We start from the raw sequence: 57,671 nt of genomic DNA on the forward strand, positions 1-57,671 counted from the left end.
AGGTGGTGGGTGGTGATGTCCTGGTAGGTGACGTGGACGGTGGTTTCGGTGATGCCGTACATGTTGACCAGGCGGGTGGTGGGGGTGTCGTAGTGTTCGAACCAGGTCCGTACGTGCTTGGGTTCGAGGGCTTCACCACCGAAGATCACCCAGCGCAGCGAGGGAAGCCGCTCTTCGCCCGCCTCCGCCGCGTGCTCCACCAACTCGCGGAACATCGACGGGGTCTGGTCGAGCACCGTGACCCTCTCCTGCCGCATGAGTTTCCACATGGCGTCGGGGTTGCGTGCCGTGTCGTGGGGGACGATGACGGCTCGGCCGCCGTTCATGAGGGCGCCCCACAGTTCCCAGACGGAGAAGTCGAAGGCGTAGGAGTGGAAGACCGTCCACACGTCGTCCGGCCTGAACCCGTAGAGATCCTGGGAGTTGGCCATCAGGTGCAGGACGTTGTGGTGCTCGACGGCCACGCCCTTGGGTCGGCCGGTCGATCCGGAGGTGTAGATGACGTACGCCAGGTCCGAAGCCGATACGTCTGACCTGGGAGGTGTGCTCGGCAGCCCGGACAGAATGCCGTGCTCGGCGTCGATGTCGACGATGTGGATGTCGTCGGTGGGCAGGTTGCCGTTGAGTCCGCGGTGGGTGACCAGGATCGTGGCCTGGGAGTCTTCGAGCATGTAGGCGAGTCGGTCGGCCGGGTAGGCGGGGTCCAGGGGGACGTAGGCCGCACCGGATTTGAGGATGCCGAGCAGGCCGACTGCCATCTGGGTGCCGCGTTCGACGGACAGGGCGATCAGGTGTCCTGGTCCGGCGCCGAGCGAGGCGAGATGGTGGGCGAGGCGGTTGGCTGCCTGATCCAGTTCGCGGTAGGTCATGTGCTCGCCGGCGCAGGAGACGGCGACGGCGTTCGGTGTGGCCTGCGCGCGTGCGGTGACCTGGTCGTGGATGGTGCCGTCCCAGGGCGCGACGCCGGGGGTCACCGCCCAGTCGTGCAGCAGCCGCTCCCGCTCACCCGGGGCGAGCATCGGCAACGCGGAAACCGCCCGGCCGGGGTGGTCCACCATGCCGGTGAGCAGGGCGTTCAGATGCGCGGCCATCCGCTCGACCGTGTCGGCGTCGAACAGATCGGGATCATAGGCGAGGGCGTACGCCAGCTCGTCTCCCGCGTAGGCGATCAGGTTCAACGGGAAGTTGGTGACATCGGCACCCTCCAGGCCGTGCAGCCGCACGCCGTCGGACGGGCCGGTGTCGCCGTCCACGGGGAAGTTCTCGAACGCCACCAGGCTCTCGAAGAGGTTCGTGCCGCGTTCGACACGGCTCCATCCCTGGATGCGGGGCAACGGCACGTACTCGTACTGGCGCGCCTCGACCTGCGCCTGCTGCACACGGGCCAGCCATTCGGCGACCGGTGCGTCACCGTCGACGGCCACGCGCACCGGCAGGGTGTTGATGAGCATGCCCACCATGGAGTCCACACCCGGCAGATCGGCCGGACGACCCGACACGGTGGCGCCGAACACCACGTCCCGCTCCCCGGCGTACCGGGACAGCAGCAGCGCCCAGGCGCCCTGCACCACCGCGTTCACGGTGAGCCGATGACTCCGGGCGAACGCGTACAGGCGTCGCGAGACGTCCGATCGGAGCCGCGTCACCATCCGCTCCGTGGACTGCGCACGGTGGCTCGCGGCGGGACGCCGGTCGTACGGCAGTGCCGTGGGATCGGTGAACCCGTCCAGCAGCGTCCGCCAGTAGGCCTCCGCATCGGACAGGTCCTGCCCCTCCAGCCACTCCACGTAAGCGCTGAACGGGCGCCGTACCGGCAGCAGCGGTTCCTCACCGGCGGCCAGCGCCCGGTACGCGGTGGTCAGATCGTCGAGCATCTGGAACGTGCTCCAGCCGTCCAGCAGCACGTGGTGAGAGGTGCGCACCACCCGTACGGACGTGTCCGAGGTACGCGCGACGGCGATCCTCGCCAGCGGGGCCACCGACAGGTCGATGCCGCGTTCCCGGTCGTCCGCCAGATATCGCTCCAGCTCCTCGCCCTGCTCGGCGGAGCTCAGTCCGCGCCAGTCGACATGGACGACCGGTGTGTCCACGTGCCGGCGCACCACCATGAGCGGGCGGTCCACGCCCTCCCACGCGACGGCACCCCGCAGGACCTCCAGGTGGTCCGTGACGTGCCGCCAGGCCCGCTCCAGCAGGGCGGGGTCGGTGACACCGTCGAGGACGAAGCTCATCTGCTCGAAGTACGCGCCGGTCCCGGGCTCGGAGAGCGTGTGGAAGAGCATGCCGCTCTGCATGGGGGTGAGCGGGAAGATGTCCTCGACGTCCCGGCCGTCACCGGCGATCCGGTCCACGGCCGCCTGGTCGAGACCGGCGAGCGGGAAGTCGGACGGGGTCGCCCCGCCACTCGCCGGGTCCTGGCAGTGCTCCACCAGGGCACGCAGCGCGGCCACATACTCACCGGCCACCCGCTCCACCGTCGACCGGTCGAAGACCTCACCGGAGAAGATCCACGTGAAGCCGAGGCTGCCGTCCTCGACCATGCCGACGACATCGAGGAGGTACGGGCGGGGCTCGTCCGCCGCGTGGTCCTGGCCGAGGACGGGCAGGCGGTCGCGGACCAGCCCGTCACGCGCCGTCGTGCCGTCCCACTGACCGAGATAGTTGAAACTGATGGGCGGGAGCCGGTCCGCGCGCAGCTCGTGGCCCGGCGTGCCCGGCGGGGACAGGAAGCGGAGCGCGTCGTAGCCGAGACCGCGGCCCGGCACAGCCCGCAGTTGCTCCTTGACGGACTTGAGGGACTCGCCCCAGTCGCGCCCGTCGGGAAGCGTCAGGGCGACGGGGAAGTGGGTGGTGAACCAGCCGACCGTGCGCGACAGGTCCACGTCGTCGAACAGTTCCTCGCGGCCATGCCCCTCCAGTCCCAGGACCAGCCGGCCGGTGCCTGTCCAGTCGGCCAGGACGCGGCCCAGCGCGGTGACGAGCACGTCGTTGATCTGTGTGCGGTACACCGAGGGGAGGCGGTGCAGCAGCGCCCCGGTCTCCTCGCGGCCGAGGCGCACCTCGACGCTCTGCTCGGCGGCCGTCACATTGCGGCCGCCGGGGTGGTCCACGGGCAGCGCGGGCGCTCCTCCGGGATCGACTGAGCGCCAGTGGTCGAGCTCGTGGTCGAGGGCGCCGGAGCGGACGTGTGCGGTCAGGCGGTCCGCCCACTGCTGGTAGCTGCTGGTCTTGTGGCCCAGGTCGGCCGGGCGTCCGCCGGCGAGCTGCGTGTAGGCGGTGGACAGGTCCTCCAGGACGATCCGCCACGACACCCCGTCCATGACGATGTGGTGGACGGCGAGGAACAGCCGCGGCGCGGCGCCGTCGCCGAAACGGAACAGCACACCCTTCACCAGGGCGCCGCTCTCCAGGTCGAGGGCGCGCTGCGCTTGCAGGGCCGCGCTGTTCAGCACCTCTTCCGTGTTCTCGACGTCGGCGATGTCGCGGACCGTGAGGAGGCCGGACGAATGGTCGCCGTACTCCTGGATCCAGGTGCCGCCGTCCCGGGCGTAGCGCATGCGCAGCGCGTCGTGGTGGGCGACGACCGCGCCGAGCGCCCCCTCCAGCAGTGTGGCGTCCGTACCGGGAGCCAGCTCCAGGTGGGCGGACATGGCGTAGTGGTCCGGGTCGACGGTGTGCTCGTCGAGGAACCAGCTCTGGATGGGGGTGAGTTCGACCCGTCCTGACACTTCGGTGGGTGTGTCCGTGGAGGCTTTCTCGGTGGTGGTGACGTGGGTGGCGAGGGAGGCGATGGTCTGGTGGAGGAAGAGGAGGCGGGAGGTGAGGTGGAGGCCGTGCCGGCGGGCGCGGGAGACGGTTTGGATGGCGAGGATGCTGTCGCCGCCGAGGTCGAAGAAGTTGTCGTGGATGCCGATGTGTTCGTTGCCGAGGACGTCGGTCCAGATGGTGGTGAGGGTTTCCTCGGTGGGGTTGCGGGGCGGGGTGTGGTCGGTGTGGGTGTGTGTGGTGGTGGTGGTGGTGGGGTCGGGGGCGGGCAGGGCGCGGCGGTCGACCTTGCCGCTGGGGGTCAGGGGCAGTTGCTGGAGGGGCACGTAGAGGGCGGGCACCATGTAGTCGGGCAGCGAACCCGACAGATGGGAGCGCAGCTCGGACACCCGGGCACCGGCGTCGGCACCCTCGGTCACCACGTACGCCACGAGTCGCCGCCGGCCGCTGTCGTCCTGCCAGGCCAGCACCACCGCGTCACACACGTCCGGGTGGGTCAGCAGCGCGCTCTCCACCTCGCCCAGCTCGATACGGAAACCCCGGATCTTGACCTGGTCGTCGGCCCGGCCCAGGAACTCCAGATCCTCCGAGGCCAGCCAGCGCGCCCGGTCACCGGTGCGGTACAGCCGGTCGCCCGGCACGAAGGGGCTCTCCACGAACCGCTGGGCGGTGAGCTCCGCCCGCCCGTGGTAACCGCGCGCCACACCGGCGCCGCCGATCCAGATCTCGCCCGGCACACCCGGCGGGACGAGACTGCCGTGCGCGTCGAGCACATAGACCCGGGTGTTGGGCAGCGGGCGGCCGATCGGCACGTACACGCGGCCGCGCAGGCTCTCCTCGTCCGGGGTGAAGACCGTCGAGTCGACGGTCGCCTCGGTGCCGCCGTAGGCGTTGACGACGACGCAGTCGTGACGGATGCGGCGGAGCAGGGCGCGGCAGTCCTCGACCCGCCACCCCTCCGAACCGACCGAGATCAGCCGCAGCGGCGGGAACACCCCACCGCGCCGCTCGACCTCCTCCAGCACGGCGTTGAGGAGCGAGGGGACGATCTCCAGGCCGGTGGCGTCCGTCTCGGCGATCAGGTCGAGCAGCGCCGACGGTTCGGTGGTGACGTCCTTCGACGCGATGATCAGGGCCCCGCCGAAGGGGACGGAACGGATGAGGTCGGCGAAGAACAGGTCGACGGAGAGGCTGGACACCGACAGGAAGCGCGGCCGCATCTCCTCCAGGTCGTACCGCTCGGCCCAGGCGCTGAGGATGTGCCGGACATTGCGGTGCTCGACGGCGACGCCCTTGGGCTCGCCGGTCGATCCGGAGGTGTAGATGACATAGGCCAGGTCCCCGGCGGTGACGGCGGTGCGCGGCGCGGTGCCGGGCAGCCGGTCGATGGTGTCCCGCTCCGCCTCCACGTCGACGATCCGCAGGCCGTCGCCGGCGGGCAGGCGGTCGCGCACCGCTGACTGGCTGACGACGATCCGGGCCCCCGAGTCCGCCAGCATGTACGCGAGGCGATCGGCCGGGAAGCCCGGGTCGAGCGGCACGTACGCGGCGCCCGCCCGCAGGATGCCGAGCAGCCCGACCGCCATGGCGGAACCGCGCTCCAGACTGAGACCCACCAGGGAGCCGGGCCCGGCGCCGAGGGACACGAGGTGGTGGGCGAGCCGGTTGGCCCGTTCGTCCAGCTCCCGGTGGGTCAGCGTGGCGTCCTCGGCGACCACGGCGACCGCGTCCGGGGTGCGGGCGGCCTGCGCCGCCATCCGCTCGTGGATCAAGGGGCCATCGCCCACCGGCAGTTCCGTGGCGTTCCACTCCACGGTGACCTGACGGCGTTCCGCGTCGGTGAGCAGGGGCATCGCCGCCACGGGCCGGTCCGGGTCGGCCACCGCACCGGCCAGGAGCACGCCGAGCTGCCCGGCCAGCCGGGCGATCGTACGCTCGTCGAAGAGTTCCGTGCTGTACTCGACCAGGCCGCGCAGTCGCCCGTCCCGTTCCTCGAACTCGAAGGTGAGGTCGAACAGGGAGGCGTCGCGCTCCAGCGGGTACGCAGAGACCGTCGCGCCGGACAGGGCCAGGGAATCGGCCGGGGCGTTCTGCAGGACGACCATGGCCTGCACGAGCGCGGTGCGGCTCGGATCGCGCTCGGGTTGGAGCGTCTCGACGAGCTTGTCGAACGGGACGTCCTCATGGGCGAACGCGTCGAGGACGGTGTCCCGGACGCGGCCCAGCAGCTCCGCGAACGTCGAGTCCTGCTCGACGCGGGTACGCAGGACGACGGTGTTCACGAGGAAGCCGACCAGCTGCTCGAGCTCCCGGTGCCCACGCGCGGCGGACGACGTGCCGAGCGCGATGTCCTCCTGGCCGGACCAGCGGGCGAAGACCGCCTTCACCGCGGCCGTCAGCACCATGAACAACGTCGCGTTCCGCTCGCGGGCCAGGTCCTTCAGCCCCGCCACCGTTTCGGCGGGCAGGTCGAAGCCGTGCACCGCGCCGGTGGAGGAGCGTACGGGGGGTCGTGGCCGGTCGGTGGGGAGGTCGAGGGGGGTGATGCCGTGGAGTTGTTCGCGCCACCAGTGGAGGTGTTCGTCGAGCAGGCCGTCGTCTTCGAGGCGGGTGCGTTGCCATGCGGCGAAGTCGGGGTATTGGACGGTGACTTCGGGGAGGCTGGGTCGGCGGTTGTGGGTGTGGGCGGTGTACAGCTCGGTCAGTTCGCGGGTGACGATGCCCATGGACCAGCCGTCCGTGACGATGTGGTGCATGCCGAGGACGCAGATGTGTTCGTCGGCGGCGAGGCGTACCAGGAGCACGCGGACGAGCGGGCCGTTGCGCAGGTCGTACGGGCGGGTCATCTCCGCCCGCACGGCGTCCCGCGCCTCCTCCTCGTCGGCGGCGTCGGCGGTCACCCAGTCGGGGTCGAGGTGATCGTGGACGATCTGCACGCCCCGGCCGTCCCGGGCGTCGAACGTCGTCCGCAGCGCCTCGTGACGGGCGACCAGGTCCCGGACGGCGCTGCGCAGCGCCTCCGTGTCGAGGGGCCCGCTGATCCGCACGGGCAGTGCCGAGTGGTAGTCGGCGCCACCGGGCGCGAAGTCCTCCAGGAACCACAGGCGTTGCTGGCCGAAGGAGAGCCGCAGATCGCTCTCGCGGGACACCGCCGGGACCAGAGGCGCGGCGGTGCCGGTGGCGGCCCCGCCCTGGCCGGCCAGCCGCCGGGCGAGGGCCTCGCGCAGTCGTTCGGGGAGAGCGGCTGTCCGGTCAGCGCGAGAGGACGGCGTGTTCATGTGGCGGAATCCCCCAGGGAGTTGCTGGTCGGCGGGTCGAGAAGGAGGCAGGCCCGTCCCGCCCCCGCGCCGTCAGTGGCTGCGGTGGGCGGGTACGGGGTGGCCGGGGCTCAGGCGGTGGTGGAACGCAGCCGGCGCGGCCGCATGTCGGTCCAGTTCGCCTCGACGTAGGCGAGGCACTCCTCGCGGGGCCGGTCGGCGAGGACCGTCTCCCAGCCGGCCGGGACGGCCGTGCCGGTGGGCCACAGCGAGTGCTGGCCCTCCTCGTTGACGAGGACGTCGTACGAACGGTCGGACTTCTCGAAGGGGTTGGACACGAGGGAACCTCTCGGGGTGGAGATCGGAGGGTGGAGGGTGGAGGTGCGGTGAGGGGAGAAACGGGGGCGGCGCGGTCAGGAACTGTCGGCGGCCGCTTCCAGCTCGGCCAGGATCAGCTCCTCGACGCCGGCCGCGGTCTCGGCGACCGTCGGCCCGTCGAACAGCGCGCGCGGTGACATCGCGGTGCCGAACAGGGCGTTGATCCGCGACACCGTGCGCAGGGCGAGCAGGGAATCGCCGCCGAGGTCGAAGAAGTCGTCCCTGGACCCGACCCGTTCGGCCCCCAGCAGCTCCTGCCACACCTCGGCGATGAGCTCCTCGGTGGGAGTGGCCGGTGCCTGGTACTCCGTGCCGGTGGCGAGACCGTGTTCCGGGGCCGGGAGTGCCCTGCGGTCGACCTTGCCGTTGGCGGTCAGTGGCAGGGCGTCCAGCGTGGTGAACAGTGCCGGGATCATGTGCTCGGGCAGCGACGACGCCAGATGGGCGCGCAGCTCGGCGGCCGTGGGCACCGGTGCCCCCGCGACGGGGACGACATGGCCCACGAGGACGGTACGGCCCGGCCCCGGGTCCGGGTGCGCGACGACGGCCGCGTCCCCGACCGCCGGATGCGTCACGAGCACGGCCTCGACCTCGCCGGTCTCGACCCGGAACCCGCGGATCTTGACCTGGCCGTCGGCGCGGCCGAGGAACTCCAGCGTGCCGTCGGCCCGCCACGCCACCAGGTCCCCGGAGCGGTACATCCGGGTACCGGGGGCGCCGAAGGGGGCGGCGACGAACCGCTCCGCCGTCGGCCCCGGCCGCCCGAGGTAGCCGTGGGCCAGACCGTCGCCGGCGATGTACAGCTCGCCCGGCACGCCGACCGGCACCGGGGTGAGCCCCTCGCTCAGCACGTACACACGGGTGTTGGGCAGGGGACGGCCCAGCGGCACGGAGCCGTCGCCCGGGGAGCGGTGCACATCGTGGGTGGTGGTGAACGTGGTGGCCTCGGTGGGGCCGTAGCCGTTGGTGAGCCGCAGCGCGGGGTGGGCGTGCAGGACGCGCACGCAGTGCTCGGGCGAGAGCCGGTCACCACCCGCGACGAGCTGCCGCAGCCCCGAGAACACGCCGATGTCGTCGTCGGTGACCTGGTGGAACAGGCCCGCGGTGAGCCACAGATGCGTGACACCGTGCTCCTTGAGGAACCGGCCCAGCTCCGCCGTCGCCGGAAGCCCCTGCGGATGCACGGCCAGTCGCGCCCCGCGCAACAGGGCCGCCCAGATCTCGAACGTCGACGCGTCGAAGGACAGGGAGGCGAACTGGGCGACCGTGTCACCCGGTCCGACGTCCGTGTACGGAGCCTCGTGCACCAGCCGGACCACGGCCCGGTGCGGGGTGAGCACGCCCTTCGGGGTGCCGGTCGAGCCGGAGGTGTACATCACGTACGCGACGTCGTCGCAGGCCGGGGACGCGGACGGCGCCGTCGCGGGCCACGCGGCCACCGCCGAGGCGTCCCGGTCCAGGTCCACGGCCCGGGCCGCACCGGCCGGGAGCCGGTCGCGCGTCCCCTCCTCGGTGACCAGGAGCTCCGCCCCGGCGTCACCGATCATGTGGGTGAGCCGACGGGCCGGGTAGCCGGGGTCCAGTGGCAGGTACGCGGCACCGGCCTTCAGGACGGCGAGCAGCGCGGTGACCGCGTTCGCGCCGCGCTCCAGGAGCAGGCCGACGAACGTGCCCGGGCCCGCGCCCAGGGACACGAGGTGGTGGGCGAGCCGGTTGGCCCGCTCGTCCAGCTCCCGGTAGGTCACCTCCTCGTCCCCGTACGTCAGGGCGACGGCGTCGGGGCGCTCAGCGGCCCGGACGGCGAACAGCTCGGGAAGCGACGTCTCGGGCAGGGCGCGGGAGGTGTCGTTCCAGGTGTGTACGGTCAGTTCGGCCTCGGCCGCCCCGAGCATCGGCAGCGCGGCCACCGGCAAGTCCTGGCCGGCGACGGGAAGCGCGGTCAGCAGCGCCTCCAGGTGGCCGCAGAGCCGGGCCGCCGTGTCCGTGTCGTACAACTCGGCGTCGTAGGCGAGGGTGTAGGCCAGCTCGTCACCGCCGTAGGCGATGAGGTTCAGCGGGTAGTTGGTCGCCTCGGTGCCGGTCAGGCCGCGGACACGCAGCCCGTGCGCGGCGGCGGCCTCGTCGTCCATCGGGTAGTTCTCGAAGACCACCAAAGTGCGGAACAGGTCCGCGCCGCGCTCCACTTCACCGCACGCCTGGACGAGCGGCAGCGGCACGTACTCGTACTGGCGGGCCTCCACCTGCGCCCGCTGCACCTCGGCCAGCCAGTCGGCCACCGGCGCGGCCTCGTCGACGCGGACCCGCACCGGCAGGGTGTTGATCAGCATGCCGATCATCGACTCCGCGCCGGGCAGGTCGGCCGGGCGGCCCGAGACGGTGGCGCCGAACACGACGTCGTCCACCCCGGCGTGCCGGGCGAGCAACAGCGTCCAGGCGCCCTGGAGCACGGTGTTCACGGTGAGCCGGTGACTCCGGGCGAAGGCGAACAGCTCGCGGGAGGCCTCCGGCGACAGACGGCGCGCGATCCGGGCGGTGGACCTCGTGCGGTGGCCGGGCGCGCTGTGCCGTACGGCGGGCAGCGGGGTCGGCGCGCCGAAACCGGCGAGGGTGTCCCGCCAGTACCTCTCGGCCTTCGCCAGGTCCTGCCGCTCCAGCCACTCCACGTACGCGCCGAACGGCCGACGGGCGGGCAGCGCGGGCTCCCGGCCGGCAACCAGGTCCGCGTACACCCGGTAGGTCTGCGTGAGCAGGTCGAACGTGGACCAGCCGTCGAGCAGGACGTGGTGGAAGGCGCACACCAGCCGCACCGACGTGTCCGTCAGCCGGACCAGGGTGAGCCGCATCAGCGGAGCGCCGGTCAGATCGACCGGCCGGGCGCGGTCCTCGGCGAGGAGACGGCGCACGGCCTCGTCCCGCTCGGCGGCGGGCAGGGCGCGCCAGTCGAGGTGGGTGACGGGCAGCTCGGCCCTGCGGCGGACGACCATCAGCGGTCGCGGCACGTCCCGCCACTCCAGCGCCGTGCGCAGCATGCCGGTGTGGTCGGCGACGGTCTGCCAGGCGCGGGCGAGCAGTGCGGGGTCGGTGACGCCGTCGAGCTCGAAGGACATCTGCTCGGCGTAGGCGCCGGGGTCGGAGAGGGTGTGGAAGAGCATGCCGCTCTGCATGGGGGTGAGCGGGAAGATGTCCTCGACGTCCCGGCCGTCACCGGCGATCCGGTCCACGGCCGCCTGGTCGAGGCCGGCGAGCGGGAAGTCGGACGGGGTCGCCCCGCCGTTGCCCGGTCGCAGGCAGTGCTCCACCACTTCGCGCAGCGCGGTGAGGAACGCGTCCGCGAGGCGCCGCACGGTGGTGGTGCGGTGCACGTCGGGCGCGTGGATCCAGTCGACGCGCAGTTCGCCGTCTCCGGTGGCGGCCACGACGTCGATGAGGTGCGGCCGGGGCTGCTCGGGCGCCTGGTCGGCGCCGAGCGCGGCCAGGCGGGCCCGCACCAGGCCGTCGTCGCTGGTGGCGCCGTCCCACTGACCGAGGTAGTTGAAGCTGATCTCGGGCTGCGGGGCGGTCGCGAGGGCGGCCCGCGCGGGGCTGCCCGGCTCGGAGAGGTGACGCAGCGCCCCGTACCCGATGCCGCGTCCCGGGACGGCCCGCAGCCGTTCCTTCGTCGACTTCAGGGCCTGCTCCCAGTCGCCGTCCGGCACGTCCAGCGTGACCGGGTGGATGGTGGTGAACCAGCCGACGGTGCGGGACAGATCGACGTCGTCGAAGAGCTCCTCGCGGCCGTGTCCTTCGAGGGCGATGGTCACCGGCTCGCCCGCCCAGTCGCGCAGGACCCGGCCGAGCGCGGTGAGCAGCACGTCGTTGATCTGCGTGCGGTACGCGGCGGGGACCCGGTGCAGCAGCGCCCGCGTCTCGGCACGGTCGAGCCGGACGGACGTCACCGCCGCCCGGCCGAAGGTGTCGGCCCCGTCGCCCCCCTGCCCGTCACGCGGCAGCGGGCGAACGGCGGCGGCCGTCTCCTTCCAGTGGTCGAGCTCGTGGTCGAGGGCGCCGGAGCGGACGTGTGCGGTCAGGCGGTCCGCCCACCGCTGGTAGCTGCTGGTCTTGTGGCCCAGGTCGGCCGGGCGTCCGCCGGCGAGCTGCGTGTAGGCGGTGGACAGGTCCTCCAGGACGATCCGCCACGACACCCCGTCCATCACCAGGTGGTGCACCGCCAGGAACAGACGCGGCAGCCGCGACGGGCCCAGGCGGAAGAACACGCCCTTGACCAGGGTGCCGCTCTCCAGGTCGAGGGAGCGCTGCGCGGCGAGGGCCGCCTCGTGCAGTTCCGCGTCCCGCTCCTCGGCGGCCACCGCGGACAGGTCCCGTACGGTCAGCCGCAGCGCTGTGGCGTCGGTGTCGCCGTACTCCTGGATCCAGGTGCCGCCGTCCCGGGCGTAGCGCATGCGCAGCGCGTCGTGGTGGGCGACGACCGCGCCGAGTGCCCGCTCCAGCAGCCCCGTGTCGGTGTCCGGGGCCAGCTCCACCTGCAGGGACATGCCGTAGTGGCCGGGGTCGACGGTGTGTTCGGCGAAGAACCAGTCCTGGATGGGGGTGAGTTCGACCCGTCCCGATACTTGGGTGGGTGTGTCCGCGGAGGCCTTCTCGGTGGTGGTGACGTGGGTGGCGAGGGAGGCGATGGTCTGGTGGAGGAAGAGGAGGCGGGAGGTGAGGTGGAGGCCGTGCCGGCGGGCGCGGGAGACGGTTTGGATGGCGAGGATGGAGTCGCCGCCGAGGTCGAAGAAGTTGTCGTGGATGCCGATGTGTTCGTTGCCGAGGATGTCGGTCCAGATGGTGGTGAGGGTTTCCTCGGTGGGGTTGCGGGGTGGGGTGTGGTCGGTGTGGGTGTGTGTGGTGGTGGGGTCGGGGGCGGGCAGGGCGCGGCGGTCGACCTTGCCGCTGGGGGTCAGGGGGAGTTGCTGGAGGGGCACGTAGAGGGCGGGCACCATGTAGTCGGGCAGCGAACCCGACAGGTGAGAGCGCAGCTCGCCGGGGGACAGGTCGCGGTCGGCCACCAGGTAGGCGACCAGGCGCCCGCGACCTGCCTCGTCGCGATGGACGACGACCACCGCGTCGCGCACCTCCGGGTGACGGCCCAGCGCTGTCTCGATCTCGCCCAGCTCGATGCGGAAGCCGCGCAGCTTCACCTGGTCGTCGGCGCGGCCCAGGTACTCCAGGCTGCCGTCCGCCCGCCACCGGGCCACGTCGCCCGAGCGGTACATCCGGTCGCCCGGCTCACCGTGGGGGTCGGCCGTGAACCGTTCCGCGGTCAGGCCCGGCCGCCCGTGGTAACCGCGCGCCAGGTGAGGGCCGGCGATGTACAGCTCGCCCGGCACACCGACGGGCACCGGCCGGAGAGCCGCGTCGAGCAGCCGTACCCGCGTGTTGGGCAGCGGCGTCCCGATCGGGGGCACGGCCCCGCCGGTGAGCGGCGCGCTCATGGTCGCGACGACGGTCGACTCGGTCGGGCCGTACGCGTTGACCATCCGCCGGCCGGGTGCCCAGCGGGACACCAGGTCGCCGGTGCTGGCCTCGCCGCCGACGACCAAGGTGCGCAGCCCGTCGAGGCCTTCGGGCGTCAGGGTGGCCACGGCGGAGGGCGCCAGCAGCGTATGGGTGATGCGGCGCTCCCGCAGGAAGGTCTGCAGCGCCTCGCCGACGAGCGGACCGTGCGGCGGCATGACGAGCGTGGCGCCCGCGGGGAGGGCCATCAGGACCTCCATGACGGCGCCGTCGAAGGACGACGAGGCGAACTGCAGGACCCGGCTGTCCTCGTCGACCCCCAGCCGCTCGATCTCGGCCGAGGCCAGATTGCCGATGCCGCTGTGCGGGACGAGGACACCCTTGGGGGTACCGGTGGAGCCCGACGTGTAGATGACGTAGGCGAGGTCGTCGGGGCGCGGGCCGGGCTCGGGCGCCGTGGCGGGCAGTGCGGCGAGCGCGTCGCCCTCCCGGGCGAGATCCACGATCCGGGCGCCGGTGTCCGGCAGCCGCCGCACCAGCTCGGTGCGGGTGACGACGAGGCCGGCACCGGAGTCCCGGAGCATGAAGGCGAGCCGGTCGGCCGGGTAGCCGGGGTCGAGCGGCAGGTAGGCGGCGCCGGCCTTCATGATGCCGAGGAGGCCGACGACCGTCTCCACGCCCCGCTCGAGACACAGCCCGACGAACGTGCCGGGACCGGCGCCGAGGGACACGAGGTGGTGGGCGAGCCGGTTGGCCCGCTCGTCCAGCTCCCGGTACGTGAGGTGGGTGTGGGTGTCCTCCACGGCGGGCGCGTCCGGCCGGCGCCGCGCGGATGCCGCGACCAGCTCGGGGAACGAGCCGGTCAACGCGGGGCGCACCGGGCCGTTCCAGCCGGTGACGACCTGCTCGTACTCGGCCTCCGTCAGCATCGGCAGGGTGGCGAGGGGCCGGTCGGGCTCGGCGGTGGCGGCGCTCAGCAGCGTCGTCAGGTGCCCGGCGAAACGGGCGATGGTCGCCTCGTCGAACAGGGCCGTGCCGTAACCCACCCGGGCGGTCAGGCCGTCGCCGGTCTCGAAGAACTCGACGGTCAGGTCGAACGGCGCGGCCTCCCGGGGCACCGGGTGCCCGGCGGTGCGCAGACCGGGCATGCGCACGGGCTCGGACGGCGCGTTCTGCAGGACCACCATGGCCTGGACGAGCGGGGTGCGGCTGGTGTCACGGGTGGCGCCGGAGACGTCCACCAGACGCTCGAAGGGCACGTCCTGATGGGCGAACGCCTCCAGGACGGTCTCCTTGAGGCCCGCCAGGAGCCGCGCGTACGACATCTCGGGGTCGACGCGGGAGCGCAGGACCACCGTGTTGACCAGGAAGCCGACGAGGTGCTCCGTGCCCCGGTGGTCGCGGCCGGCGGAGGCGGTGCCGACGGCGATGTCCTCCTGGCCCGACCAGCGGGCGAAGACGGTCTTCACCGCGGCGGTCAGGGCCATGAACAGGGTCGCGCCGTGCCGCTGGGCGAGCTCCCGCAGGGCGGTGGTGGTGCCGTCGGGAACGCGGAAGGTGTACTCGGCGCCCGCCGAGGAGCGCACGGGCGGCCGCGGCCGGTCGGTGGGCAGTTCGAGCGGGGTGATGCCGTCGAGACGGCCGCGCCACCAGTCGAGCTGCCGGTCGAGGAGTCCGCCGTCCTCGATACGGCCGCGCTGCCACGCGGCGAAGTCCGGGTACTGGACGGTGACTTCGGGCAGGCGGGGCTCGCGGCCCTCGACACGGGCGGTGTACAGCTCGCCCAGTTCGCGGGTGACCACGCCCATGGACCAGCCGTCCGTGACGATGTGGTGCATCCCCAGGACACACACGTGCTCGTCCTCGGCGAGACGCGCGAGCAGCACACGGACCAGGGGCCCGGCCGTCAGGTCGTACGGGCGGTTCGTCTCCGTGCGGACGAGGTCCCGGAGCCGCTCCTCGCGCGGCCGCTCCGCGAGGCCGGTCAGGTCCTCGGCGCGCCACTCGGGGGCGAGCCGCGGGTGGACCACCTGGACGCCGCGTCCGCCGACGACACCGAACGTGGTGCGCAGCGACTCGTGCCGGTCCGTCAGGTCCTGTACGGCGGCCCGCAGCGCGGCGGTGTCGAGGCTGCCGGTGAGGCGCAGCCCCGTCGCCGTGTGGTACTCGGTGCTGCCGGGGTCGAAGTCCGCCAGGAACCAGAGGCGTTGCTGCCCGTACGACATGGGCAGGGCGCCCTCGCGCGGGGTGACGGGGATGGCCGGGTCCTCGGCGGCCTCGTCGGGGGTGAGGGAGGCGACGAGACCGGCGATGGTCGGGGTGTCGAAGAGGATGCGCGGCGGCAGGGTGGTGCCGAGCGCGGCGCGCATCCGGGAGACGGCCCGGACGGCGAGGATGGAGTTGCCGCCCAGGGCGAAGAAGTCGTCGTGGACGCCGATGCCCTCGACGCCGAGCACCTCGCGCCAGACGCCGGCGAGTGTCTCCTCGACGGCGTCGCGCGGAGCGGTCCGGTCCGCGCCGGCGCTCTCCTGGACGGAAGCCGGTGCGGGCAGGGCCTTGCGGTCGACCTTGCCGTTCGGAGTCAGCGGCAGGGTGTCGAGCACCACGACGGCCGACGGCACCATGTGGTCGGGCAGGCCTTCGGCGAGGTGGGCGCGCAGCTCCCCGGCGGACGGGCGGCGCGCTCCGGACGGCGAGACGTAGGCCAGCAGGTTGGTGTTGTGGGTGACGACCACGGCCTGGGCGACGTCGGGGTGGAGCGCGAGGGTGCTCTCGATCTCGCCCAGTTCGATGCGGAAGCCGCGCACCTTGACCTGGTCGTCGGCGCGGCCCAGGTACTCCAGGGTGCCGTCGGTGTTCCAGCGCGCCACGTCGCCGGAGCGGTACATGCGCTCCCCGGGCTCGCCGTACGGGTTGGCGACGAAGCGCTCAGCGGTGAGGCCGGGCCGCCCGTGGTAGCCGCGGGCCAGTCCGACGCCCGCGATGTACAGCTCGCCGCGCACACCCGCGGGGACCGGGCGCAGGGCGTCGTCGAGGACGTACACACGGAAGTTGGCGATGGGCCTGCCGATGGGCGGGACGGTCGCGCCGCCGAGCGGAGCGCTCATGGTGGCGCAGACGGTCGTCTCGGTCGGTCCGTAGGCGTTGACCATGCGCCGGCCGCGGGACCAGCGGCCGACCAGGTCGGCGGTGCTGGCCTCGCCGGCGACGACGAGGGTGGCGTCGGCGGGCAGCCCGCGGCCCTCGGGGAGCACGGCGACGGTGGCCGGGGTCAGGGTGGCATGGGTGACACCGTGCTCGGCGGCGTAGGACGCGAGCGGCTCGCCGGGGGCGAGGGTCTCCTTGGAACCCATGACCAGCGCGGCACCGGTCAGCAGGCCCATGCAGACCTCCCAGAAGGCCGCGTCGAAGCTGGCTGAGGCGAACTGCAGGACCCGGCTGCCGGGGGCCACGTCGAAGGCGTGGGCCTGCACGGCCGCCAGGTTGCCGATGCCGCGGTGGGAGACGAGGACGCCCTTGGGCCGGCCGGTGGAGCCCGAGGTGTAGATGGCGTACGCGAGGTCGTCGGGGGCGACCGCGGTCTCGGGGGCGCCGACCGGGTGAGTGTCGAGGACGGCCCGGTCGTCGGTGAGGTCGACGAGGGTGGCGTCCGTGTCGGGCAGCCGGTCACGCAGCTCACGCTGGGTCACCACGAGACGGGCACCGGAATCCCGGAGCATGTAGGCGAGCCGGTCGGCCGGGTACGACGGGTCGAGCGGCAGATAGGCGGCGCCGGCCTTCATGATGCCGAGCAGGCCGGCGGCCATGGCGGCGGTCCGCTCGACGCACAGGCCGACCAGGTGGTCGCGCCCGGCGCCCAGTGCCGTCAGATGGTGGGCGATGCGGTTGGCCCGCTCGTCCAGTTCGCGGTAGGTGACGGAGCCGTTCTCGTCGATGACGGCGACGGCGTCGGGGCGGGCGGCGACCTGGGCGGCGTACAACTCGGGGAAGGTGCCGGCCGGCACCTCGCGGGCGGTGTCGTTCCACACGCGGACGACCTGCTCGAACTCCCCGTCGGTGAGCAGGGGCAACGTGGTCAGGGGCAGGTCGGGTCGTTCGGCGGCGCCGGTCAGCAGGACCGCCAGATGGCCCGCGAGGCGGGCCGCCGTGGCCTCGTCGAACAGGGCGGTGCTGTGCCGGACCCGCAGGAGCCGCTCGTCGGCGGAGATCTCGAAGGACAGGTCCAGCGGGTCGAAGTCGTGCTGGGCCGGGGCGAGTTCGTCGAGATCGGCGACCATGGCCTGGACGTACGGGGTGATGCTGGTGTCCCGCGCGGGGGACAGCGCGTCGACGAGGTCGGCGAAGGGGAGGTCGTGGGCGAGGGCGTCGTCCAGTGCGCGGCGGGTGTCGCGCAGCAGGACGCTGAAGGGCGCCGAGGCGTCGACGTCGGTGCGTACGACGACGGTGTTGCCGGTGCGCGGTGAGATGGAGCCGAGGGCGATGTCCTCCTGCCCGGAGTAGCGGGAGAGCAGGGCGGTGACGGCGGCCGCGAGCACGGTCGTGCGGCCGGTGGCGTGGCGCTCGGCCAGCTCCGTCACGGCCCGGGCGGCGGAGCCGGGCAGTTCGCGGGTGTGCGGGGCGGTGGTGGTCGCGCGGACGACCGCTCGGGGCCGGTCGGCCGGGAGCTCCAGGGGCGGGACGCCGTCCAGTCGGGCCCGCCAGAACTCGATCCGGTCGGGGACTGCCGGGTTCACCGGCACGTCGGCGCGAGCCACGTGTGTACCTCCAGAGAAGGGCGGCTTCCGGGCATGGGTGGGCCAGGGCAGGGGCGAGGAAGCCGGACGATCGAAAGAAGACGGGGGAGAGGGGCCGTCGCGGCGCTGACCGCAGCGTGGTGACGTGCGGCCGGGGCGGTTCCGCGGCGGGCGAGGCGGGGTTACGCGGCCGGCGTCCGCCGGGCGGAGCGTCCGCCGAGTTGCATGAGGATCACATCGCCGGTGGCGGGTGCGGTGACGAACCGGCCCGTGTAGGGGGCGGTGTCGGTGTCCGTGCGCCGGGCGGTGAAGGTCAGGTCGCCGTGGAGGGCGAGGTCGGCGGTGAGTCCGGTGGCGTCGGTCAGGCGCAGGGCGGAGCCGTCGCCGCGGGTGCGGACGGCGAATCGCGTGTCGCCGTTGCGATAGTCACCGGTGAATCGGTCGGGCCCCGTCGTCACGGGGGGCGCGGTGGAAACCGCGGGACGGTGGTCGCCCACGGGTATGCCGTGCTCCCGCAGCGTGTCGACGAGGTCGGCCCACAGCAGGGTGCCGGTGGTCGCGTTGGTGGTCAACGCGACGGCGGTGCCGGTGGCCGGGTGGAAGCGCAGGTGGGCGGTGCCGCCGTCGGCGGTGCCGTCATGTCCGAGCCAGGTGCCGTCGGGGGAGGTGTAGTGGGCGAGGCCGAGACCCCAGCCGTCGGCCATGCCGAAGGCGTCGGCGAGGGGGTCCCGGGCCGCCATCTCGGCACGGTCCGTGGCCGGGAGAAGGGTGTCGGCGCCGGGGTGGGTGCCCAGGTGCAGGGCGGCGAGTGCGACCAGGTCGTCGGCGCTCGCGGCGAGGCCGCTCGCCGGTGCCCAGCCGGCCGGTACGTACGGGTCGACGGGGTGCGCGGTGCGTTCACGGCCGGACCGTACGGCGTGGCCGTCGGCGAGGGTGCGCAGGCCCGCGGCGAAGCCGCCGCTCAGGAACACCGGGTCGATGCCGAGCGGTCGTAAGAGGAAGTTCTCCACGACCGCCTGCCATTTCATGTCACCGGCGGTCTCGATGACCCGTCCGACGACGTTGTAGCCGGTGTTCGAATACGAGAAGCAGTGACCGGGTTCGTGCAGGGGTGACGTGGTCGCGACGCTTGCCGTGTAGCGCGCCAGGGACGATTCTCGTGCGTCGTCGAGTTCATGGTCGGCGACCAGTCCGGCGGTGTGACTGAGAAGGTGTCTCAGGGTGACGGCGGAAAACCGGTCGTCCTCCGCCCCGTCGAACTCCGCCAGATATTCGGCGACCGGTTCGTCCCATTCGAGATCTCCCTGGGCGACGAGCTGCGCGGCGACGGTCGCCGTGAATGCCTTGGTCACCGAACCCAGGGCGAAAGCGGTGTCCGCAGTCACCGGCCGGGTGGTTCCGGCGCGCGTCACACCCGTGGCCACGGACAGGCTTTCCCCGGCCCGGTGGATGGTCAGCTGCGCGCCGGGAACCGAGTGGCCGTGCGTGAGTCTGCGCAGTCGGTCTGCCGCAAGAGGCGCTTCCACATCTCCCCCTTGATGAACGTCATGGGTACGGCTACCCGCACCGTGGGGGGTGCGGCTAGCCGTACCCCCTCATCCTCGATGACCCGCTCGAAGAAAGGCAAGGAGTTTCGATTTAGGGAAAGAGTGCAGGTCAGATGGGTCGCGTTGACCAGGGGAGAGTGGCGGTCACCGTCGTCGGCCCGCCGGGGGGACTCGTGACGTCCAACCGCCCGTCGAGGGCTGCGGCCCGGTCCTCCAGACCGCGAAGCCCCGTCCCGTCGGTCGGCGAGGCGCCGCCCGTGCCGTCGTCCGTCACCGAGACGACCAGCTGGTTGTCGCGCTCCTTCAGATCGACCTGAATACGTGTGGCGGACGCGTGCTTGACCGTGTTCGCCAGGCATTCCGCGACGATGTAGTACGCGGTCGACTCCACGTTCACATCGGGGCGCCGATCGAGAGTGCTGGACACGGCGACGGGCACGTGAAACCGCTCCGTCAGCGCGGTGACGGCCGCGTCGAGACCGCGGTCGCTCAAAATGGGCGGCTGAATTCCGTGCACCAGGTCCCGGATCTCATCGAGCGCCCTGCCGATTTCCTGGTGTGTTTCCTCGACGAGCGCATTCAGGTACGCCACGTCGTTGTGCTGCCGTCGTTTCGCCTGCGACAGGCGCATGAGCAGAACCGCCAGACGCGCCTGTGCTCCGTCGTGCAAATCCCTTTCCAGACGACGGTAATCGGCGTCATTGACCCTCAGGGCCGCGATGCGCTGGCGCTCGGCCGCCTGCTCCCGGAGCCGCGCTTCCGCCGCGTCGATACGGCTGAGGACGCGCCGCACCATCCGGGCCCGCAACTTGCCCATCCACAGCAGCACGCCCAGCAGCACCGAGAAGAGCACCAAGGAGGCGACAGCGACCGACACGCGCGTGACCGCCCCGGTCACCGGCAGCGTCACGCCGGGCCCGAACGCGAGCTGCTCGGGCGGCCCCAGGGGCAGGGCGATGACGAACGCGATCACCGGGAACACCAGGGTCGCCAGCGGCAGCAGCCAGACCGTGCCGAGCAACAGCAGTCCGAGGTAGCCGAGGTCGTCCCAGCCGGCCTCGGCGGACCGGCGCTCGCGCTGCACCTCCCGGTCGGCCTCCGTGAACCGGTGCGACGGGTCCCCGGGGTCGCCGGCGACCGAGTGGGCGAGCAAACGCTCCAGGTCGGCGACGGCCCGCAGCAGCGGCAGACTGAACGACATGCCGTCGCGCAGGGCCGCCATCCGGGCCGGCACCTGCCGCAGCACCTCACCCAGGGCGTGTTCGGTCCCCCTCGTCCGCCGCCGCGCCGCCGGCACGGCCCGTCGAACCAGCGCCCCCGCGCCGCGCACGGCCACGACGACCGCCCTCGGAAGGCCGACGAGCAGGAGCCACGAGACGGCGCGCAGGACCAGCGAGGCCGCCAGGAGAGGCGCCAGCAGCAGGCCGACCAGACTGCCCACCGAGAGGTAGATCAGGCCGGCGGCCACACGGTGGGGAGTCGGGAATGTCATGGGGCTACGGACCATCGTGCGTCAGCCGGCTCAGTCCTTCAGCCTTTCCAGGCCCCGCAGATAGTCCAGTACGGCCAGCACCCGGCGATGGTTCTCACCCGTGTTGGGAATCCGCAACTTGCCGAGGATCGAGGTGACATGCTTTTCCACCGCACGCTCGGATATGCCGAGGCGGTTCACGATTCCACTGTTGGTAAGCCCCGTCGCCATGAGTTCGAGCACTTGGCGTTCGCGCGGCGTCAGCAACTCGGTGGCGCGCTTCTCGCGTGGACTTCCGACGAACTGCTTGAAGATGTCGGAGTCGAGGACGGTTTCCCCGCGCCGCACCCGGTGCAGGGCGGAAAGGAATTCCTCGAAGTCCCCGACGCGTTGCTTCAGCAGGTACCCCGTCCCCGTCGGCGCGTTCCGCACCAGCTCCTCGGCGTAGGTGGGCTCCACGTACTGGGAAAGGAGCAACACCGCTGTGTCCGTGCCGAGTTTCTGTATCTCCAGGGCGGCGCGTATGCCCTCGTCCGTGAATGTGGGGGGCATACGGACATCCATGATGACGACGTGCGGCCGGGTGGCCCGGACGACTTCCAGCACCCCCGTGGCGTCGCTCAGCGAAGCGACCACGTCGATTCCTTCGTCCGCCAGCAGTCTCGCCATCCCGGCTCGCAGGAGCGCGGAATCCTCGGCGATCGCGACGCGCATGGAGACTCCTGCTCGTTAGATCGTGCCGACCGACCACCGGGTATGACGCCGCCCGATGGTGAAAGGGAATTGGAGCCGTGGGGGGCCATCAGCATAGGGGCGGCACGGTGGGTGACGCTACGCCGAGCAAGATCCGAGCCCCCTAGCCACGGGAGGCGACCATCGCCACACCGGCTTGCCGAAGCAAACGACCGGTCGCGGCCAGACTCACCACCACGCCCGCGAGCACACACGCCGCCGTGAGTGCCGTGAGCATGCCCCACTCGACGCTCAGCGGCGCCTCGTCGCCGAGCACCGTCAGCGCTCCTCGGTAGGCCCGGGCCCCCACCGCGACCACTCCCGCCGCGATCAGCACGCCCAGCGCGGACGTGGAAAGCGTCTCCCACAGAGCCATGCGGCGCACCTGCCCCGCGCTGATCCCGAGCATCCGCATGCCCGCGATCTCCCGTCCGCGCCGGCTGTACGACATCACCAGCGTGCCCGCCACGGCGATCAGCGCGTACAGCGACGCGGGCACCGTCAGCACTCCCAGCACCAGCCGGTTGAGCCGGTCCTGGTCGGTCGCGGCCTCGCCGAACCACTGGGCCGACGGCACCACCGCGACCCGCTCGGCGCCCACCCGCGCGGTCAGTTCCGCGGCCACCGCCCGCGCCGAGCCCGCGGCCTCCTCGTCGAGCAGCACAAAGGCACGCGCCGGGGCCGCGGCCGCATCCCGCGCACCGCCCGGCAACAGGAGAGGGGGTACCGCCGACCCGCCGTCCAGCACCGCCACCACGCGGGCGCTGACCCGCCGCCCGCCGAACAGCCCGTAGGTCACCGTCGAACCCGCGCGATGCCCGTACCACTCGGCGAACTCCCGAGACACGGCGACCGTGCCGGGCCGCAGCGCCTCCAGCGATCCGTCGACCACGGAGATCCGGTGCGTGCGGGCCAGAGCGGCCGGGTCCTCGACCGCCGCCTGCTCCTTCCACACCGAGTCCGGGCCCGCCACCGCCACCTCCAGCGAGGAAGGCGCCGAGACGGCCGCCACCCGCGGGTCGGCACGCAGCGCCTTCACGTCGTCCGCGCTCAGCGAGTCGCCCCGGGCGGGCTCCACGACGAGTTGGGCGACGGTACGCGCGCGGTCGTCCGCCTCCGTCGCCGCGCCCGTGGTCGACAGCACGGTCGTGAAGGCGCCGACGACCGCGACAATCGCCAGCACCGGTCCCACCAGCGACGCCGTACGCCGCCGCGACGTGCGCACCGACTCCGCGGCCAGACGTCCGGCCACCGGATCGGCCCAGCGCAGGGGCAGCGCCATCAGCCTGAGTAGCGGCGGCAGATACACCGGTCCCAGCAACGTGGCCGCGACCGCCAGCGCCATCGTGCCGAACAGGGCCAGCGGAGTCGCCGCCTCCGCCCCGGCGCCGGGGGCCAGCGCCAGCATCACCGCGCCGGTCACCAGCATCAGCCCGCCCGTCACCGCGCGGCCCGCCGTCATGGTCCGGGCATCCAGGACCGCCTCGCGCAGCGCCTCCGTCGGGCGGACCCGGGCCGCACGCCCCGAGGCGGCCAGCGTTCCCAGCACAGCCATCAACAGGCCGCCGGCGGCAGCGAACACGAGCGGCCAGAGCAACGGTCCCTGCCGCAAATCGACCGGCGAGAGGCCCGTTCCGTTGAGCGCTTCCACGGCGAGCGGCGCGGCCACGACGGCGGCCGCGCACCCCGCGAGCGCGGCGGGCACCGCCACCGCCAGCGACTCGCCCAGCACCATCCGGCGCACCTGCGGCCCGCCCGCGCCCGCCATGCGCAGCAACCCCATGTCACGGCGGCGCAGGGCGATACCGAACGCACAGGTGCCGGTGATGACGAAGACCGTCACGAACGCGGACACCACCCCCGCCATCGCCAGCACACTCTGCACCCCACCCAGATCCAGGTCACCGCTGGACAGGGTGTGAGCCGTGCCGGTGCCGTCCTTGAGCGTCACCGACGGGTTCCCGGCCCGCGGCGACGTCGGCACGGCCCAGGTCGCGGCCAGGGCCGACGCGGACGTGCCGATCAGTGCCACGCCGAGGGCGAGAGCGACGAACGTACCGGCGAACAGGGCCCAGTAGTGCCGCACCGAGTACAGCGAGATCCGCCACATCACCGCTCCCACATGCTCAGCCGGGAGGCGACCGCGTCGGCCGTGGGGTGATCGAGCCGGCCCACGACCTGGCCGTCGGAGAGGAACACCACCCGGTCCGCGCACGCCGCCACCGCGGGGTCGTGCGTCACCATCACCACCGTGCGCCCCGCCCGGTCGACCACGGCGCGCAGCAGCTCCATGATCTGCCGGCCGCTGTGCCGGTCCAGGGAACCGGTCGGCTCGTCGGCGAAGACGATCTCCGGCTCGGCCACCAGCGTCCGCGCGATCGCGACCCGCTGCTGCTGGCCCCCGGACAACTGCGCGGGCCGGCGGTCGGCCTTGTCCGCCAGACCCACCTCGCGCAGCGCCTCCATGACCCGGTCCCGTTTCACCGACCGGCGCCGCAGTCGCAGCGGCAGGGCCACGTTCTCGTACGCGGTCAGCATCGGCAGCAGGTTGAACTGCTGGAAGACGAAGCCGATCCGGCCGCGGCGCACCGCAGTGAGCCGCCGCTCGTCGCAGACGGCGAGGTCCGTGTCTCCGAGGAGGACCTTGCCGCTGTCGGGCCTGTCCAGGCCGGCCGCGCAGTTCAGCAGCGTCGTCTTCCCGGAGCCGGACGGCCCCATCACAGCGGTCAGCGCCCGCTGCGAGAAGCCGAGACTGACCTCGCGCAGCACCGGCACGCTGCCCGCGGCGCCCGGGTAGCTCTTGGAGACGGCGGCCAGCTGGACGGCCGGCAGTTGGATGTCGGTGAGCAGAGACATGACTCCAGTTCAGCAGCGCCAGCCGCCCCGGGTCAGTGGATCTGCAAGGAGTCCTGGGGGGCGGGTTTTCCCTACCATCCACCGAGGCCGGCGGCCGGTTAGAGTGACCGGCTGACCCGCCCGCGCACGGCCCCGGAGGATACGCACCATGACCGTCGCCGTCTGGGAGGCCCTGCGAGAACGGCCCCTGCGTTTCGCCCTCTCCACCTGGCCGCTGCGATGCTGGGCGTTCCTGCTGAGCGGCACGCTCGTGGGCTTCTTCGTCCTGCTCCTGCTGACGGCCCTCCTCTTCGTCGGGGTCGGACTGTCCGTCGTGGGCGTCGGGTTGCTCGTTCTCATGGGAGTCGCCGTGCTGGGCATCCCCGTCGCCACGCTGGAACGGCACCGGTTACGGCTCGTCGAACCGGAACCGCTCCTCGACCCCCACGGTTCGCTCCCCGGCACCGGCGCCTGGCCCTGGCTGCGCACCCGGCTGCGCGAGCGGGCCACCTGGCGGGAACTGGGGTACACCCTCGCCCTGGGTGTGGTCTTCACCGCCACGGGGATCGGCTTCGCCGCCCTGCTGGGCCTGTCGGTGCTGCTGACGGCGACTCCGGTCATCGTGTGGGCGATCGCCCCCGACACCGTGATGCTGGTGCCCGGCCGGCCCGTCTCCGACCCCGTCGCCGCCCTGCCCGGCAGCGCCGCGGGCCTGCTCGGACTGCTCGTCTGCGCATACGTGGGCGGGCTCCTCGCCGGTGCGCAGGTGTGGGTCGCCCAGTCCCTGCTGTCGGCGCGGGACGAGGACTTGAGTACGCGGGTCATCGAACTGACCCGTTCCCGGGCCCGGTTGGTCGACGCCTTTGAAGCCGAGCGGCGACGTATCGAACGCGATCTGCACGACGGCGCCCAGCAGCAACTCGTGGCGCTCAGCATGACGTTGGGCCTGGCCGAACTGGAGCTGCGCGGCCAGGACTCGCCGGCCGGCCCCCTCATCGCCCGCGCCCGGGGCGAGGCCCGCCAGGCACTGGACCAGCTGCGTTCCCTGGTACGCGGCATCCACCCCCAGGTCCTCACCGACCACGGACTGCCGGCCGCCGTGTCCGAACTGGCCCTGCGCAACCCGATCCCGGTGACCGTGGACATGCGCCTGCCGGACCGGCTGCCGTCGGCGGTCGAGACGACGGCCTACTTCACCGTCACCGAGGCTCTGACGAACGCCTCCAAGCACAGCGGCGCCGACCAGGTCAGCGTCGTCGGCCAGTTGCGCGACGACAAACTGGTCCTGCTCATCACCGACAACGGCCACGGCGGCGCGGACCCGGCGGCCGGAGCCGGTCTGCAAGGATTGGCGGACCGTGTGGCCATCCTCAAAGGGAGACTCGTCGTGACCAGTCCCGTCGGCGGACCGACCCAACTACGGGTGGAGGTGCCGTGCTCCGCGTAGTGCTCGCCGAGGACGCCGTCCTGCTGCGTGCCGGTCTGGTGGAGTTGCTGTCCCGAGTCGGACACGTGGTGACCGCCGCCGTCGGGGACGCCGGAGAACTGGCGCGCGCCGTGGACGCCGACCGGCCGGACGTGGTCATCACCGATGTACGGATGCCGCCCGGCTTCCGCGACGAAGGGCTGAAGGCGGCACTGGAACTGCGTGGCCGCCACCCGGGCCTGCCGGTCGTGGTGCTGTCGCAGTACGTCGCCACGGCCTACGCGACACAGTTGTTCAGCGGGGCCTCGTCCGCCGAGGGAGGACTCGGCTACCTGCTGAAGGACCGGGTCGGGGAGGTCACCGACTTCCTCGACGCGCTGGACCGCGTGGCCGGCGGGCAGACCGTGATCGACCCGGAGGTGGTCCGGGTGCTGCTCCAGCAGCGGACCGCCGACGAACCACTCCAGCGCCTCACGCCCCGCGAGCGGGAGGTGCTGGCTCTCATGGCGGAGGGGCTCAACAACCAGGCGATCGCGCAGCGGCTGACCATCACCGAGGCGTCGGTGGTCAAGCACTCCAGCAACATCTTCATGAAGCTGGATCTCGACCCGGCCGAGGGCAACCGGCGCGTCCTGGCGGTCCTCGCCCATCTCCGCCGGGACGCCCCGCAGGTCTGACCGGGGCACCGGCGGCGGCCCGGGGCACCGGCGGCTGCCCGGGGGAGGGCCGGAGCGTGTCAGCCCTCCCCGTCGCCCCGGCCGGGAACCGCGGCCTGGAGGTCGGCGCCCGGGGACAGCAGCCGTGTCAGCCGCTGCGCCGACGTGTCCCAGGACCACTGCGAAGTCACCCATGCCCGGCCGGAGTCGCTCATCGCCGCGGCCTTCTCGGGGGTGCGCAGGATCCCGGACACGGCGCGGGCCACGGCCCCCGTGTCAGCGCCGTCCACGACGGTGCCCGTCACCCCGTCCACGACGGCGTCCGGCGCACCCCCCGAGTCCCCGGCCACCACCGGCAGTCCGCTGGCCGCCGCCTCCAGGAACACGATGCCGAGCCCCTCGGCCTCAAGCCCGGCCTTCCGGGTCCGGCACGGCATGGCGAACACGTCCGCCGCCGCGTAGTACGGGGCCGTCGCCTCGTGGTCCAGCCCGCCGACGAACACCACGTGCCCGTCGGCGTGCCGGCGCGCGAGCTTGCGCAGCCGCTCCTCGTCCGGGCCGCTGCCCACGATCACCAGCACCGCCTCCGGCACGTCCTGCCGTATGGCGGGCAGCGCCCGTATCAGCATGTCCTGGCCCTTGCGCCGGACCAGCCGCGAGACGCACAGAACGACCTTGCGCCCCACGATGCCGTGCCGCTCCCGGATCTCCCGGGCCCGGCCGGAGACGGGCACGAACTCCGCCGCGTCCACGCCCGGAACCAGGCGCACCAAGGCGGCTCGCGGCCCCAGCGCCGGGGCGATACGGCGCCGGGTGTACTCGCCGAGGTACGTCACGGCGTCCACGTGCTCCCCGATGCGCCGCATCACCCGCCTGGCGCCCGGTGTACGCGCCCACCAGATCTCGTGCCCGTGCGTCGTGGCGACCATCCGCCGTATCCCACCGCGCCGCAGTGCGGGCGCCATCGCCGCGAGCGGGGCGGCGGCCCCGAACCAGACCCGGTCGCAGCCGTGCCGCCGGGCGATCTCCAGCGTGCGGCGGGTCACCCTGGGGGTGGGCAGCAGCATCCGGCTGGGGTCCCGGACCACCGGGAAGGGCAGAGTGGCGTCGTACGCGGCGGCACCCGGTTCGCTGGACGTGAAGACGACCACGTCGTTGCCCGGGACGCGGGTCGCCATGGCGTGGACGAAGGTCTCGATGCCGCCTTGGCGGGGCGGGAAGTCGTTGGTGACGATCAGGGTGGTGCCCATGGTGGTCGCTGCCTCCGGAAAGGGGGGTGGTCAGGCGGTGAAGAGGTGGTCGCGGCAGTCGCCGGTGACGTGACCGGCGGAGACCCAGCGGCCGTGCCGCAGGCGATGAGGCTGGTGACCGAGGCCGCGCGGGTGCCGCAGCACCTCGTCCCCGACGAAGGGGAGCCGGTGGGCGCTCCACCGCGGGGCGGCCCCCGCCGCCGCGGTGCGCCGGGCCCTCACCGGGCGCCCCGCGCGGCGGGGACCGGGGCCGGGTGCGCAGGACGGGAGGTCCGTACGACGAGGTCGTGCGCGGGTTCCTTGCGGCGGGCGCCGCCCACCAGCCGGGCGAGTACCGCCAGGGTGACCGGCAGGGCGAGATACCCGAAGCGCCCGGCCGGCGCGAGCAGGAACGCGACGCACAGGCCGACGGCGAGCCGGTCGGCGGCCGACACGAGGTCGTGCGGAGGCCGGACCAGGAGGGAGGCGAAGACGGCCAGCCCACCGCCCAGCAGCAGTGCGACCGCCGCGTACCAGCCGGCCGGCCCGAGGTCCGCGAGCAGCCGGCCCGGCAGCGGACTGGCCGCCGGGGTCTCGAACGGCCCGCGCCCGGTCGGGAAGGCGAACACCTGCTGCACCAGAGCCCCCGGCGACAGCAGCGCGCTCGGCAGTACGAGCAGGACCGTGCCCCCCACCGCCACGACCGCCCCGCGCACGGCCGCCCGGATGCCTCCTTGGTGGGCGAGCAGCGTCACGGCGACCGCGACGGCGGGCCAGGCCGTCCACTTGAGGGAGCAGGCGGCGGCGAGCGCCAGCCCGGCGGCGACGGGCCGGCGCCGCGCCGCGAACGCCAGGGCGAGGAACAGCAGTCCGGTCAGCGGCAGGTCCACGCCGCTGACGCAGAGCGGAAGCGCCACGGCCGGCGAGGCGACGAACGCGCCGACCGCGTAGCCCCGCGACGCGCCACCGCCGACCGCCGAGGGGCCGCCGGCCGGGCGCCGCAGCGCGCTCCGGGCGGCCCACAGACAGCCGAGGAACGCCACGGCGCACCAGAGCCGGGCGTCACCCAGCAGTCCGGGCACAGGGCCCCTCTCGCCCAGCACCGCGCGCGGCAGCCCGAACACGGCCATGCCCGGCAGATACGGGGTGACCTCGCCCACCGTCTGCGGGTCGGGCAGGTACGGCGTGGCCTGGCGCAAGGTCAGTGAACCGGAGCGCTCGACCACGCCGACCTCGCTCTGCGCCGCGCCGGTCAGCACCAGGAGCACGAACGGCACGACGACGGCCCCGAAGAGCGCCAGGCAGACCGGGACGGCGCGGCCGCGCGGGCGCGCCGACAGTGCGGCGACCGCCGCGCACAGGTATCCCAGGCAGGCGCTCATGCCCCAGACCCGGTGCGGCTCGGGTGCCGTGATGAACGGAAAGACAGCGGCCCATGCGGCTGCCACGAGCCAGCCGCCGCACCACAATGTCCGCTTGTCCGGACGAAGTTGAGCCCCATGAATCAGCACTCGTCCATTGCATCCGCGGCGTCGGGCCCGGTCATGACGGCCAGGTCGAGACCTGACGGTCGGGTTTTCCCCACCATCGCCGCGTCCCGTCGCGCAGGCCGAGGAGTCAGGGCCGGCTCTGGCCCGGCCGCCGTCGCGCGAGTTCGGCGGCCACCTCGTCGGCCGTCGGATGGTCGATCTTGCCGACCACACGACCGCCGACGAGGAAGACGGTCCGGTCCGCGCAGGCCGCGGCCGCCGGATCGCGTGTGCCCATGACGACGGTGCGTCCGGCCTGCTCCACCAGGGCGCGCAGCGTGTCCATGATCCGGCGCCCACCGGCGAGGTCGAGCGCGTCCGTCGGTTCGTCGATGAACAGGATCCTGGGCCCCGCCGGCAGGGTTCTGGCGATGGCGACGCGCTTGAGCTGCTCGGCGGAGAGCTCGTCCGGGTACCGCCCGGCCGCTTCATCGAGGCCCACCTGGCGCAGCGCCTCCATGGCGGCCGCCCGTCGGGCTCTGCGGCCGGTGGCGTACGACGCCTCGGCCACGATCTGACACGAGGTGAGCGCCGGGTCCACCTCGGGCTGCCGCGGTACCAGGAGACCCCGGAACTCCGTGAGCTCCTGATCGTCCAGGGCCTCCAGCTCCCGTGAGCCCTTGAACACCTTGCCCTGGTCCGGCCGTTCCAGACCCGAGGCGCATCGCAGAAGGGCGGTCTTGCCCGCACCGGACGGACCCACGACCGCGGTGAGGGTTCGCTCCGGGAAACCCACACTGGCTTCGTGGAGCACCCCTCCACGGCCGGCGGAGCCGCGGTGGCCCACGGAGACCCTGACCAACTGGACAACGGGGAGACGGACATCGGTGATCTGCGACATGTCGGGCAGTCCTCGTCGAAGTCGGGGATCCGGGGATCGGGGGATCGGGGGATCGGGGAATCCCAGTGCAACAGGGCGGCCGGGGGGAGGCAGTAGACCTGGCAGGAGAGTTCGGGGGTGGGTTTCCCCCACCACCTGCCATGTCTCAAAGTGATCAGCAGGGGATCGGTGGGTCCTAGGCTCGGATACGTCGTGTGATCTCGAAGGAGCCGGAACAGCTGTGACTGACGGACGAGTTGTTGTCGTGACCGGTGGAGGCTCGGGCATCGGGGAGGCCACCGCGCGGCTGTTGCGCGAAGGAGGCCACCAGGTGGTCGTCTCGGGCCGGCGGAGCGAGCCGTTGCGCCGTCTCGAACAGGAGATCGGGGTGCTTGCGCATCCCTCCGACGCGAGGGACCCGGAGGCCGCGGACGGTCTCGTCCAGGCGACTCTGGCCGCGTACGGACGACTCGACGGGCTCGTGCTCAACGCCGGTATCGGGCGCGGCGGATCCGTGGGCGACCTGTCGCTGGAGGACTGGGACGAGGTGATGCGCACCAACGTCACCGGTCCGCTGCTGCTGCTGAGGGCCGCGATCCCGCACCTGCTTCGGGTGAGGGGGGCGGTGGTCGCCGTCGCTTCGGTGTCCGCCCTGCGCAACGGTACGAGCAACGCCCCGTACGCCACGTCCAAGGCGGCCCTGCTCCAGCTCTGCCGTTCCGTCGCCGTCGACTACGGGCGTCAGGGGGTGCGGGCCAACATCGTGTGTCCGAGCTGGGTGCGAAGCGAGATGGCCGACCGCCGCATGGCGCGCTTCGCAGCCGAGGCGGACCTGCGGGGTGAGGGCGTGGACGGCGCCTATGAGGAGGTGACCGGGCTTCTTCCGCTGGGTCGTCCGGGTGAGCCGCGTGAGATCGCGGAGACCATCAGCTGGCTGCTGTCCCCGGCGGCGTCCTATGTGAACGGCGCCGTGCTCACCGTCGACGGCGGGGCGACGGCCCTGGATCCCGGGACGCTGGCGTTCGACTTCCGTGTCGCGCCCCGCCACGACGAGACGCCCGGCACTCCTCGATAACGGCCCGGGCCCGCGGCTGCCGTGCCGCCCGCCCGTCACTCACGCCGCGTCGGTGCCACCGCTTCGACGGGCTCGTCCTGCCAGGGCAGCGCGTCCGTCATCGACGGCCACATCCGGGCGATCCCCAGCAATGTCGCGGGGCTGCCGCGCTCCACACCGGGCAGCGGACGGGGGAGGGACCCGGGCGCACCGACGAGCTTGGCCCGTCGTGCCTGGCCCAGCGTTCCGGCCAGTGCGGCGGCAGCGAGCCGATGGTCCGGCACCCCTGCCCGCCGGGCATGCCGCTCCGCCTCCTCATAGGCGCCGGGACGGACGAACCGCTGCAGATCCAGGAGCGCGTCATAGGTCTCGATCGTCTGTCTGTGAGCCTGCAGCGCCAGCGGGGAACGCGGACGCAGGACCTCCAGGAGCCTGGTCCGCTGCGGGCTGGAGAGCGCTACGTGGGGCACCGCCAGCACAAGATCGCGCCACAGTGGCCACAGACGCCAGGTGACACGCAGGGCGCTCCATGACCGGACGAGGGCGGTCGCGGTGGGGACCAGCAGCGATGCCGCCCTGATGCAGCCGTGGACGCCGATGATCAGGGACAGGTAGGGGAGCATGGCGGAGGTGCCGCCGTAGAGGTGCCAGAGGTAGCCGCACCAGAAGACGAGCGCGAGGACGCTTCCGGCGGCGAACAGCCGCAGCGACCAGACGAGATCGCGATCCTCGGTGCGCAGGCTGTACGACCAGCACACCACGAGCGCGACGGCGTCACCGGCCAGGTGGGCCACGATGAGGAGCAACCAGTAGGAGAACGCCGGGTCGGCCGGTCCCTGGACGGATGTCACGCTCTCGCGCGGGTGGCCGGCCTGCAGCAGGTCCAGGGCGACCAACGCAGCCATCACCGTGGTCGGCCCCGCCGCCACGACGAGGCGCAGACGGCGGACCCGGGTGGAGTCGACCATGAAGACAAGGACCAGCCCCGCGCTGAGGACGCCGATCAGATTCCGGGTCAGGGCGACCGTGTGGAGTTCCATGCCGGCGTGCGTGAGCCGGCGGACGACCTCGGGCTGGAAGAGCGTGATGGCGACGGCCGCGGCCAGGACCGTGAGCCACAGTCCCCGCTGGTGCGGCTGGCGCAGCGCGGGCCGGGCGCGCAGGACGAGGGCGAACCACATGGTGACGATGCTGAGGAGCCCCACCTGGGTCGCCAGTTCAGACACCGGCATCGTCCGTCACCCCCAGGAACGCGCCGAGACGGCCGAGAGAGCCGGCCACCGGGCCGGTCTTCCCGGCGCTCTGTATCAGGCTGGCGATCATCTCGGCTTCTTGTTCCTCGGCGGTCGTGTAACTGGTCCGAGCCATCAGTCGCTTCACGAGATGCGGCTGCAGACCGCTGAGGAGCCGGTCCGTCAGCTCGTCGCCCGGTTCCGTGATGCCCCGATGGTGGTCGCACAGGACGTGGCCGATCTCGTGCAGGATGATGTGCTCGCGGTGCAGGGGCGCGGTCCGGGCCTCGTAGAAGACGTAGTCGGCGTCGTCGGTGCCCAGCCAGAGGCCACAGGCTCCGGCGATCGCCGCCTGCTCGGGCAGTTCCCTCAGGACGAGCGGGCGGCCTCTGAGTTCCTCCACCCGCTCACGGATCGCGTCGAGGGAAAGAGATCGCTGCACCCCGAGATCACGCAGGATCGCCGCACACTTCCGCTGCAACCTGGCATACTCCCCCGTTCGTCTCACCTGCTGTCACCCCCTTCCCGGATGACAGAAACGCGAAAGACGTCTGAACGCTTGCATGGGCGGGCTTCGTCCCTCTTGCTCTCACTGGTCGTGGCTGCCCCGACTCTCCGCATGGTTTCACCGGCCGGGACGCTGGTGTCCTCCTGCGGAGTCGGACTCGCCGGACATCGCGTTCACGAGTGCGAGAAGGGCGTCGAGCCCTGCCTCCGACAGCCCGTCGGCACGAAAGGCCAGCGTCCGTACCTTGCTGTTGCCCAGGGCGACGGCGAACTCCATCTGGCGCCTCACTCTCTCGGAGACCTCCTCGTCGGTGAAGTAGTCCGGCGTGACGCCGAAATGCTCCGCCAGCACACGGAGGTGGTCGCGTGTCACGTTACGCTTCCGCCCCGTCGCCAGCTCCCAGAGGTAGGTGGCCGAGAACGTCCGCCCCGTGCTCTGGCGGATCTCCTCCGCGATCTTGCTGTAGGGAGGACGGTTGCCCCGGTAGAAGGCGTTGACGATGTCTTCGAGCCGTCGAGCCAGGGATGACGGGTCTGCCGTGCCGTTGTCGCCGTTACTGCTGCTGGCCAAGTCTCCAACTCCCGGGCGCGATAACACGTCTGTGTCCAGCGGACAGGACAGGGCACCCAACTTACGCAGCGACCCGCCGCTTGCCCACTCTCTCCGGGCCCGCGGACGCCTTTGGCGCAAAATCTCCCCGGCGTCCAGCGTGCGGGAGGGCGTGGGACGGATGGCGGTCGGTGCGGCAATGCTGGGCTCCAGCGGATCAGTTGACACCCTTTCATCCGCTGAGTACGGTCCCCGAGTGCTTGCGTCGCACCAGGGGGAATCACGGGGATGAAAGTCACAACGGAGCCGGCGGGATCCGACGCAGATCCGCGAGCCGGCCTCCTCACCTGTTCAGAAGTCCCGAGGGCTCTGCCGTGTCCGACCACCGGCAGCGTCCGACGTCTCCCCGCCCGTTCGGCACAGCGCGTACACGAGGGGCCCAGCGGTCCGGCCGCATGGTCCGCAGCCGGTCCCCGTGGAAAGGCATGACGCACGAACCGCACGAGCCGAGTTGAGGAGACAGCGCAGTGGTCTGCATGCATCTCACGGTGAAAGACCTTTCTCGCATCCGCTTCGTCGGCTCTCTCGGACTGGATCTCGAAGCGAGGTTCGCCGAGCTCAGATACGCGGACCCGCGACCGGACGAATTCGCGGACTGGCGTATGAAGGTGCGGAGAAGACTTCGCCACGCGAGCACGTCCGGCGCACCTGGCGCCGGGCCCCTGCGACGCGCGCCGGCAGCGACGCCCCATGCCGACATCCGGCGCTTCAGCTCGGTGGCCGTGGTGCCCTTCTGGGGGCGCATACGCAACCACCTGGAACAGGAACGTGAAACGCGCGGCCGCGCCGTTCTCTCCGGCGGTGTGGAAAGCCTCCTCAACGAGTTGCACCCCTCCATCAGCTGGCACGCCCCCCTGCTCCAGGTGGGCGACGAACAGGAAGGCCGGCGAGCCGACCCGCTCGGAGAGGGCCTGGTCATCGCGCCGTCGCTGTTCGCGCCCGGGCCGATGGTCCTCGACGCGGAGACGGGCGGCCAGGACGCCCCCGTCCTCGTCTACAACGTCAGCCCCACCCCCGACACCGCCGCCGGACTCTGGCAACAGCAGGAGGAGGACCGGACCGCCGCTCTGAGCGACCTCCTCGGGCACACCCGCGCGAACGTCCTCGAATCCCTGCGGTCGCCCGTGTCCATCAGTGAGATATCCCGCCGTCTCGACCTCTCCCACCCCTCCGTCAGCAGACATCTGGGTGTCCTGCGCAGGTCCGGGATGGTCGCTGCCGAACGCAGGGACAACCTGACCCTGCACCGGCTGACACATCTCGGCGAGGCGGTGCTCGGCCGGAGGGACTGACCGGCCCGGAAGCCGCCTGGACGGCACCGCCGTTCGCGGCGTCACGGTGCCGGTGGGGCCGTCTCCGCCAGGGCCTCCGCCTCGTGGGTGCGCCGCGTGCCGGCGGTGAACTCCCAGGTGTACGTCGCCTCGTCCATCGTGGCGCGCAGGCGGGTCGCGATGCGTTCCACGTCGCCCCGTTCCGCCGGGGGGTGCGGGGCGCCCGCTCGTTCCCGGGTCGCCGCCGCCGTGCCGAGCAGGCGCGCCGCGCGGTACGGGTCTCCTGCCAGCGAGTACGCGCCGGCCAGGCCCTCAAGGGCCAGGGCGACCGAGCGGGGGTCCTTGGTCGTCGCGGCGGCGGCGAGCCCGTCCCGGTGGTGGGCCAGGGCCCGGTCGGCGTCGCCGCGCTGCTCGGCGATGAAGCCCAGTTCCGCCAGGACCAGCGCGAGGCCCGGGCCGTCACCGCGGCGACGGTTCCAGGCGAGCCAGGGCCGCAGCCACTCCTCGGCGGCGTCGAGAGCGCCCTGACGGCGGGCGCTCAGCGCCAGCCCCAGCGCGGCGAACTGCTCGGCCGGCTGGTTGCCCTGCCCGACCGCGATCCGCAGGGCGCGCCGGTGCAGGTCGTCGGCCTCGTCGTAGCGCTGGGTGAGCAGGGCGATCCGGCCCAGGCCCGACAGCTTCGTGGACATCTCGGGCCAGGTCTCCAGCGCCTGGGCGATCCGCAGGCTCTCCCGGTGCAGCTGCGCCGCGAGGTCGTAGTCGCCGTTGATCTCGGCGAGCCTGCCCAGCACGTCCGTCGTCTTCAAGCGGCCCCACAGATCGCCCAGTTCCGCGAAGTGGGCGCGAGCCTCCTCGGCGTTGCCGCGCAGCGACTCCAGGTCCCCGCGGGCCAGGGCGAAGCACGCACGGGTGGTCAGCGCCGCGGCGGTGCCCCACGCGTCGCGCAGCGTACGGAAGCGGACCAGGACCCGCTCGACCCGCTGCTCGCCCTTGGCCAGCGCCCCCACCGTCCACTGCGCGTGCGCCAGGAACCACTGCGCCCTGGTGGACTCCAGCGTGGACTCGGGCGGGTACTCCTCCGGCGCCGCGCACTCCCGGTCGAGCTCGCCGAGCAGCAGCCGGATGCCCGTGTACCAGAACTCCGCCTCCACCCGCTCCTCGGGCGTGGCCTCACCCGCCGTGTCCAGGGCCGTCGCCAGGGCCCTGCGGGCCTCGCCCAGCCGGCCGCGGACGTACCAGTACCAGGTCAGCGAGTTGACCAGGCGCAGCGCCTGCTGCGCGGCCCCGGCCCGGGCGGCCTCGGCCAGCGCGCGCTGCACATTGGCCGCCTCCAGGTCCAGGTACTGAAACCAGCGGGACTGCTCCCGCTCGTGCAGATGCGGCCGGGCCCGCTCGGCGAGGCGCACGCAGTGGCGCAGATGCCGGGCGGCGGTCGCGGCGTGCTCCCCGGACTCGGCGAGCTTGTCACGCGCGTAGACCGCGACCGACTCCAGCAGCCGGTAGCGCGGGCCCTGCGGCCCCTCGGTGCGGACGGCCAGTGAGCGCTCCACGAGCAGGCTCAGCGCGTCCAGGACGTCGGCGGCGGACACCCCGCCGCCGGAGCACACCTCCTCGGCGGCCCGCAGCCCGCACCCCTCGCCGAACACCGACAGCCGCCGCAGCACGGTCCGTTCCCGGTCGTCCAGCAGGCTCCAGCTCCAGTCCAGCGTGGCCTGCAGCGTCCGGTGGCGCGAAGGAGCGTCCCGGTAACCGCTGTTGAGCACCTTGAAACGGTCGTCCAGCCGGTCGTGCAGCTCCCGGATGCCCAGCGACCGCACGCGCGTGGCGGCCAGTTCCAGAGCGAGCGGGATGCCGTCGAGGCGCCGGCACACATCGGCGACCAGGGGAGCGGTGGTGTCGTCGAGCACGAACTCCGGGTCCGTCGCCCTCGTCCGGTCCACGAAGAGGCGTACGGCGCCCGCGCTCGACAGCGCGTCGAGGTCCGGGAGGTCCTCCGGGGGCAGCGACAGCGGCGTCACCGGGTACACCGTCTCGTCCCGGGTGCGCAACGGCTCCTGACTGGTCGTCAGGATGTGCAGATGCGGAGCCCGGCCCAGCAGCAGCCCCGCCAGCCGCGCGACGCCCTCCACCACGTGTTCGCAGTTGTCCAGCACCAGCAGCAGCCGCCGCCCGGCCAGGGCGTTCGCCAGGCGGTCCGCCGGGCCCCGGGCGTCGTCGTCCGAGGTGTTCTCCCGGATGCCCAGCGTCGCCATCACCTGCTCGGCCAGCGCCTCCGCGCCCGCGAACCGCTCCAGGCCCCCGGTGTCCGCGAGCTCCACCAGCCAGGTGCCCTCGCCGAACGCGCCCGCCAGACTATCCGTCGTCGCCTGGGCGAGCCGGGTCTTGCCGACGCCGCCCGGCCCGGTGAGCGTCACCAGACGCCGCTGTAACAGCAGCTCCCGGATCGCCCGCAGGTCCTGCTCGCGGCCCACCAGGGGCGTCGCCGAACCGGCGGTACCCGGACCCGCCTGCGCCCCCGCGGCGGACGGCGCCACGGCGGGCTCCGGCCTCGCCAGGACCGGGTCGTGGCGCAGGATGGCCTGCTGCAGCGCCTCCACGGACGGGCCGGGCGTCAGCCCCAGCTCCTCGTCGAGCCGGCGCCGCAGATCGTGGAAGCAGTCGAGCGCGTCGGAGGAACGCCCCGCCTGGTACAGCGCCCACATCAGCGCGCCGCGCAGCCCCTCGCGCAGCGGATGCTGCCCGACCAGCTCCGTCAGCTCGCCGACCAGCAGGCTGTGCTCACCCAACTCCAGGCGCACCGCGGCGTGTTCCTCCACCGCCGTGAGGCGTTCCTCCTCCAGGCTCGCCGCGGTCGGCCGTACGGACGGCTGGTCGGCGAACTCGGCGAACGCGGGACCGCGCCACAGCGCCAGCGCCTCGGTGTACAGCGCCGCCCGCGTCACCGGGTCCGCTCCGGACCTGGCCCGGGCGACCAGCTCGCGGAACCGGCCGGCGTCCAGCGCCGTGGCCGGGACGTCCAGGACGTATCCGGGCTGCCGGTGCGCGATCAGTTCACGGCCGCCCGCCTCGGCGTCCTCCAACGCCCGGCGCAGCTGGGAGACTTTGGCCTGGAGCGAGGCCGTCGGCCGGGCCGTGAACGTCGAGCCGCCCCACAGGTCCTCGATGAGCCGCGCCGACGGGACGACCTGCCCCTGATGTGCGAGCAGGTCGGCGAGGAGCATGCGCACCTTGACTTCGGGTACCCGCACGACCCGACCCTCGTCCGTGCGCACCTCCAGCGGCCCCAGCACCCCGAATTCCATGATCTCAGCGTAACCGGCCGACGACCGGCGTGACGTGCGACGAAAAGGGCTCGGCCACCGGCCCCGAAGGGCGCCCCGCAGTGTTTCCGAAGGTGTCCGAAGCGAATCCGAAGCGGCATATGCCAGGGTTCCCCGAGGAATGCGGTTCGGCGCTGGTGCGGAAGGCGGGGGCAGGTGGCCGAGAATGAACGACTGCGGCTGGCGATCATCATCGGCAGCATCAGGAAAGGCCGGTTCGGGCACGTCGCGGCGGAATGGCTGGCCGCACGGGCCCGGTTGCGGCCCGACTTCGACGTGGACGTCATAGACCTCGCCACGGCCTGGCTGCCCGACGTGATGTCCGCCGACCCCTCGGCACCCCGGCCCCAGGCCGTCAAGGATCTCGCGCCCTGGCTGCGGGCGGCCGACGCGTTCGTGGTGGTCACCCCCGAGCACAACCAGACCTTCCCGGCGTCCCTGAAGAACGCCATCGACTGGTACGACACGGAATGGCACGCCAAGCCCGTCGGATTCCTCTCCTACGGTGGCCCCTCCAGCGGATTGTGCGCGGTGGCGGCCCTGCGCCAGGTCTTCGGCGACGTCCACGCCGTCCCGGTGCGCGAGACCGTGAGCTTCCACAACTACTGGGAGCGGCTCGGCCCCGACGGCACCCTGGCCGCCTCCGACGACTGGGACGTGTCGGCCCGGCTGATGTTCGACCGCCTCAGCTGGTGGGCCGGTGTGCTGCACCGGGCCCGCGCGGAGCGCGGCTACCCCGTACCCCAGGTGAACAGACAGGAGCGCAACGCGCCATGGACCGCCAGTGGTTCCGACGTTTCGCCGATCCCGAGCCCGACGCTCTCCGGCTGATCTGCTTCCCGCACGCCGGGGGCGCGGCCAGCGCGTACCAGCCGCTGTCCCGGCGGCTGCGCCCGCACGTCGAGGTGCGGGCGGTGCAGTACCCCGGCCGCCAGGACCGCCGGACGGAGACGCCGGTGGCGGACATCAAGGAACTCGCCGCGCTCGTCGCCGGGAAACTCCAGGACGACGAGACGGCGGCGCCCTTCGCGTTCTTCGGGCACAGCATGGGCGCGCTGGTCGCCTACGAGACCGCCCGGATCCTGGAGGAGCGCGGTGCCGCGTCGCCCCGCAGGCTCTTCCTGTCGGCCCGGGGAGCGCCGGGGCCGCGGCGCAGTCCGCACGACGTCCTCCCGGACGACGAGGCGATCCTGACCGCCGTACGCCGGCTCGGGGGGACCGGCGTGACCCTGCTCGACGACCCCGAGCTGGTGGCAATGGTGCTGCCGGCTCTGCGAGCGGACTACGCGGCCCTCGCCGCGTACTCCTGGACACCCCGGGAGCCGCTGAGCACACCGCTCACCGTGCTGTGCGGCGACGCCGACCCGGTCGTCTCCGTCGAGGAGGCGTGCGGCTGGCTGGAGTTCACCAGCGCGGAGACCGAGGTGCGGATCCTTCCCGGCGGTCACTTCTATGTGGACCGGTGTCTCGGCGACGTGGCCGAGGTGGTACTGCGCGGCGTCCGCTCGACGAGCGCCGCGGGTGGGCAACGACGCCTGCCATGACTGATCACGGGTGTTCGACGTACGGGGGTAGGCGTGGAATTCAAGGTTCTCGGACCGCTTGACGTGGTGAGCGGCGGGCGCAGTCTGCCGCTGGGCGGCGTCAAGCAGAGAGCGGTCCTCGGACTGCTCCTCCTCCACGCCAACCAGGTGGTCGCCACCAGCCAGCTCCTCGATGCCCTGTGGCCCGAGGACGCGCGGCCGGTCACGGCCCGCAAGATGGTGCAGAACGCCGTATGGGGGCTGCGCGCCCTGCTGGAGAGCGGTGACGGCGAGGGGCACACGGCGCCCCGGCTGCTCACCCGGGCACCGGGGTACGTCCTGCGCGTCGACCCCGAGCAGCTCGACGCGACCCGTTTCGAGCGGGCCGTGGCCGCCGGCCGGGCCCGCCTGGACGCGGGTGAGGCCGCCGAGGCTGCCGAGCTGCTGGGGGAGGCCCTGGCGGAATGGCGCGGCTCGGCCCTGTCCGACCTGGCCGAACAGGGCGTGGAGTGGGCCGAGTTGACGGCGTTGCGGCAGCTGCGGCTGGACGCCATGGAGGACCGCTTCGAGGCGGAGCTGGCGTGCGGCCGGCATCACGCCGTGCTCGGTGAACTCACCTCGCTCGCCGAGGCCGAACCCCTGCGGGAGCGGCTGTGCGGGCAGTTGATGCTCGCCCTGTACCGCTGCGGACGGCAGGCGGAGGCGCTCAGCGTGTTCAGCAGGGTGCGGCTGGCGCTGGTCGAGGAGTACGGCCTGGAGCCGTCCGCCGCCCTGCAGACCCTCCAGCACCGCATCCTGCGCCACGACCAGGCGCTGGCCGGCCCCACGGACGTCAGCGCGGAGATCCGCGCGGAGGCGGACCCGCCGGAGGCGAGTACGCCCGAGGTGGGTGCCTCCGAGACGGGTCCGCCCGGGACGAGAGCCCTCGAGAGCGGTGTCCCGGGGCGCCACGCGTCCGGCGGGACAGGTGTCGCGCGGGCCCCGGTCCGGATCACCGAGGACACCGTGTTCCCGGGGACGCCGGCCGGGCCGGACGTCATGGCGCCGGAACCCCTGCGGGTGCCCGCCCTGCTGTCCGTCGGTGCCGCGCAGAGCGGGGACCGGCCCGGCGCGGCGACGGCGCACGGCGCCGCAGCGCGCGGTGAACGCCCGGGCCTGGCAACGACGTTCGGTGCCGCCGAGGGGGGTGCCGTCGCCGAGCGGCGGGACGTGTGCGTGCTCGTGGTGTGCACCGAGTCCGCCGGGGACGCCGCGGCCATGGGGAGCGAACAGCTGGACACCTCCCTGCACGACGCGGTCACCGTGCTCACCGAGACCGTCGAGGACCGCTCCGGGACGGTCGTCGGCTCCATGGGCGGGCTGTGCGCCGCGCTGTTCGGGCTGCGGTCCGCACGCCCCGAGGCGTCGCTGAACGCGGTGCGCGCGGCGTTCGCCGCCCGCGAGCGGCTGACCTCACGGGCCGGCATGGTGATGCGGGCCGTGGTGATCTCCGGCAAGGCGATCGTGCGGCACGACCCGCACGACCCGGGCGCCGCCGTCTCGGTGGTCGGCACCCTCCTCGACAAGGCGCACGGGCTGCTCTCCGGCGTACCGGAGGGCGAGTTGTACGTGAGCGAGGACGTGGCCGCCGACACCGGCGCGTGGGTCGGCTACGACGACACGACCCGCGCCGCCGACGGCGCCCCCGGCGTCCGCAGGGCCCGGGCCCTGCACCCCGACGAGCCCGCCGGGCACGGCACCGACACCCCGCGCCGGCCCGAACTCGCCCTGCTGGAGAACCTGCTGGAGTACTCGCGCCACCATCATGTGCCCTCCTTGCTCACGGTGCTCGGCGACCACGGGGCCGGCAAGTCCCGCCTGCTCGCCCAGTTCGAGCACCGTGTCGCGGGCGACGCGGACGGGGTACGGGTCCTGCGGCCGCGCGTCCCGGGGGACGGGCAGGACGCCGCGGGCGTCGCGGCGGCGCTGCTGGATGCCTGGGCGCCGCGGCCCGGAGCCCGGCACGACCCGTCCGAGCAGCGGATCAGGGCGGTGGTGCGCTCCGCCGTCGACTCCGACGTGGACGCCGCGCGGCTGCTGCGTGTGCTGTGCCCCGCACCCCGCCCCGCCCTGCCGGGGCACGGGGCCGAGCTGCTCGCCGCGTGGGGCGAGGTGATCGCGCACGAGGCACGGCACCGCACCGTGGTGCTCTGCCTGGACGACCTGCACCTCGCCGACGACGCGGTGCTGGACTGGGCGGAGCGCCTGGGCGGCGCGGGCACCGGGTCGCTGCTGGTCGTCGCCTGCGGCCACTCGGACCTGCTGCGCCGCAGGCCCATCTGGGGCAGCGCCTGCGAGCACGCCGGCCGGCTGACCCTGCCGCGCCTGCGCGAGCCGGCCGCCGCGCCCCCGCCGCGCCGCACGCCCTTCCTGGACTGCCGTCCCCGCCGCCAGGAGGAACGGCCCCGACCGTCCGGCCGTATCCACGCGGGTTTCCGGCCCAAGACCCCGGAACCGGTCGAGGCCCGGCCGGGCCGCCGGGCGGTGTGAGGCACGGGGGCGTCGAGCGGCGCGAGCCGCGGTCGGTGAGCGCGGTGTGGGCCGGTGAGGTGTGGTTCGAGGTGCGGATGACCGGGGCGAGGAGTCACCAATGGGCGCTGTGTGGGCGGGAGTTGGTGTGCTGTCCCCATGGACATCGCATCCTCGCCGACCCGTCGTCCCGCGCACGCCTCACCTCGCCCCGGGCGGGCATCCGCCGCCGAGATGGACACCCCGCTGGCCGTCTTCGTCGGCGACCGCTTCGCGGCGGCCCTGCACGAAGGACTGAGCCGGGCCGGGCGCCCCCGGCAGCCCGGCCCGGCGCGGCCGGGTGACGCCGAACCCCTCGCCCGCCCGCCCGGGCACACGACGGCAGGGCAGGACACCCCGCTCGCCGAGCACGCGGCCGAGATACTGGCCCGCTTCGGCGCGGGGCTCCGATCCGTGCCGGGCGTCACCGCGGCGGACCGGGCCCGGATGGCCACCTGGGCGCGGCGCTTGCTCGGCGAGGCCGGGTCCGCCGGACCGGCGCGGACGACCAAGGCAGCCCCCTGGGCGGCCCTGGCCGGATCACTGCTGATCGAGTCGGCCGCGGACGTCCTCCCCGACGATTCCGTGGACGGCACGCGGGCCCTGGGCGCCCTCGCCCGTGCCATACGGCTCAGCGGCACGGGCGGGACGCGCTCAGGCGACCTCGGACTCCCGGACCGGCGGAAGCAGGGACTCCAGTAGCCGGTCCAGGGCGTCGCCCGTCTCCGGGCTGAGGCTGAGGGTCACCGTGCGCGGGTGCGCGGTGGCCCAGCCCGGCCGCCGGTCCGGCAGCCGGGAGTCCGCGCCGACGACGGTGAGCAAGGGCACGCCCGCGTGGGTCTGCGTGAGCCGCTCCACCATGTCCAGCAGCGTGTCGTCGGCGTGCTGGAGGTCGTCCCAGATCAGCACCAGCGGCTGCTCGCGCGCCGCCCGCGCCAGGAACGCCGCCCAGGCCCGGAGCATCTCGCCGGGTTGTTCCCGCTCGTGCGCCGAGCGCTGGGGCGACAGCAGCCGGGCCAGGGGCGCGTACAGATCCGCAGCGCCGCCCGCGTCGCCGCCGAGACGGTCGATCGTGGCCCGCAGCCGCGCCGCCGTGTGGGGTTCGGAGCAGGCCGGGTCGATACCGCAGTAGGCGGCGAGGATCTCCGCCGGCACCGACAGGGCGGAGCCGGTGTACGGCGCCGGAACCGTCCCGGCCAGTACCCGCACCGGACCGCCGTGGCTCTCCTCGACCCGCCGCTGAAACTCCATCAGCAGGCGCGTCCGGGCCCGTCCGGACCCTTCGATGAGGGTGATCAGATGCGCCGTCGAGCGCTGCCGGGTGTACGACAGCGTGTGGTGCATCAGCTCCAGCTCGCTGCCGTGGACGACGGCGCCCGCCGGGCCCCACGCCAGGTCCGTGACGTCGTCGTGCAGGGCGTGCAGCTCCCACGGGGCGAGAGCCGACGCACAGGCACGCCGGAACGTCGCCGCCCGCTCGACCTGCCGGTGCGTCTCCTCGCAGACGTGGATCTCCCCGGCCTGCACATGGGCCAGCATCGTCCGGCAGGTGTCGACGAGCCTGCCCCCGCTCCAGGACGACGGCGGGTCGTCCGAGGCCCGGGGCGGCAGCAGGGCCTCCCCGGACGCCACGGCCGCGTGCACGGTGAGGCCGCGTACGGCGGCCTGCGGCGGTGCGAGCGTGCCGGTGGGGACGCTGAGGCTGTCGCGTACGGCGGCCGCGGTGCGGACGGCACGCTCGGCGCGGTCGGCCGCGTCGGCCCCGTCGGCGAACACGGAGAGCACCGTCGAACCGAGCACGGCCGTGACCCGGCCGCCGTGGAGCTCGGTCTTCTCGCGGGCGATCTGGGTCAGCGCGTCGACCACCCGGTCCCGGTCCTCGGCCAGCACCCGGCCCAGCTCCGCCCCGAGCCCGAAACGGAACATGACCACGCTGGCGGTACGGGACGCGTGCCGGGTGGGAGAAGGGGCCCCCGCGGTGGTCGAGCAAGCGGCGGGGATGAGGGTCGGCCCGTCGTGAGCGGGCGGATCCGTGCACGCGGCCCGCATCGCGGTGGCGGCGGCGGTGACTGTGGCGTCCGGGGTGGTGGGTACGCCCGGCTGCCCGGGCGGGTTCGACGTGGCTGGCGTGGCCGCCGGGCCGGGGAGCGTGCCCGGGCCGGACGAGGTGTCCGGGCCCGTGGGTGTGCCCGAGCCCGAGCCCGAGCCCGTGGTCGGGCCCGAGCCGGACGATGTTTCCAGGCCCGTGGATGTGCCCGAGCGCGTGGTCGGGCCCGAGCCGGGGCGCGCGGCCGGGCCCGCGGGAGCCGGGGCGGCGTCCACCGGCTCCCTGTCACCCACCGCGCGAGGCACCTCCAGCGTCGGATCCTGGGTGAGGATCGCCTGCTGGAGCCGGTGCAGTTCGCGCCCCGGCTCCAGACCAAGACCCTCCACGAGCGCGGTGCGCACCCGGCCGAAGACCGCCAGGGCCTCGGCCTGCCGTCCGCACCGGTACAGGGCCACCATGAGCTGCCCGGAGGCGCGTTCCCGCAGGGGCTCGGCGGCCACCAGGCTCTCCAGGTCGGGCAGGACCAGCTGGTGCCGGCCGCAGGCGAGGGCGGCCTCGAAGTGGTCCTCCATGACATCGAGCCGGCGGTTCTGCAGCGCCGTCAGCTCCGGCCAGCAGATGCCCTCCTCCACCAGGTCGGACAGGACCGGCCCGCGCCACAACGCCAGCGCCTCACCCAGCGAGCGCCGGGCCTGTTCCACCTCGCCCGCCGCCAGGGCGGCCCGGCCGGTGACCACCCGCTGCTCGTAGTCGAGCAGATCGACGCGCTGCTGGGGCACCCGCAGCAGATAGCCGGGCGCGCGGGTCAGCAGCTCGGGACCCTGCTCGCCGCGCGGTGGCCGGGACAGGACGCCGCGCAGCTTCCACACGGCGTTCTGAAGGATCTTGCGCGCCGTCATGGGCGCCTCGTCGTCGGCCCACAGGGCCGCCAGCAACTGGCTGGTGGACACCACCTTGTTCGCGTGCAGCAGGAGGTACGCCAGTACGGCGCGCTGCCGGTGCCCGCCCAGGTCCACCAGGCTGCCCGGTGGTCCGGACGCCGGCTCGACCTCGAGTGGCCCCAGTAAGCGGAACTGCATGAACTCCCCCGTTTCGCTTGCTCCGGCGTACTGCGTCACCCGGGACCGGCGCGTCGTACGACGACTCGCCGACGCGGTCCGCTTCCCGTGGTGCCTCCGGTCGGGCGGGCCGGCCCGGTCAAGGCCGGCACCCGGCCGGAATGCCCTGGTGGTCCGCCGGTGGGGGGAGGCGGCGGACCCAGGGGTGGATCAACGGCCTGCGGCGGTGAGCTCGTCGCCGGCCTGCTTGCGCAACAGTGTGCACACGTCGTGCAGGCCGGCGTACAGCTGACCCAGTTCGGCGTCTGTGACATAAATCGAGGGTTCGAACCGCAACGTTCCGACCGCGCTGGCCGTCGGGAACGTCCGCACCCGGTGCCGGCGCAGCAGATGACCCGCCAGGAAGTAGCCGAACAGCCCGCTCTGCGCGATCTGCCGCAGCTCCGGCGAGGACGCCTCGGACTGGTCGTGGAACTCCAGGCCCTGCATCAGCCCGTGCCCGCGTACGTCCGCCACCACGTCGGGGAACTCCGCCCGCAGCGCGTCGAGTTTCGCGCGCAGCGCCAGACCGCGTTCCTCGGCCTGCCGGTAGGCGGCCCCGCCGTCCCGCTCCAGCAGTTCCAGGACCTTCAGGGCGATGTGGCAGGAGAAGCTGTCCTTGGCGAAGGTCGAGCTGTGCACGATCTCGAAGTCCCGGCGGTAGCGCTTCTCGCGCACCAGCATCACGGACGCCTTCGCGATGCCGCCGCCGAGCGTCTTGGCCAGGGTGTAGTAGTCACCGCGCAGGCCGGTCCGGGAGCTGGCCAGCAGGGTGCCGGTACGGCCCATTCCGCTCTGGATCTCGTCCACGACGACGGGGCAGTCGATCCGGGCGCAGAACTCCTGTATCTCCCGGGCGAACGTGCGGGACAGCACACGGATGCCGCCCTCTCCCTGGATCGGCTCGACCAGGAAGGCGCAGAACACGGGGAACTCGTGCTCCGTCACCGTGATTCTGCCGCCCTCGGTGCTCAGTCCGAGCAGGGTCCGGCGTTCACGCGCGTAGAGCGCGTTCAGGTCCTCGGGGCTGTCGTGCGGGACGAACCGCGCCTGTGCGCCGAGGGACTTGAAGGGCAGCCGGTAGCCCTCGTTGTGCGTCAGCTGCACACTGCCGGCGAGCTTGCCGTGGAAGCCGCCCTCCAGAGCGAGGAACAGCGGCGGGGCCGCGGCGACCTCGTCGTTGTGGCGCTTGACCGCCGCCGCCAGCAAGCGGAGGGCATCGTTGTCGTCGGCGGCGAGGGCCACCCCGAGGCGGGCGGCCGCCTCCCCGTGCACCGTGGCGGATCCGTCGGCCACCGCCGCGCGCGCCCGCGCGAGTCCGGCGTCGACCGCGCCGAGCAGTTCGGACACGCGGATGCCCCGGTCCAGTTCGGCGTGTTTCACGGCGGCTTCCACCGCTTCCGCGCCACTGTTGCCGAAGATGGCGTAATAAGGCTCGTCGTCGGAGAGTTCACGCGCGATGATGCGGTTCAGCTCGGCGGCCAGCCGGTTGGCGTACGGGTGGCGCGAGAACTGGGCGTGGACCGGTGTATGTTCGGCGAGCAGTTCACGGGCGTACGCGGTGATCTCGGGGTGGTGATGGCCGAGCAGCACCGAGCCGTAACCGCCGGCGAAGTCCACGACCGGGAACTCGGTGCCGTCGTCGTCCCGTACGTACAGCGTGTTCCGCTCGGCCCGCACGTACTCCACCGCCAGTCCCGCGGTGTCGAGTACCTGGCGCAGATAGGGCTCGGCGAGTTCGCGTTCCGCGGCTGCGGCGGAGGTCTCAGTCATGTCCTCAGGGTCTGATGGCCGGGTAAACATCCGGTCATTGAAAGGTCATCGGTGACGGTCGGTCACCGGAGGCCCCCCGGTTACCCGGGCATGAAGGATCCGCGAGACGCCGCGACTACGTTGATGGCGCCGGCTGCCCCTTCTCGTGCGGACGGCACTGACGTGTCCCGTGACCCATCGGAGAGTGGCATGAATTCCGCGTCCGCCGAACTCGAACACGCTGCCGTGCGTTCCGGGCACGAGCCGGTACGCCCGGACCGGCTACGCGGGGTGATGTCCCGCTTCGCCACCGGCGTCACGGTCCTCACCGTGGGCGGGGAGCATCTGCACGCCATGACGGCGAACGCCTTCAGCTCGGTCTCCCTGGACCCCCCGTCGGTGCTGTGCAGCGTGGGCCACAGCGCGGTCATGCACGACGCGCTCACCGGGGCCGGGCGCTTCGCCGTGAACATACTCGGCGCCCACCAGGAGCCGCTGGCCCGGCACTTCGCCGACAAGCGCCGCACGCTGGGCGCCGCCCAGTTCGAACGCGTCGACTGGCGGGCCGGCGAGCACACGGGGGCGCCGCTGCTCGACGACTCCGTGGCGTGGCTGGAGTGCGAGCTGACCGAGTCGCACGCGTTCGGCGACCACACCATCTTCATCGGCACCGTCCTGGCGGCGGGCGAGGGCGGGACCGGGGACGAACTGCTCTTCGTCAACGGCCGCTTCGGGAAACCGGCCACCGGTTCCTGACGGCCGTTCATGACAGAGGGCAGGGCGGCACCACCCACCGGTGGTGCCGCCCTGCCCTCTGTCACGAACGGCCGTGTGACACGGCCTCCCGCCGTCGCGGGAGGCCGGCCGTCACAGGAAGTACGTGCCCGGATCCATGCCGACCAGGACCCGCCCCTGGACCTCCAGGTTGGCGTCCCGCTGAACCAGGGCGTGCAGCGCGAAGCCCTGGATGTCGCGGTGGAAGCGCTGCAGGGCGACCTCGCGCCGGATGACCGAGCCGCCGCTCGCGTGGTAGAGGATCTCCACCGCCTCCTTGGCCAGCTGCGCCGCGTACGCCGTCCGGCCGCGGATCACGGCCTTCTGCTCGTCGGTGGGCTGCTCGCCCGCGTCGGCGCTGGTCTGCAGGACCTCCAGCCACAGCTCCGCCAGGGCCTCGGCGGCGTCGATCTTGTTGGCGGCCGTGGCGACCTGGATCTGCGTGAGCGGGTGCAGCTTCTGGTCGGTCCAGTCCGTGTACGTGATCCCCCGGCCGGGCAGCCGCTCGAGGAACAGCTCGTACGCCCCGCGCGCGATGCCGGTGAAGGCGGCGGCGACGCCCGACAGGACGTAGCCGAGCAGACCGTAGTTGCGGCCGGTGGCGCCGGTGTTCTCGCGGTCACCGGTCGCGCTGACCATGGCCTCCTCCAGGGAGACCACGCGGTGGGCGGGCACGAACACGTCCTCGGCGGTGGTGGTGCAGCTGCCGGTGGCGGCTCCCGCGCTGACGTGCCAGTCGTCGGTGACCTCCAGCTCGGAGACCGGGACCAGCGCGACGAGTTCCTCGTGGGCCCCGTCGGGGCGCTCCACCATCGCGGCGAGCAGGTCCCAGCCGGCGCCCCGGACACCGGAGTTGTAGCGCCAGGTGCCGTCGAGGCGGTAGCCGCCCTCGACCGGGGTGAGGGTGCCGGTCGGGGCGAAGACGATGGACACCCGGGCGTCGCCGCCCTCGAACACCTCCTTCTGCGCCCGGTCGGGGTAGAGGGAGGCGCACCAGGTGCTGGTGAGCCAGACCATGGTCAGCCAGCCGGTGGAGGGGCAGCCGCGCGCCACCTCGGCGATGACCTTGAACTGGTCGGCCACGCCGAGATCGAGTCCGCCGTGGGTGCGGGGCACCGCGGCGCGGAACACCCCGGCCTTCTCCAGCAGGTGGATGTTCTCCTCGGGGATCCAGCTCCGTTCCTCCGCGTCCGCGCCGTTCGCGCGCAGCGTGGGGACGGCCTCGCGTACGGCGTCCAGTACGGACGCCAGTTCCTTGTCGTCGGTCACGGTCTCTCCGTCTTTCGTCGGGCCATCTGGGGGTCTTCCGGCATGGCGGAGCCCCCCTGGCGCACCAGGGGGGCTCCCTCTCGCGCTAGTCGGCGACGAGGCCGGTCGCGGCGACCGGGCGGTCGATGGCCATCAGCCAGCGGCCGTCATCGGTCTTGCGGAGCACATCGGTGCACACGCCCTCAAGCCGGACCGGCTCACCGTCCGGGCCGGTGGTGTCGATGGAGTACTCGACACCGATCAGCGCCACGTCACCGGCCACGTAGGAGTGGGTGACGCTCGCCTTGAGGGTCGGCTTCGAGGCCAGGAACTCCTTGAAGAAGGCCAGCCGGTCGGCGCCGGTCAGGGGCTCGCCGGAGAAGTTCGAGACGGAGTCCTCCAGGTAGAGGCGGTTGAACAGCTCGCCGTCGCCCGAGTTGAAGACCTGGATGAAGATCTCGTTCTGGATGTCGGTGTCGGCGGTGAGGTCCGGGCGCTCCGGGTCGAAGGGGACGGTGAAGGACGTGGCTGACGTGGCTGACATGGGGATGCGGTTCCCTTCCGGGGGGTGGGTGGGTGATGCCTCGGTGGTCATTCCTCGCCCGCTGCCTGCCGGGCGGCACGCAGACCGGACTCGATGGCGCCGTCGATGTAGCCGCTCCAGCCGTTGGCTATGTCGCCACTGGCGAAGGAGAGCCGCCCGCTGGTGAAGGTGACCTCCGGGTAGAGCGTGGTGAGCTGCTTCGGCTTGCGGAACGCCCAGCCGCCGCGCGCGTAGGGGTCGCGGCCCCAGTCGTGCGCCTTGACGCCGATGACGTCCAGGTTCACGCCGAGCTGCTGCACGGCCTTCTTCACCTGGGCCGTATTGCTCGGATCGAGCTTGGGGTCGGTGCTGAAGGCGACGTAGAGCATGCCTTGGGACGTCTCCTTGAACGGCAGCAGCATGGGGATCTGCGCGCCGCCCTCGGCGCCCTGGCCGTAGACCCGGCCCGCTCCCTTGCGGGCGTGGATCCACAGCTTGACCGCGTTGTGCACGGCGATGCCCTGGCTGGTGGCGGTGGTGAGCGCCGCGGGCAGGGACGGGCTGAACTTGACCGTGCTCAGGGCGTTGACCGGCATCGCGACGACGACCGCGGAGGCGCTGTAGCGGGTGCCGGAGGTGGTGGTGACGAACACCTGGGAGCCGGTGTCGTTCACCGAGGCGACCGGCGAGCTGAGCTTGATCGTCGGCTTGGCCTCGTTGATCATCGCCTGGAGCAGGGCCTTGGTGCCCTTGGCGATGCGCCAGCGCATGGTGTCGTTCCAGCCCGCGTTGGTGTGCCCGGCCAGGGCCCACCAGTGCGCGAACATCGTGAAGGCGCCGGCCGTGCTCGATCCGCCCGCGTAGACCGCCGTCTGCCCGTTGACGAGGAGTTCCTCCTCGGGGGTGAGGGCGAGCTGGGTCAGGCGGTCGCGCAGCGTCAGCTTGTCCAGGCTCTGCAGCAGGTCGGCCCGGTGCAGGGGCTGGAACGGCTTCTCGAAGTACGTCCGGGTGCCGTCGAACATGCGCTCGAAGACGGCGCCCATCCGGCCGAAGCCGTCCTCGGGCGTGAACTGCCGCGGTCCGGCCGGCGTCGGCAGCCAGGTCGTCGAGATCGGCTCGTCCTCCTCCAGCGCCAGCTTGTAGCGCGTGAGTTCGGCGCCCAGGTAGGGCTGGGTCGGCTCGACCCAGGTCCCGCCGCGCTCGATCAGCTGACCGCCGTAGGTGTCCGTCCAGGTGCGGCCGCCGATGCGGTCGCGGGCCTCCAGGACGAGCACCCGCTTGCCACGGGCGCGCAGTTCGCGGGCCGCGGTGATCCCGGCGAACCCCGCGCCGATGACGATGGCGTCCCAGTCCGCCGCGGCGCCGCGGGTGGCGGCCGAGGCGGCCGGGGCGAGCGGGGTCAGGGCGGGTATCGCGACGGCGGCCGCCCCGGCCGCCTTGAGCAGGGTGCGGCGCGTCGGCCGCCGCCCGCCGATGGGTCCGGTGTTGTGCATGGTGCTGTGTGTCCCCCGTGTACTCGGTGCGGGCCCGCCGTGCGGAACCGGCATCTCACTCATGAGCCAAGGTGTTTTCGGTTCTGCCTTCCTGCGGCGCTCGCGCCGGTCAGCTCGCCTGGCCGTACGGGTCGTCGATGGCGTAGCGCCACACCCCGTCCTCGCCCCGGGTCAGCACGTCCACCCCGACACCGGCCAGGTGGTCGGTGGTGCCGTCGGCGCCGGGGAGGTCGATCGTCCAGTCGACGATCATCAGCGCGGTCTCGCCGGTCACGAACACCTGCCGGGGCTTGGCCGCCATACGCGGCCCGGCCTCAAGGAATTCCCGCTGGTACTTACGGCGTTCGTCACCGCTGAGCGGCTTGCCCGGCTCCCAGACGGCGACGGCGTCGGCGGTGTAGAACTTCTCGACCGTCTCGTGGTCGCCGGCGTTGACCGCCTCGACGTAGCGGGCGGTGTGGTTTTCCAGTTCCGCGACGATCTCGGACATGGCGGAAATCGACCTGCCTTCTTGGCTGGAGAAACGTTTGAGGGGAACGTTCAGGGAAAGGAACGTCCACGCGGCTGCTGCACGGGCCGTGCGGGTCCCCGTGCATTTCCGTGGCCGACACTATTCGGGCGGGTTCAACGTTCCAGCCACGCTGCGGTAATGCCGTGGTCTCCCGAGGGCGGCGCGCGACATGACAGTGCCGCCGGGCGACGGTGTACGAGTCGCCCGGCGGCACGTGATCCGGTGCAGCGGGGAGGAGTGGCAGGGGCTCGGGGGCCCGGCGCTCCGGGGCCCGCGGAGCTCTCGGGCCCGCGGAGCTCTCAGGCCTGGCGCACCCGGCCGTCCCAGTGCCAGGCGCCGCGGCGCGGCAGCCCGGGCAGCGAGGCGCGCCCGGTGCACCACAGCAGTGTCTCGGCGGGGGAGTGACCGGTGGGCGCGTCGGGGAAGAGCCGCTCGACCACGGGCGCCGCCAGGACGTCCGACGGGGTGTACTCCACGCCCACCGCCTGCGCGATGTCCCGCCCGTGGACGACGAGTTCGAGCACGCCCATCGCGGCGAAGCCGGCCGCGTCGGAGTGGCCGTAGGGGTGCCAGGCGCGGACCTCCGGCGGGGTGTCGCGGACGGTGCCGGCGAGCAGCGTGCCCGCGATCCGGATGCCCTCCAGGGCGGCGGGGACCGGGGCGTGGCCGTCGATCGAGGAGAACAGGGTGATGTAGCGGTCGGTGGGGCGGGCGATGAGCAGGCCCGCGTACCCCACCACTCCGAGCGCGATGTGCGAAAGGGTCTCCCGACAGCTCCAGTCCAGGTCACCCGCCTTTCCGCGCCAGTCCTGATCGGCTCCCTTTTCCAGTGCCGAGGTCGTGTCCTCGGCCGCGGTCTTCACGAGTTCGGGCCATGAAAGAGTCATGCTGGGATGGTCCCACACAGGCCTTTGCGGGCACCGCCCGATCATTTCCGGGTCAGTGCCCGGTAATTGCTTGGTAATTGTGCGTCAGATCACTACCGGTTTCCGGAGGTACGGCACTGATGACCAGGCGATGAGTGTGCTCTTACTCATTTCTCCGAGCCCTTCGTTAAGGTTTTGAACTGCCGGGGAGCGTATGGGTTCTCACGCCTCTCGACCGGCAGTAGGAATCACAATCGAGGAGCCGGAATGGCCACGAACGACGACCTGGCAGCCGTACTGGAAGCCGTGGACAGCATCGTCCCGACCCTGCGCGAGAACGGCCGCGCCGCCGAGGACCGCGGCTGGCTGCTCGACGAGAGCATCGAACTCCTGGAGAAGGCCGGAGTGTTCCGCATGGCGGTGCCGCGCCGGTTCGGCGGGCTCGACCTGCCGCTCGCCGACCAGGCCCGCGTCATCACCGAGATCGGCCGCGGCTGCCCCGCCGCCGCCTGGGTGACGATGGTCTGGGTGACGAGCACCTGGACGGCGACCCTCTACCCCGACCGGGCCCAGGAGGAGGTCTTCGCCTCCGGCTCCGTCAAGATCTCCAGCGCCTTCGCGCCGACCGGCGTCGCCGTCCCCACCGAGGGCGGCTACCTCCTCAACGGCACCTGGAAGTTCAACACCGGCTGCAAGGGCGCCGACTGGGACTTCACCGCCGCGATGGTGCGCAACCCGGACGGCACCGAGGGCGAGATCATGGCCCTCGTCCCGATGTCCGACCTCAAGGTCGTCGACGACTGGGACGTCTCGGCCGGCGCCGCCACCGGCAGTGCCACCGCGGTCGCCGAGGACGTCTTCGTACCGGCCCACCACGCCGTGTCCTTCGAGGAGGTCATGGTCAGCGCGACCGGCGACCGCTCCAACACCGGCGCCACCGGCCGCAACTACGGACTGCTCAGCTTCGTCATGGCCGAGTGCGCCGCCGTGTTCATCGGCATCGCCCGCGGCGCCTACGAGCTGTTCCTCGACCGCCTGCCCGGCCGCGGCATCACCTACACCGACTGGACCGACCAGAAGCTGCACCCGCTCACGCAGATCCAGGTCGCCACCGCCGCCAACAAGATCGACGCCGCCGAGGCCCTGTCGACCCGCTGGCTCACCCTCCTCCAGGAGCGCGCCGACGCCGGCGAGCAGCCCACCGACCAGGAGAAGGCCATCGTGCGCGGCCAGACCGGCTTCGCCGCCCAACTGGCCAAGGAGGCCGTGGAGATCCTCTACAACGCCAGCGGCGGCTCCGTCATCCGGCGCGATGTCCACCTGCAGCGTTTCCACCGCGACATCCAGGGCTTCTCGCTGCACGCCCTCGCCAACGCCGACGTCAACCTCGAACTCCAGGGCCGCGTCCTGGTCGGCCTGGAGCCCGGCACCGTCTTCCTCTGAGTCGACGCCCGGACACCCCTTTTCCACCGGCGCACCCCCGTGCGCCGTTTGCTCAGCACACCACTTTCGTACTGGAGGAACTGATTCATGGGTGACAACCACACCTCGGTGTCGGTGCTCGGCCTCGGCCTGATGGGGCAGGCCCTGGCCGCCGCCTTCCTGAAGGCGGGCCACGCCACCACCGTGTGGAACCGTTCCACGGACAAGGCCGACGGCCTCGTCAAGGACGGCGCGGTCCTCGCCGCGACCCCCGCCGACGCCGTCGCCGCGAGCGACCTCGTGATCGTCTGCGTGTCGACGTACGACGTGGTGCACGACGTCATCGGCTCGCTCGGCGACGCCCTGCGCGGCAAGACCGTCGTCAACCTGACCACGGGCTCCTCCGAGCAGGCCCGGCAGACCGCCGAGTGGGCGGCGAAGAACGGCGCCGAGTACCTCGACGGCGCCATCATGATCACCCCGCCCGGCATCGGCGCCGAGACCTCCGTCCTGTTCTACGCGGGCGACCAGGCCGTCTTCGACGCCCACGAGCCCGTGCTCAAGCTCCTCGGCGGCGGCACCACCTACCTCGGCACCGACCACGGCAAGCCCGCCCTGTTCGACGTGTCGCTGCTCGGCCTGATGTGGGGCGCCCTCAACAGCTTCCTGCACGGCGTGGCCATCGTGGAGACCGGCGGTGTCAAGGCGCAGGAGTTCCTGCCGTGGGCCCACATGTGGCTCGACGCCATCAAGATGTTCACCGCCGACTACGCCGCGCAGATCGACGCCGGCGACGAGAAGTTCCCGGCGAACGACGCCACGCTGGAGACGCACCTGGGCGCGCTCAAGCACCTCGTGGAGGAGTCCGAGGCGCTCGGCGTCGACACCGAGCTGCCCAAGTACTCCGAGGCGCTGATGGAGGGCATCATCGCCCAGGGCCACGCCAAGAACAGCTACGCCAGTGTCGTGAAGGCGTACCGCCGCCCGAACCAGTGAGCACCGGGCCCGGTATTCGCTTCACCCCCTGACGAAGGGGCCGGTTCCGAATCCCCCGTCGGAACCGGCCCCTTCCCCATGCCCGAAACACCGGCGTCCCGGAATCGGACGCGCACCTCTTCCTTCTGTTTCCCTTCGTTTCCGTCCGTCGATTCCGTGCGCTTTCCGTCCCGCAATTCCCGCTCTTCGCGAAAGGTGTGTTCCATGACCGAGAACGGCGACAGCACGACCCCCCGCGCCCACGGACGCGTCACCAGAAGAACCGTCCTCAAGGCGGCCGGCGCCACCGCGCTGGCGGCCGGTGCCGTCACCGCGACGGCGTCCTCCGCCACCGCGGCGGACGGCAAGCCCTACGACGCCATCGTCGTCGGCGCCGGATACGCGGGCGGCACCGTCGCCCGTGAGCTGGGCGCCCGGGGCATGAGGGTCCTGGTGCTGGAGGCCCGCGGCCGGATCGGCGGCCGCATCGAACCCGGCACCCTGGCCGGCCAGCACATCGAACTGGGCGGCGGCTGGTTCGGCCCCGGCCAGGACCTCGTGGCCCGCGAACTGAAGCGCTACTCGCTGACCACCACCGAGGACGTCCACGCCACCCGCATGGTCATGCCCGGACCGAACGGCTACGCCAGCCACTCCCCGCAGGAGGCCGGCGCCCGCCTCAACAGCCTCTTCGCCGACTTCTACGCCGGCTCCGAGCAGTACTTCGAGCGGCCGTACGAGCCGCTCCACCGCAAGGACCTGCTGGCGTCCGTGGACCGCCTCTCGCTCGCCGACCGCATCGCACAGCTCCAGCTCAGGGGCGTCGACCACGACTGGGTGAGCGGCGCCACCTCGGTGTTCGCCGGCGGCAACCGCACCGGTTCCCTCACCGGCCTCGCGCAGTGGTACCAGCTCGCCGGCGGCACGTACGACAAGTTCCTGTCGGTGATGAGCGAGCTGCCGCAGGGCGGCATGATCTCCATCCTGGAACGGATGCTGCGCGAGTCCGGCGCGACCGTCAGCCTCAACTCGCCGGTCACGGCGATCCGCGAGCGCGGCGGCCTCACCCACGTCGAGGTCCGTGGCGGCCGGGTCTACCAGGCGCCGGTGGTCGTGCTCGCCACGCCCGTCAACCTGTGGCCCACGATCACCTTCGAGCCGGGCCTGCCCAAGGTGTACGCCGACGCCGCCCGCGAGGGCCTCGGCGTCCCGCACGCCACCAAGCTGTGGCTGCGCGTGCGGGGCACCTCCGAGGCGGTGTCCGCGCAGGCCCCGGAGGGCGCGCCCATCCTGCTGCTGATCCCGCAGAAGCAGCTGCCCGACGGACGCGTCTTCGTCGCCTTCACCGGTCCCGCCCTCGACGTGTCCGACCCGCAGGCGGTACGCGCCGCCGTCCGCGGACTGGTGCCGGAGGCCAGGGTCGTGGAGTACCGGGCGAAGGAGTGGCACAAGGACCCGTACGCGCGTGGCGGCTGGGGCCTGCGCCGGCCGGGCCAGCTCCTGCGTCAGCTGCCGGACATCCAGCAGCCGTTCGGCCGCATCGTCTTCGCCGGCGGTGACATAGCGAGCGGCTGGAACGGAGCCTTCGTCGAGGGCGCCCTGGAGTCCGGCTTCCGAGCCGCCGAACAGGCCGCCACCCTCGCGGGCTGACCGACGGCAGCGCCATGACCGGGCGGTGAAGAACGGGGAGTGCGGTCCCCGCCCACCGCCCGGTCATGGCGCCTTCTTCTTTTCCCTCTCCCTTTTCGTCCGGCCCGAATTACCGAAGCGAGGCCGGACACTGAGAGGGGGGAGAGACCCCCTGCCTACGATCGGGCCGAACATTCCCCCACTCAGCAGTCTTGCGGTAATTCGGCCGAAAGGGCAGTCGAGCGCGATGACGAATCAGCACCAGTCCGAATCGATCGGGACGCGCCGTGCACGGAGCGAGGACATCGCGGTCGTCGGCCTTTCCTGCCGTCTGCCCGGAGCGGAGAATCCCGAGGCCTTCTGGGACCTGCTCAGCACCGCCACCTCCGCCATCACCCCGGTCCCGGCGGACCGGCTGAAGGCGGCGACCTCCGGTGAGGCGGTGACCTCCGGTGGGGCGGTGACCTCCGATGGGGCGGTGGCCTCCGGCGCGCCCGCGACCTCCGACGGAGCCGCGTCCGAGGCCAGCGGGCCCGGCCTGCGTCACGGGGGCTTCCTGGACCGCGTCGACACCTTCGACGCCGGCTTCTTCGGCATCGCCCCGCGCGAGGCCCGCGTCATGGACCCGCAGCAGCGCCTCGTGCTCGAACTGGCCTGGGAGGCACTGGAGAACGCCGGGATCGTCCCGGCCACCCTGCGCGGCAGCCGCACCGCCGTGTTCGTCGGCACCCTGCGCGACGACTACGCCGCGCTGCTCTACCAGCACGGCACCCGGGCCGTCACCCAGCACACCATGACCGGCGTCAACCGCGGCGTGATCGCCAACCGGGTCTCGTACCACCTCGGCCTGCGCGGCCCCAGCCTCACCGTCGACTCCGCCCAGTCCTCCTCGCTGGTCGCCGTGCACCTGGCGTGCGAGTCCCTGCGCGCCGGAGAGTCCGACGCCGCCATCGTCGCCGGGGTCAACCTCAACATCCTCGCCGAGGCCGCGGTGGCCGGTGAGCGCTTCGGGGGCCTCTCGCCCGACGGCACCACCTACGCCTTCGACGCCCGCGCCAACGGCTTCGTACGCGGCGAGGGCGGCGGCGCCGTCGTCCTCAAGCCGCTGTCCCGGGCCCTCGCGGACGGCGACGACGTCCTCGGCGTCATCCGCGCCAGCGCCGTCAACAACGACGGCTCCACCCCCGGGCTGACCGTGCCCGGCCAGGAGACCCAGGAGCGGGTCCTGCGCGAGGCGTACGAGCGCGGCGGACTGGCCCCCGACGCCGTCCAGTACGTCGAACTGCACGGCACCGGCACCCCGGTCGGCGATCCCATCGAGGCCGCCGCCCTCGGCGCGGTGCTGGGCACGGCCCGCTCCGGTGACGCCGGTCCGCTGCGCGTCGGGTCGGCGAAG

Annotated in this window: 36 protein-coding genes (1 of these 36 running past the window's edge); 13 read left to right on the forward strand and 23 right to left on the reverse strand. The window is 72.6% G+C overall.

Features of this window, described 5'->3' with window-relative positions; translation table 11 throughout:
• From ACFZDE_RS23675 to ACFZDE_RS23710, 8 genes are all read right to left on the reverse strand, one after another.
• Positions 1-7,043: amino acid adenylation domain-containing protein (locus ACFZDE_RS23675; protein ID WP_391202632.1), on the reverse strand; the 7,043-nt coding region annotated here is incomplete at its 3' end.
• Positions 7,044-7,153: 110 nt separating this feature from the next.
• Complete coding sequence (locus ACFZDE_RS23680; protein WP_391202635.1) at positions 7,154-7,360, reverse strand: MbtH family NRPS accessory protein; 207 nt, start codon at positions 7,358-7,360, stop codon at positions 7,154-7,156.
• A 75-nt stretch (positions 7,361-7,435) separates the two neighbouring features.
• Positions 7,436-17,650, reverse strand: a complete 10,215-nt coding sequence (locus ACFZDE_RS23685) for an amino acid adenylation domain-containing protein (RefSeq protein WP_391202638.1) — start codon at positions 17,648-17,650, stop codon at positions 7,436-7,438.
• A 161-nt stretch (positions 17,651-17,811) separates the two neighbouring features.
• A complete protein-coding gene (locus ACFZDE_RS23690; RefSeq protein WP_391202641.1) occupies positions 17,812-19,155 on the reverse strand; it encodes a serine hydrolase in 1,344 nt (447 codons plus the stop codon).
• Positions 19,156-19,285: 130 nt separating this feature from the next.
• Positions 19,286-20,644 carry an ATP-binding protein gene (locus ACFZDE_RS23695; protein WP_391202644.1) on the reverse strand — a complete coding sequence of 453 codons (1,359 nt, stop codon included), beginning with the start codon at positions 20,642-20,644 and terminating at the stop codon, positions 19,286-19,288.
• A 54-nt stretch (positions 20,645-20,698) separates the two neighbouring features.
• Positions 20,699-21,361 carry a response regulator gene (locus ACFZDE_RS23700; RefSeq protein WP_390994455.1) on the reverse strand — a complete coding sequence of 221 codons (663 nt, stop codon included), beginning with the start codon at positions 21,359-21,361 and terminating at the stop codon, positions 20,699-20,701.
• Between the two features lie 142 nt (positions 21,362-21,503).
• A complete protein-coding gene (locus ACFZDE_RS23705) occupies positions 21,504-23,489 on the reverse strand; it encodes an FtsX-like permease family protein (RefSeq protein ID WP_391202647.1) in 1,986 nt (661 codons plus the stop codon).
• Positions 23,489-24,235 carry an ATP-binding cassette domain-containing protein gene (locus ACFZDE_RS23710; RefSeq protein ID WP_391202650.1) on the reverse strand — a complete coding sequence of 249 codons (747 nt, stop codon included), beginning with the start codon at positions 24,233-24,235 and terminating at the stop codon, positions 23,489-23,491. Before ACFZDE_RS23710 ends, ACFZDE_RS23705 begins: the two co-directional genes overlap by 1 nt.
• Before the next feature lie 148 nt (positions 24,236-24,383).
• On the opposite strand from ACFZDE_RS23710, the gene ACFZDE_RS23715 reads away from it, so the two are divergent.
• Together ACFZDE_RS23715 and ACFZDE_RS23720 are read left to right on the forward strand one after the other, a co-directional pair.
• A complete protein-coding gene (locus ACFZDE_RS23715) occupies positions 24,384-25,661 on the forward strand; it encodes a sensor domain-containing protein (RefSeq protein WP_391202653.1) in 1,278 nt (425 codons plus the stop codon).
• A complete protein-coding gene (locus ACFZDE_RS23720) occupies positions 25,649-26,317 on the forward strand; it encodes a LuxR C-terminal-related transcriptional regulator (RefSeq protein ID WP_390994443.1) in 669 nt (222 codons plus the stop codon). Before ACFZDE_RS23715 ends, ACFZDE_RS23720 begins: the two co-directional genes overlap by 13 nt.
• Before the next feature lie 59 nt (positions 26,318-26,376).
• Here ACFZDE_RS23720 and ACFZDE_RS23725 read toward each other — a convergent pair whose 3' ends face one another.
• The 4 genes from ACFZDE_RS23725 to ACFZDE_RS23740 form a co-directional block, all read right to left on the reverse strand.
• A complete protein-coding gene (locus ACFZDE_RS23725) occupies positions 26,377-27,546 on the reverse strand; it encodes a glycosyltransferase (RefSeq protein ID WP_391202656.1) in 1,170 nt (389 codons plus the stop codon).
• Positions 27,547-27,576: 30 nt separating this feature from the next.
• Entirely contained in the window at positions 27,577-27,768 is a 192-nt protein-coding gene (locus tag ACFZDE_RS23730; protein WP_391202659.1) for a hypothetical protein, read from the reverse strand.
• On the reverse strand, positions 27,765-28,973 hold the full coding sequence (locus ACFZDE_RS23735) for a glycosyltransferase 87 family protein (RefSeq protein ID WP_391202662.1): 1,209 nt from the start codon (positions 28,971-28,973) through the stop codon (positions 27,765-27,767). Before ACFZDE_RS23735 ends, ACFZDE_RS23730 begins: the two co-directional genes overlap by 4 nt.
• Positions 28,974-29,142: 169 nt before the next feature.
• Positions 29,143-29,895 (reverse strand): ATP-binding cassette domain-containing protein, encoded by a 753-nt coding sequence (locus ACFZDE_RS23740; protein WP_391202665.1) that lies wholly within the window; start codon positions 29,893-29,895, stop codon positions 29,143-29,145.
• A 220-nt stretch (positions 29,896-30,115) separates the two neighbouring features.
• Between ACFZDE_RS23740 and ACFZDE_RS23745 the strand changes: the two genes are divergently transcribed.
• On the forward strand, positions 30,116-30,949 hold the full coding sequence (locus ACFZDE_RS23745; RefSeq protein WP_391202669.1) for an SDR family oxidoreductase: 834 nt from the start codon (positions 30,116-30,118) through the stop codon (positions 30,947-30,949).
• Between the two features lie 35 nt (positions 30,950-30,984).
• On the opposite strand, the gene ACFZDE_RS23750 is transcribed toward ACFZDE_RS23745, so the two are convergent.
• The 3 genes from ACFZDE_RS23750 to ACFZDE_RS23760 form a co-directional block, all read right to left on the reverse strand.
• Positions 30,985-32,160 carry an MAB_1171c family putative transporter gene (locus ACFZDE_RS23750; protein WP_391202672.1) on the reverse strand — a complete coding sequence of 392 codons (1,176 nt, stop codon included), beginning with the start codon at positions 32,158-32,160 and terminating at the stop codon, positions 30,985-30,987.
• Positions 32,147-32,602, reverse strand: coding sequence for a regulator component (locus ACFZDE_RS23755; protein ID WP_390994424.1), 456 nt, complete (start codon positions 32,600-32,602; stop codon positions 32,147-32,149). Before ACFZDE_RS23755 ends, ACFZDE_RS23750 begins: the two co-directional genes overlap by 14 nt.
• Before the next feature lie 183 nt (positions 32,603-32,785).
• Positions 32,786-33,238, reverse strand: coding sequence for a hypothetical protein (locus ACFZDE_RS23760; RefSeq protein ID WP_390994421.1), 453 nt, complete (start codon positions 33,236-33,238; stop codon positions 32,786-32,788).
• A gap of 842 nt (positions 33,239-34,080) precedes the next feature.
• Between ACFZDE_RS23760 and ACFZDE_RS23765 the strand changes: the two genes are divergently transcribed.
• Positions 34,081-34,569, forward strand: coding sequence for a helix-turn-helix domain-containing protein (locus ACFZDE_RS23765; RefSeq protein WP_391202675.1), 489 nt, complete (start codon positions 34,081-34,083; stop codon positions 34,567-34,569).
• Between the two features lie 41 nt (positions 34,570-34,610).
• Here ACFZDE_RS23765 and ACFZDE_RS23770 read toward each other — a convergent pair whose 3' ends face one another.
• Positions 34,611-37,850: a BTAD domain-containing putative transcriptional regulator gene (locus tag ACFZDE_RS23770; protein ID WP_391202678.1), complete on the reverse strand. Its 3,240-nt coding sequence runs from the start codon at positions 37,848-37,850 to the stop codon at positions 34,611-34,613.
• 174 nt (positions 37,851-38,024) lie between these two features.
• Between ACFZDE_RS23770 and ACFZDE_RS23775 the strand changes: the two genes are divergently transcribed.
• From ACFZDE_RS23775 to ACFZDE_RS23790, 4 genes are all read left to right on the forward strand, one after another.
• The gene (locus tag ACFZDE_RS23775) at positions 38,025-38,699 is read left to right on the forward strand and encodes an NAD(P)H-dependent oxidoreductase (protein WP_390994413.1); all 675 of its coding nucleotides are present in this window, start codon (positions 38,025-38,027) and stop codon (positions 38,697-38,699) included.
• Positions 38,642-39,412, forward strand: a complete 771-nt coding sequence (locus ACFZDE_RS23780) for an alpha/beta fold hydrolase (RefSeq protein WP_391202681.1) — start codon at positions 38,642-38,644, stop codon at positions 39,410-39,412. The genes ACFZDE_RS23775 and ACFZDE_RS23780 overlap by 58 nt, the downstream gene beginning before the upstream one ends.
• 33 nt (positions 39,413-39,445) lie before the next feature.
• Positions 39,446-41,920, forward strand: a complete 2,475-nt coding sequence (locus ACFZDE_RS23785; RefSeq protein ID WP_391202684.1) for a BTAD domain-containing putative transcriptional regulator — start codon at positions 39,446-39,448, stop codon at positions 41,918-41,920.
• A gap of 138 nt (positions 41,921-42,058) precedes the next feature.
• Positions 42,059-42,640, forward strand: coding sequence for a hypothetical protein (locus tag ACFZDE_RS23790; protein ID WP_391202687.1), 582 nt, complete (start codon positions 42,059-42,061; stop codon positions 42,638-42,640).
• Here ACFZDE_RS23790 and ACFZDE_RS23795 read toward each other — a convergent pair.
• Complete coding sequence (locus ACFZDE_RS23795; protein WP_391202690.1) at positions 42,593-45,064, reverse strand: BTAD domain-containing putative transcriptional regulator; 2,472 nt, start codon at positions 45,062-45,064, stop codon at positions 42,593-42,595. The two genes, ACFZDE_RS23790 and ACFZDE_RS23795, sit on opposite strands and share 48 nt — an antisense overlap.
• A 189-nt stretch (positions 45,065-45,253) precedes the next feature.
• Positions 45,254-46,855 (reverse strand): aminotransferase class III-fold pyridoxal phosphate-dependent enzyme, encoded by a 1,602-nt coding sequence (locus ACFZDE_RS23800; RefSeq protein ID WP_391202693.1) that lies wholly within the window; start codon positions 46,853-46,855, stop codon positions 45,254-45,256.
• Positions 46,856-47,044: 189 nt separating this feature from the next.
• On the opposite strand from ACFZDE_RS23800, the gene ACFZDE_RS23805 reads away from it, so the two are divergent.
• The gene (locus ACFZDE_RS23805) at positions 47,045-47,590 is read left to right on the forward strand and encodes a flavin reductase (RefSeq protein ID WP_390994397.1); all 546 of its coding nucleotides are present in this window, start codon (positions 47,045-47,047) and stop codon (positions 47,588-47,590) included.
• A gap of 111 nt (positions 47,591-47,701) precedes the next feature.
• Here ACFZDE_RS23805 and ACFZDE_RS23810 read toward each other — a convergent pair whose 3' ends face one another.
• The 5 genes from ACFZDE_RS23810 to ACFZDE_RS23830 all read right to left on the reverse strand — a co-directional run bounded on the left by ACFZDE_RS23810 (position 47,702) and on the right by ACFZDE_RS23830 (position 52,270).
• On the reverse strand, positions 47,702-48,877 hold the full coding sequence (locus ACFZDE_RS23810; RefSeq protein ID WP_391202696.1) for an acyl-CoA dehydrogenase family protein: 1,176 nt from the start codon (positions 48,875-48,877) through the stop codon (positions 47,702-47,704).
• Positions 48,878-48,962: 85 nt separating this feature from the next.
• Entirely contained in the window at positions 48,963-49,400 is a 438-nt protein-coding gene (locus ACFZDE_RS23815) for a nuclear transport factor 2 family protein (protein WP_391202699.1), read from the reverse strand.
• Positions 49,401-49,447: 47 nt separating this feature from the next.
• Positions 49,448-50,872 carry an FAD-dependent oxidoreductase gene (locus tag ACFZDE_RS23820; protein WP_391202702.1) on the reverse strand — a complete coding sequence of 475 codons (1,425 nt, stop codon included), beginning with the start codon at positions 50,870-50,872 and terminating at the stop codon, positions 49,448-49,450.
• 109 nt (positions 50,873-50,981) lie between these two features.
• A complete protein-coding gene (locus ACFZDE_RS23825; RefSeq protein ID WP_390994388.1) occupies positions 50,982-51,362 on the reverse strand; it encodes a nuclear transport factor 2 family protein in 381 nt (126 codons plus the stop codon).
• A 320-nt stretch (positions 51,363-51,682) separates the two neighbouring features.
• Positions 51,683-52,270 carry a maleylpyruvate isomerase N-terminal domain-containing protein gene (locus ACFZDE_RS23830; RefSeq protein WP_391202705.1) on the reverse strand — a complete coding sequence of 196 codons (588 nt, stop codon included), beginning with the start codon at positions 52,268-52,270 and terminating at the stop codon, positions 51,683-51,685.
• Positions 52,271-52,516: 246 nt separating this feature from the next.
• Here ACFZDE_RS23830 and ACFZDE_RS23835 point away from each other — a divergent pair, with 246 nt between their 5' ends.
• The 4 genes from ACFZDE_RS23835 to ACFZDE_RS23850 all read left to right on the forward strand — a co-directional run.
• Positions 52,517-53,692 carry an acyl-CoA dehydrogenase family protein gene (locus tag ACFZDE_RS23835; RefSeq protein WP_391202708.1) on the forward strand — a complete coding sequence of 392 codons (1,176 nt, stop codon included), beginning with the start codon at positions 52,517-52,519 and terminating at the stop codon, positions 53,690-53,692.
• A gap of 87 nt (positions 53,693-53,779) precedes the next feature.
• The gene (locus ACFZDE_RS23840; protein ID WP_391202711.1) at positions 53,780-54,667 is read left to right on the forward strand and encodes an NAD(P)-binding domain-containing protein; all 888 of its coding nucleotides are present in this window, start codon (positions 53,780-53,782) and stop codon (positions 54,665-54,667) included.
• Between the two features lie 204 nt (positions 54,668-54,871).
• Positions 54,872-56,296 (forward strand): FAD-dependent oxidoreductase, encoded by a 1,425-nt coding sequence (locus tag ACFZDE_RS23845; RefSeq protein WP_391202714.1) that lies wholly within the window; start codon positions 54,872-54,874, stop codon positions 56,294-56,296.
• Between the two features lie 226 nt (positions 56,297-56,522).
• Positions 56,523-57,671 carry the beginning of an SDR family NAD(P)-dependent oxidoreductase gene (locus ACFZDE_RS23850; protein ID WP_391202717.1) on the forward strand. 12,594 nt of this gene lie beyond the right edge of the window, so 1,149 of the gene's 13,743 nt are visible here — the first part of the coding sequence; it begins with the start codon at positions 56,523-56,525; its stop codon lies off the right edge, out of view.

The sequence above is a fragment of the Streptomyces sp. NPDC007929 genome (genome assembly GCF_042959065.1).
Taxonomy (GTDB): domain Bacteria; phylum Actinomycetota; class Actinomycetes; order Streptomycetales; family Streptomycetaceae; genus Streptomyces.

Coding starts and splice junctions, on each gene's coding strand:
- ACFZDE_RS23700 (WP_390994455.1), bottom strand. CDS start 21,361: ATGCGCGTCGCGATCGCCGAGGATTCCGCGCTCCTGCGAGCCGGGATG.
- ACFZDE_RS23705 (WP_391202647.1), bottom strand. CDS start 23,489: ATGTGGCGGATCTCGCTGTACTCGGTGCGGCACTACTGGGCCCTGTTC.
- ACFZDE_RS23710 (WP_391202650.1), bottom strand. CDS start 24,235: ATGTCTCTGCTCACCGACATCCAACTGCCGGCCGTCCAGCTGGCCGCC.
- ACFZDE_RS23715 (WP_391202653.1), top strand. CDS start 24,384: ATGACCGTCGCCGTCTGGGAGGCCCTGCGAGAACGGCCCCTGCGTTTC.
- ACFZDE_RS23725 (WP_391202656.1), bottom strand. CDS start 27,546: ATGGGCACCACCCTGATCGTCACCAACGACTTCCCGCCCCGCCAAGGC.
- ACFZDE_RS23740 (WP_391202665.1), bottom strand. CDS start 29,895: ATGTCGCAGATCACCGATGTCCGTCTCCCCGTTGTCCAGTTGGTCAGG.
- ACFZDE_RS23750 (WP_391202672.1), bottom strand. CDS start 32,160: ATGCCGGTGTCTGAACTGGCGACCCAGGTGGGGCTCCTCAGCATCGTC.
- ACFZDE_RS23770 (WP_391202678.1), bottom strand. CDS start 37,850: ATGGAATTCGGGGTGCTGGGGCCGCTGGAGGTGCGCACGGACGAGGGT.
- ACFZDE_RS23780 (WP_391202681.1), top strand. CDS start 38,642: ATGGACCGCCAGTGGTTCCGACGTTTCGCCGATCCCGAGCCCGACGCT.
- ACFZDE_RS23790 (WP_391202687.1), top strand. CDS start 42,059: ATGGACATCGCATCCTCGCCGACCCGTCGTCCCGCGCACGCCTCACCT.
- ACFZDE_RS23795 (WP_391202690.1), bottom strand. CDS start 45,064: ATGCAGTTCCGCTTACTGGGGCCACTCGAGGTCGAGCCGGCGTCCGGA.
- ACFZDE_RS23800 (WP_391202693.1), bottom strand. CDS start 46,855: ATGACTGAGACCTCCGCCGCAGCCGCGGAACGCGAACTCGCCGAGCCC.
- ACFZDE_RS23805 (WP_390994397.1), top strand. CDS start 47,045: ATGAATTCCGCGTCCGCCGAACTCGAACACGCTGCCGTGCGTTCCGGG.
- ACFZDE_RS23815 (WP_391202699.1), bottom strand. CDS start 49,400: ATGTCAGCCACGTCAGCCACGTCCTTCACCGTCCCCTTCGACCCGGAG.
- ACFZDE_RS23820 (WP_391202702.1), bottom strand. CDS start 50,872: ATGCACAACACCGGACCCATCGGCGGGCGGCGGCCGACGCGCCGCACC.
- ACFZDE_RS23825 (WP_390994388.1), bottom strand. CDS start 51,362: ATGTCCGAGATCGTCGCGGAACTGGAAAACCACACCGCCCGCTACGTC.
- ACFZDE_RS23830 (WP_391202705.1), bottom strand. CDS start 52,270: ATGACTCTTTCATGGCCCGAACTCGTGAAGACCGCGGCCGAGGACACG.
- ACFZDE_RS23835 (WP_391202708.1), top strand. CDS start 52,517: ATGGCCACGAACGACGACCTGGCAGCCGTACTGGAAGCCGTGGACAGC.
- ACFZDE_RS23840 (WP_391202711.1), top strand. CDS start 53,780: ATGGGTGACAACCACACCTCGGTGTCGGTGCTCGGCCTCGGCCTGATG.
- ACFZDE_RS23845 (WP_391202714.1), top strand. CDS start 54,872: ATGACCGAGAACGGCGACAGCACGACCCCCCGCGCCCACGGACGCGTC.